Source organism: Providencia sp. PROV255 (assembly GCF_028478065.1).
GTDB classification, from domain to species: Bacteria; Pseudomonadota; Gammaproteobacteria; order Enterobacterales; family Enterobacteriaceae; genus Providencia; species Providencia rettgeri.
In genome coordinates this window covers 1-54,636 of record NZ_JAMPMI010000024.1, presented here as the reverse complement: position 1 = coordinate 54,636, position 54,636 = coordinate 1, and the positions used below count along the sequence as shown (strand labels likewise).

Genomic DNA, 54,636 nt, shown 5'->3' with positions numbered 1-54,636 from the left:
TCATCAATAATATCTTTAGTTTTATATACTTCTGTAGAATGAACCTCTATAAATATCTTATTCATAACTATTCTTACTCGCATTTCAAGGTGAAATAGATTAATTAATCCATCGTAAATGATAAATGGGAAGATGTGTTAAACTCTCATTTTACCAACGTAAATCACGTTTCTTCATTGAAAATCTTATAAACAGTAGAGCGAGCTATTTTCATTTCTTTTGCTATTTCGGTACCGCCCCACCCACTTTGCTTTAACTCTATAACCCTATGTCGATCAACGGAACGTTTGCGTCCAAATTTGACCCCTTTAAGCAAAGCTTCCTGCCTACCCTCATTTGTCCGCTCAAGGATTCGCTGTCTTTCTGCCTCAGCCACAGCTGATAAAATGGTCACAACCATTTTGCCCATTGACCCTTCGGTGCTTATGCCATCGTCCAAAAATCGAACAGCAACACCCATTGAGTCGAATTCTTTTATTAGCTGAATCATGTCTGCTGTATCACGGCCAAGGCGGTCTAATTTTTTCACGAGGATAATATCACCTGACTCAACTTTAATTTTGAGTAACTGTAATCCTTCGCGATTAATATGACTTCCCGATTCTTTATCGGTAAATAAACGGTGCTTTGCCACCCCTGCATCAATTAACGCTTTTTTCTGAATGTCAAGCGATTGTTGGCTGGTGGACACCCTGGCATACCCAAATAGGCGCAAAATGTGTCTCCTAAATCGTTATCGGACAAGAAGTGCCTATTAATTAAAAATATCGACTTAATAGACACTATTTTGATATTAATTTCAAGTGTCCGATATATTATAAAATATCAGACAATAATTGTTCGATGATAGTTTGGTACAGAAAGGTATAATTACATAACAGTTTAGTTATTTCTCTCATTTCACTCTTGACAGTTAAGTGGGGAGTCAGAATCTCCTACTATCACTTCCTGATAATTGACGATAGAATTGCTAATATGCATATATTAGTAATTACAGGCTAGATTGGGTAAATTAAAACCATTAATACAGAGAGTATCAGCATGAAAGGATTAGGGGATATTTCTGAAGTAGAAAAACTCAAGGTTTTTAAAGCGATAAGTGTAGGCTGCAAAGATAATGCCGAGTTACGTGAGTATATATCACTGTTTTGCGATGAAGATAAGGTTGATGAATACTTAAGAAGAACGCAAGGTTATTTTAACGAGGATGAGTTCACGGTTATTTGCTATTTATTAAATACCTGCAAGCGTATTACCCCTCTAAGCCAAACCCCTCTACCTAGACACGAAAAAGGAACTCCAGACTACTTAGTTACCTTCAAGACTAAATATGGTGATCTCTCTTGCTTTATTGAAGTTAAATCAACGACTAACCATCAAACATCAGCGCTTTCATATAACGCTATTGAAAGAATTAACAATTACGGCAAAGACTATGGCCTGCCTGTTCTTTTTGCATCACGAATAATTATTGGAGATTGCGGGGTTTGGGTTCTTCAGACTTATAAGGAATTTCTTGAAAATAAAAGATGCGCAAAAATAAGCTTACAACCAAAAGTTATTGGTAATGCTTTGATGAATGATCGCCTTGTCTCTGTGATCACTGAATTTAAAATGGAATTAACATTTAAAGAAAATGCAACTCAACCTGACGGTGGCCCATATTATGAAGAATACGGATATCTTACAGGAATGAATATTACGGCAGATGGAGTAACAATTTCGTTTGATGATGTATTACTGCTGGATATAATTTTTTCAAGTTTTGCAAAAGTAGAGCATGTAGTAAAAACATCATTTGGATTTAAAGTTCATAAAAAAGCTAAATTTGGCACTTCATTGCCTTTGTCGTGTTTGTTGTTACATCTTAATACAGTGCTTAGTGATAAAGATAATGTTAAATCATTTGCTAACCAATCAAGACTAATAGCTCAAATAGAACACAATAATGGACTTGTTTTTGAACAAAAGTTATTTGACAATTTACTAAGCGCTATCAGAGGTTCATTCCCACCGGATAATAGAGTGGAGATTTTTGGTTTCATAAGAATAGGCGATAACGAGCAAATCGCAAAATCTAACCGTAAGATAAAAAGCGAAATAAATAGACAAAAAAAAATAAACTAAATACAAGCAATTTTTAGGGTTGAAATCATCGGAAACTAGTGAGTTGCTTGATGTATTGATTTTTATAGGTGACTGGATCGGGTCACCTATAAAATACTCATTTCTCTCTATACAAAATAAAGTAGCACTTCTGAATACGCATGCTGTTGTTGATGTAACCGCAGAGTCCTTCTCTACCTTTAGCATCGCGGCCGATCCATAATCCAGCCAGGCGCTTGTCTGGCTTCTCGGATAGCACATAGACCTTGTTATTGAAACGTTCAACACTGGCTTTCTGAATACCGTCCGGCACGGTGAACTCCCCCAGGTGCGCATAGCTGTTCAGCCGCAGGACGGTAACACTTCCCTTTTCACCTGGCTGCGCAGTTTCGTTCGGTTGTGCTGCCGACCGCTCGCCTTTGTCCGCGTAAACAGAATTTGGGTCGAATTGTGGTGCTGCCATTGAGTTACCAGCCAGCAGACCCAGCGCACCCACCAGCGCAAGAACATTGAGTTTCATAGTGTGCCCTCGAAATGATATGCCTCATACCGCATGAGGCGCTCTGAACGATGAGACCGCGCGCCCCCACGGCACGCGAACGTTCAGTTATGTAGCCCCTATGATTCAGGAGTAAAAGGTCTTTTTCAAGGTGTAGACAAGGAAAGGGTTACGAATTGAGGACGAAAAAGGTCATTCCGGCGCATGCGATGAATACCGTCATCAGTAAAACGCCGCCGTACTTATATATAGAAGAAAGGATACCGAAGATAGCAAGACCGATCAGCGGAAAGAGAACTAACCCTGGCTGCAAACCGAAGTAGTACCATGCAATACCGGGAGCCATCAAATCAGGCCTGTAAATCGTTATGAGCGCATAGCCAAAGAGAACGCTGCCGACCAGCAAGCAGATCAGCAGCGTATAATGGAAAAATCGAAAGTACAGACCGCCGCTACGCATTAGTTTTCGGCTCGTAGTCTCCTGGCTCGATGGCAATGACTTCGTTGAGCTCCGGGCTGTACCGGACAAATTCATTATCATGCAGATATTCAACGTGGCGTTTTGTCTTGCTGTTCGAAAAGCCAAGTTCGTGAGCCAGTCGATTGATAGAGGGGCCAACACCATTTCGTGCAGTGAGTCTCTTAATCGACTTAACGAGCGCCTTGCGATCTTCAGTCAGGTAGACTTTCGTTGCCAGTGCATCATAGCCCTGGCCGAGCGCGATGCGCAGCGTTCGGGCGGTTCCCTTCTCATCAATGACCAGGCGACCTTGCTCATGCAGCTGCTTCATGCGCCGCGCGACCAGCCCCTTCGAGTAGCCTAAGGCCTTACCAATCTGGTCATACGTTGGTGGCGCGCTATGCTCATCAATGCACGTCACGATAAAGGCAAACAAACGCTCCAGATACACTGAAGGTGCCTTCTGTTTTGCAGGTTCTTGCTCGCTACCAGGCGAGATATCAGTGTGTTGAGCGGTCATAGGGTGATCCTGGCTTCCGTGATGAATTGATTCATCGCCTTACTTACGGTCGTAGCGGAACAACTGTCGCGCTGACCTCAGTGACCGGCGTTTTACCTTGCAAGCGAGCACGCGTTTCAGACAGTGACGTCAACACCTCTTCCAGTAACTGAACGTCCATATCAGCGGTTGCTGCATCAATGGCTTGACCAATGCGCTCGCCTACAGCATTGAGCTCTTGGACTACTGACTGAATGATGTCGCTATTGTTCACCATGATATCACCTATTCGTTATGTTTACTGTCAAATTCCTGTACCATTTTCTGGCCCAGATCTGTGACGGCATAATGACAACTTCCGGTGTGGGTCATCAGGCCACGCGTGACAAGAGAGTCCAGCACTATCCGGCTTCGACTCAGGGTGTGAATCGTAAGCGGACAGCCCGGCCACCACCTCCCACCCTGGATGCGCTCAACGTTAACCAGAATATGGTGCTGATGTTTACCCAACGGTAGCGGCATGACCACCTCTTTTCATTGCGGCACGGCGAGCCACGATGCGGGCATGGGCCTCTGCTTTCGGGTCGGTACACAACTGGATTGCCAACAACAGCTGGTGGCGCTCAGTTCGTTCATCATTGGTCATGAAATTGAGAGCTGTAAAACCAACAGGAATTGTGCCGTGGATACGATAACTCTCGTCCAGGCGCGCCTGAGAAATACGGCTCAACATATCGAAACGTGCTTCAACGGCTTTTCGACCCAAATGATTGAAGAGTGCAATTGCCTGTATTTCCGATTGTGGTGCTTGACTCATATTCGTATGCCTATCTGTTTTATTTACACTTTAATTATCAGTCACACCGATCCGCTGACAAAGTGAAACGGCGAAATTAATCGCCCCAGTGAGACAGCTCATCGTCAATGATGTAGTCCGCGTCGTCCTGGTCGAAGTTTTCCTCATCATCAATATGTTCAAGCGATGCGCCCGCCCATTCACGGCACTGTGCCTTTCGGTCATCTTCACTATCGAACTCCCAGGATACGGAACGGGATAGCCAGGCGTTGTACAGAAATTCGAGATTTTTTTCTTTGGTGCCCATGATTTTCTTCTCCGATAAGCATTGCGCCCGATAGAACCAGGCTAAAAATGTGCAGTACCAGTTAAGCATGCGCCTTAGAGATGACGAAATTCCATACAACACAAATAAGGAACATTGAGAGTAGCGAACAACAATGGCTTTATTATTAACAATTAGATTAATTGCTATTATTAATATATTATTTTCATTAATTAATTATTCATAGCTATCATAGTTCACATTGGAGGTGTTATGTCTGGAGTAAGACCCATTATCATGGGTAAAGCAATGGCGTTAAATGGAGATAAGACCACTACTGGAGCAACCTGCATCGCAACTATTCAAACGGTTACTTGTTTCAATAAACAAGCCTTAAGAGTGGGTGATCCGACGACAAACTGCCCTAAATGCGGCCAACCAGGCACTGTAATTTCTGGACAGCAAGGTTTTTTAAATCACGGAAAACTCCAGGCAGTGCATGACTCACTTGTACAATGTGGTTGCCCAGCAGGCACTAATAAAGTTATCGCTCATAGTGGAGCAGAACAAGCGCAACCAAGCCGTTTTGCAACACAAGCCCCAACACCTTTAACACCTTCCCAGGGATCCAGTTTTGCTAGCCCTGCCAATCCTGTAACGCCACCCCCTCTAATTGGTGAGTGCAGAATTTCAGATAATTTGCTATATGATGGTGTGTTTGTTTGGACGGAAACATTTGGTTCAGGTCACTCGTTTGTAACAGTTCACAAGAACGGTCATGTGTCACTATATTCATATGGTCGCTACGGTATGCCTGGACCATTAACTTTGACGGGTGATGGTATACTGCTATATATGACAGGTGAAGACGCTCGAAAATATATCAGAGATGAGTTATACATTACGAATGCAAGGGTTTTTAAAATAACGGATGCAGACACAGATAAAACAGAAACGTATTTTAATAACCTTTGGAAATCTGGCAGCATCCCTAACCTCCCTGAAAAAGCTGGTGAGTTGACTCGAAGAAACGGCAGGTCCATAGATGTTTATGATGTCTCCGGCAATAATTGCACAACTCATACTGTAAAAGGGTTAAAACAATCTGGTACACGGATATTCGAAGACAGTTATACACCAATGAGAACGCAGTATCCGGTCGAACGAGAAGAGGCGTTTACTGTACCTGTCTCATTCCAGAATTATTTGGATGGCAAGAAACATAATTTTCAGAAGCTTGATGTCATTGAAGTAACAAGTGATTTCCATGAACAGTATCCAAATATCGACAATCTGACGCCATCAGATAAAGGGACTATGATTCAATTCTTTGAATTTGCCACATCGTCAGCAGAAATAGGTGGGGAAGCAACGGGTTTTGATGGTGGCGAAATGGGTGGGGGTGTCTTAGGTAGCACTTATGATAAATAAAACTTTTTTTAGATGGTTTTTGACTGTTCTGTTGATTTTGTTATTTTATTTAGGTTTGGGCATTTTTGACTTCGGGTTTAGTTCAAGCTTTACATACAACTATACAGTGATAGGTAATGATGATCCAATTACCGTTTGGCGCGCTTTCGTAGAGAGTTTGCGAATGTATCACGACACTACAATGTCTTATGTTATTTTTAGCACACCTATTTTGCTAATATTGTTATTTTTCATTCATAAAAAGATAAGATAGCAACTGTCATGACAAAATTGGTGAGGTCACCCTCACTGGTTTTGTTCGACTATATTGAACCGTTTAAACAGGTGCGGTCATGGTAGGCGGTGGCCTTTTCACTCGCAGTCTTCCCTATTTTCTACAAAAATAAAAGCCATTGTTCCGCTGTGTATCATTAACTGAAATGCGCAGGAATGTCTCTAGAGCCGTGGAGTATGCGCTCTATGCGTACTTCAGATTCCAGTACGCGGAAAAATAACAGGTATCGGCCATAAACACAGCTTCTCAAACCGGGTAAAATTTCTGGGCGTTCCGCATAGAGGGTCGGAGACTCTGCAATAAGAAGGCATTTTTGATATAGCTCTTCGATAAAACTCAGGGCCCTAACGGGATTATCCTTTGCTATCCAGTCACCGATCGATTCTAAATCTTGTTCTGCCAGCGGTGATATACCCAATTTCATTTGCTGCCGTTATCCTCAGCCAATGTGGCATACTTACTGGCTAACCGACCAAATACCGAGTTCGCATCTTTACTTTCACCACTATTAATACCATCAACGATTGCCGTTTGAAGTGCGGCAAGTTTTGATTGATTTTCCTGCTCTTCTAATACGCGAAGTCCTGCACGGATTACTTCACTGGTATTATTGTATCGCCCACTCTTAATCTGACTTTGGATAAATTCCTCAAAGTAAGGGCTTAAAGCTACGCTCGTTGACATGGTTAAAACCCCCATTCATTACCAACTATTATTAACTAATAGTATAAACCAGTTCTTATTTTTATCAATATCAGACAATCAACAATACCGTTCACCTGCATTATAACGGCGGATAAGCTCTGGCAATGACGTTTCCAGGCCATAATAGGCGACTGTATGCGCACTGGCGGTCTGGCGCATAACACCGTTTTCAATAGCCACGAATTCTCTGATACGTGCAAAAATAGCTTTTTCGCCTTCGTTAACTTCAACGAGGATGCCGGGTTCGATCAGCACACGACGTGTCTTTCCCGTTTTACGACTCGTTGAACAATGCTCGCCTTTAACTGTCCTGGCATTCCCTGGCATAAATTGGCCGCCTTTGTAATGCTCGCCATTTACGCCAATTTCCCCACCCTTTTTCGCTTGACCTTTCATGGACCTCTCCGCATTAAAGAAAAGCCGGGGGTTAGCCCGGCCAAGGTTCAACTCATAGGTCTCAGAGCCAACCACGAGCACTCGTAACAAAAACACCTTTTTTATTCATATGCCAGGACGGTTAAATAAATCGAAACCCGTCGTTGTAGCGCTCGATTAACCCATCAAGCTTGTCGGACAACCCGCACATACCGATAGCCACTTCGCTGGCATTGATTTTCATCACACCGTCGTCATCGACAGCGACTACGGCGCGCACCCGATCGAAGATAGATTCTTTTCCGGACTCCACCAGCTCATACCGGCCTGGTTCAATCAGAAGTCGCCGTAAATCCCGGCTTTTTCGTTGCAGTGTTTGAGACATGAGTTGTTCCTGTTCGTAGTGGCTCCCTTAGTGTGGCATAGCCCATTCAGGGAACGAAATGAAGTGAGTTTTCATGCTGATTCAGGTTTTCAGACGCATAATCCCCCTCACGAAATAACAGTTTTCAAAATGATGTCGTGATTTTGAGGTAAAAAGGTCGCCAGTTAGCGACCGTGTTGCCCCGTCAGTCTGTGATCACAAAGGTTGGCACTTCAGCCCCGATCGTCACGCGTCGCAGGTAAGTTTCTATCGCGGGCTTATCCAAGACCCCAACACGACGTAATTCAGCGGCCATGCCTGACAGTAGCGTGACGTTGTCACTCATAAAGCGGTTCATGATAGTGACCTGTTCAGCATGAAGGGCATTAAAGGCGGCGATGTTATGGCGCAGGGATTCGTCTTGACCATCATCGCGCATCAATACACTGCCGAATCCGTTCTGGAGGTACCGGTCTGCTTGCTCCCGCCAGGTTCGCATATCTTCCAGTGCCCCTTCATATTGCTTACCATAAACGGCCAATTCCGCTGCGGAGCCTCCAAGCGCCAACAACATACGCCAATAAATCTGATCGCGCGTTGCCCGGCCATCGAGCATCACGTTGCTTTCCATATAACCCAGGCGAAGTTCATTTCCGCGCGCTTCACGCGTAAGCGCTACCCGCATGAATTCGGGGTGTGTATTCTGAAGGGCATACACCAACGCATGACCGCATTCATGGATTGCCGTGAGTTTCAATGAGGCTTCCGATCGGCGAACAGGGGCAGACATGCGCCCAGACTCGATACTCAGCGTTTGTACCTTGGATTTTCTTATGATTAACCGGTACAGGAAGACGGCAAGATAAACACTGACCACGGCACTAATCCCCGTTTCTGGGTCACGCATGGCCCCGTCAATAACGCCGTTTGTCACATCTTGGATTTGCACTAAAAATCGGCAGGCCAGCTGAAAAACAATCACCAGTAACACGACATCGCGGACGAGCCTACCGAGGTAGCCGAGATAGTCGAATGTTGTCGTGCGCATAAAACCGCTAACCACTGACCAGATAACGGCCAGAGGTACCGCTAAATCCAGCAGGTTAACGATTATTTTTGTTGCGCCTGTCGCGGTATCGGGCGCAGCCCATCCAGAGAGCGCCCAGAGAAAGAGGCCTGCCATTGCGATGAAGGAAAGGTGCTCACGAACAAAGGCGGTCAACCGAACCCAACGCGGAGCCTGATGGTTATCCATTATTTTCCTCCCAGAGATGGATTGGGCCATTGGTTTGGCGATCCTGTAGCGGCCGGGTCAATACCGCAGGGTTTGTCTCGTTGAGATACCGGCCAATTTCAATCTCCGCCTTTACACCGCGAATGATGATACCGGCCAGGTGCAGCGCCTCGGGCAGATCGTAAACCGTCGGTTCGTCAATGGGTTCATCACATTGCTCTCGTCCTGCCGTGATGCATAAAGGAATTATCAGGTCGCTATCCTTTGAATGAAAATCGCAGCTGAGCATGTGGCTATCTTCATGGCGGTAAGGCCAAACATGCGCCGTCAGCGCCTGTCCTTTGGCCTGCTCACGGACATAGGCCACTATCTTTCCTGCAATGCCATGAAGGCCGGTATCAGTGAAGGTGAACCCAGAGGGAACCAGCTCGCTTTTTTTAGGGGACTCCAGCGCGTCTCGGGCATCGCTTTCGAGTTGGTATTGATCCAGCATCTCGGCAACGGCCTCGAAATTCAGGACATCGCTCAGAGCCTTGTTGAGGTCACCATTATGGATCTGACTGCATTTCAGGTGATTTTCGGCCACCTTCACCAGCATATCAGCGGCCTGGTCGAGCAAGGTCACTGCCTGCCGCATCAAGGATGTCGTTGCGGCGTTCTCAGCTTCGGGTAACACGCCTGCTTGTTGCAGCGTTTTTTTCAGGTGGTTAATCACATTTTCGTAGTACATGGAGCTATGCCTATGAGTGGTAAGAGGTTCCTCATGGTAGTGGCCTGGCGGGGTATCGCGAACCTTTAAGGTCCACGTTTTGTTGCCCTTTTCGGTACTGCGATTTTCACGTCAATGTTATGGTTTTGAAAATTCACAATGAGGACTGTTTTGATGAAGAAAATCACGCTGGCTATGCTGGTGGGCTTGATCTGCTCAACGTCGGCGCAAGCCAGTTACACGATCCTTGAAGAGGCTGACACTCAAGCCTATGAAGCCCCCAACTATGATGACGGTCTCTATGGTTCTAACGCGCAGGATAACCTGCCACCGTTGCCGAAGGCTGAAGAAAAGCCCGAGCCAGAGCCCGAGCCAATCCATTCTGTTGATGTGAGTGAATTCAGCGTGGCGGGGATCCGCCTGGGGATGGATTTGGATACAGCGCTTGAAGCGGCCAAGCAGCACGCCGAGCAACGCAACATCAGCGGAGTTCGCACGCAAAACCGCGCGGGCACAGTGGCTTCATTAGCCTGGGGAAATGCGAATGAAGAAGTTATCGTGCAATTCATTGATGACACGGAAGCCGCGTCAGACAAAAGCCTCGTGAAGGCGATTCGTTACACCTTCAACAACCCGGACGGTCTGGTTGCAGGCGCGATCGAAAAATACGGCGAACCCAGCACCAACACTAAGGGTAAGTTTATCTGGTGTGCCGCGAAAAGTGATGTAAAGAGTGAGTGCGATATGCGCGCGGCGTGGATGCAGATTGATACCTACACGGTCAGCAGCATTGGCATTCTGGATGCAGTTGATCCTGTGCTGACAAAACGGCTTAAGCCACTGTCTGTAGAAAAGGATGGAGCAACGGACGCAGAAGAGAAAGAAACACAAGCAGTGCTTTCTCCTGGCCTATAAAAAAACAACCAGCCAAACGGCTGGTTGAGTAACTTTTAAAGGCAAGAGCCCCCAGACGTATCAATGACCTGCCCTGTGATCCAACGACTTCGTTCCGATGCCAAAAATGACACCACATCGGCAATATCATTTGGTCTACCCACGCGAGAAAACACAGAGAATTCGGACGCCATCTTTTGAGCCTGTGCCTCGTGTAGCCAAGCGCTGTTCATGTCAGTATCAACAACGCCTGGCGCAACAGCATTCACGGTAATACCACGAGCACCCAATTCGCTTGCCAGCGATAACGTGAGCGTATTTATCGCGCCCTTAGATGCCGCATAAATAGCTCTTTGGGGATCGGCTACTCGTGTTAACACCGTCGATACGTTGATAATTCGGCCCGCTGCATTTATGTGTGGTATTGCTGCTTTCAGTAAGAAAACGGGTGCTTCAACGTTGATAGACATGACCGCAGCATAAATATCAGGCTCAGTTTCAGTGATTGAGCCAGAAGGTGCGATACCAGCACAGTTAACCAAAATATCAATCCCTTGATATCCCTTTTCCTGAATGCGACCGAAAAATTTTTCCCAAAGCAGGATGGCTTCCTGCCCTGCATTGTGAGAAAAATCTGCTGTGAAAATATCAGCTTCTACACCGAGCTGGTGGATCTCTCGAATAACAGATTGAGCAGCAACCTGGTCTTTCCCGCAATGGATGCCCACGTAGGCCACGCCCATTTTAGCCAGTGTCAGTGCAATCTCACGGCCGATACCTCTTGAGCCCCCCGTTACTAAAGCCACTTTCCCAGATAATTCATTTTCAACGTTGTGCATTACCATTAAAATCTCCGCTTACTCAGTTAACCCGAAACAGACTCGGTTTTTTACTTCCAAACGTCACGGTCTGTACCGCGACGGCCAGAATTGCCAGTACCGTTAATCCCGCACCCGTCCAAGTTGCGACGACCGGATCTTGACCAAACACATTCATCGAAAATGCACTAAACATGGTACCTAACGTTACCCCCATCGTAATAACCGCAGTGTGGACAGTTGTGACCAGATAGCCCGTGCCACCAGCTTGGGTCACCCTGGTGATCAGCGCAGGATTCATTGAAATACCGATCAGCCCAACAAGCAGCACCATCACGAGGGTGACGGCTTTTATTTCACTGAACATGGACAGCGTAATCAGCGCCACGAGCAACAAGCCATGCCCCAGGCGTAAAACACCGACAGGATGAGCATCAGCGAACCGACCAACGATAAGGTTACCGATCACGGTACAGATGCCGTAACCCAGCAAAATGAGCGTTGTTACGTCTGAGCTAAAACCAGCGTTATCTTGCAGTAAAGGCGTGAAGAAAGAGAAAGAACCGTAAGCCGCCCCGATCGTTAAAAAACTCACGAGGTAGCGAGACCACAACTTAGGTGATTTTAGGTTTTGTAGGTCTTCAACGGATTCGCTCTCAGTCGCCTTTGTCAGGTCCGGCAAGCCTACTTTGGCTAATAGACTGACAAGGAGAGCAGCGACGCCTAACAGGTAAAAACAGCTTTGCCAGTCCCACTGTGTGGCGATGAAATGGCTAAGCGGTAGGCCAATGACCGTCCCCACCATCATACCGCTAAGGACAATGGAGACACTTCGGCCAATTTTGTCAGGTGATGGCGCGATCCTGGCCGCAAAGGTTAAGGCAAGGCCAAACGTGGCACCGGACAGGCACCCCGTGAGTATGCGAGCCAATGCAAGCCACCAATAGGCATGCACAACCGGTGCGATAATTTCGATGATGGCATAAGCCGCAATGATGCCTGTCAATACTGACCGTGGTGAGCTACGCCTTAAAACAAAAGCGATAATCGGGCCACCAATCGCCATGCCTAATGCGTAAATGGAAACTAATAAACCGACCTGGCCGGTTGTCGCATTGAGATCATCAGCAATGTTCGGTAGCATGCCAGCGGTTTGTAGTTCGCTCATCGTGACGACTAAAATTGTCGTCATTAATATATAGAGATGTCGGTTCAAATTTTTTCCTCTTGGTATGATCCATATTTTGCCCCGATAAGACGGGCAACCTCTTGATTAGTGCTGGAGACCTCAGGGATTGGTCTACCTGCAATTGCTGTGAGACCCACTTCTAAAAAGAATCTTTCGAAGCCTCCCGGCGTAAAAATGAGTAACTGTTTTGCAAAATCTTTGGTGTTGTTTCTGAAGCCGTGCATCATGCCTCTTGGCACAAAGATTAGGCTTCCGGCTTGTGCGACAAAAGTGTCATCTCCAGCGGAGATATCCAGTTGCCCGTGTGTGACATAAAAAATTTCATCCTCGTTAAGGTGGTTATGACGTGGAGGGCCACCGCCAGGTGGGATGGTTGCCTCTAAAATAGAGAGTTGCCCTTGAGCGGCACAGGGACCGATCAAGACCGAGTACAGATCTCCATTCATCCAAACGGACTCACCGTTACCAGAAGAAATATGAAATGCCTTTACTGACGAGTGCATGGTTATCAACTCCATTGTTTATCGATTGGTAAAGAACTATGCAAAAGAAACTTCATCCAATTGTTTACTGAACAGTACACAATAAGGCGAATAAATACGGTTTACGTATAGGGTTAGATTTTTTCGACGATACCTTCAGCCGCCTGGAGTAGATAGTCACGATCTGGCATTGCAATGCCCATAATTCGTAACCCGTAGTACCCGGACAGAAAAGCTTTGGCGCGCATGGTGATATCCGTGGAGGGTGAGAACTCGCCCTTCTCTACACCTTCAGCAATAACGTTTTCAATCATTGCAGCCAGGCGTAACAGATAGTGCTGGTTGATGGATTGGATTTCCGGATCTTTAAAATTACGCTCAAGTACAGAATGTAATGCGAGACAACCTCTTGGGTTATCCTGGTCGAGGTCGATGGAAATACCCCACTGGAGCATATCCATAAGGCGCTCTTTTGCCGGTTTGTCGGCGGAGAGAATTTCTCTTTGATAGTGAATGCCGATCTCTTGATAATGGCTCAACGCCTTTTGATACAAACCTTGCTTGTTACCAAAGGCATGATACAAGCTGCCACGGCCAAGACCAGTCACCTCACATAACGTCTGGGTGCCACTCGCTTCATAGCCGTTGTTCCAGAAGACATTCATTGCGGACTCAATGACAGCTTGGTCATCGTACTCCTTTGGCCTACCACTCATATCGATCCACCTCTTTAGCAATTGTGGACAGTTAATCAGTTCTTTACTAATCAGTCAATAACTATATTTTATCGGTCAGTACAGAATGCGAAGAGTATTCAAGGACAGGAATATTGCCGGGTACTCTCCGGCAAGGCGTGAGGGGTTAGTTTGTCGTTACCGTAATTTGACCAACGCCAAAAATACGTTTTCGACCAACACCAAAGACAAATGCTTTTTCAAAATCAGCTACAGATGACACGATACCATTTGCAAGGAATGAACAGGCAGGGATATGGATCCGATGCCCTTTTTGCGTTGGCTGGCCTGCCTTTTTAACGACAAGACTATCCATTTTGTTTACCCCGACATGGTGGGGAGTTAAACCAGCGCGACCCAGGCGGTATTTAACGAATTCCGGCAATTCCCCAGACGGGGGACAGACCTCACGCTTGCGGCCATGTAAAACTTCGCGTCGAACCGCAGCGATCGTCCCTGTGATAGTGACTTCCTGCCCTTCTGAAAAATACACACTTCTCTGCACCTCACCCGGCACGCCAACGGCTTGTGCTGTGCGCAACAAGACATGGGTATCATTGCCAGTGCCGGGTTGAATGGAAAACGAATACGGGAATTTTGCCTTGCACTGTTCCTGAATGAAATAATCCAAATGCTGATGTATTCCGTACACATCACTTGAGGGGATCCTCAAGCGCAGCGTGCTCTCATAATATTTCATGCATTTTCTCGCCTGAAACCGTAGGTCGTATTACCTATGGTTTTCTCATGGTAATACGTTGCTTTCAGTTGACGAAATCAGTGAGGAAGAAACGGAAAAAGAAGGTTTTCGAACTGCTATGGTCGCTCCGGCCAACGGCCGCAGAAGTCGTATATGCCGAGCTCAATGAGCTTCAAGGTCATTGAGGATGGTGTAAAAAAAACAGGTCTCTGTTTGTTGCTCTGCTCAATGTTGATGATAGCAGGCTCCGGCCAGAAACCGGCATGCTCTTCATCGGTAAAGCCTGACTGATCTTGCCTGAGCCAGGCGTCGTAGTCCTTGTTGTATATTTTGTAGTAATTCATATGCGGTATGAATTAACTCCCAATTAGCATTTCGATGGTTTCACCGTGGAAGGTTCCGATCACCTCGGTCGCCAGCCGGTCTTTACTGCGCAAGATGTCACGCGGTGCATAATTTTGTAGCGGCTTAATTTCAAGGCGCTGATTTTGAATGATGATATACGGCATCAATGCTGTGACGCCTTTTATCGTCGGCGGTTCACCTTCTTCTTCCGATCTGAACTGGATGTTCGCAACGGGTTGTATTTTTGCTGGGCGACGCAGGCGTAATTTGTCCTCTGGCGTATTGGCAATACGCTGCACCAGGCTCCCCACCGGCAGGGCAACGTCGCTATTATCCACGATATCCGACTGCATACTGGCAAGTAACTTGGCTTTATCTGGGATGCGAAGCAAAGACTTTCGCTGCCAGGAAAAGCGCACAGACTGAATGTCGGCGTTATGCCAGGCTCGAATTTGACGATACAGATGTAAGGTCATTACGCCTGGGCACGCATTGTGCAATGCAGTAAAGCGCGCATTTTGCGAACTGAAGTGGCTGATGATGTGTGTTTGAATAGACTGCTTGGCGTCGTTGATAGCCGTCACCAGCGCCATCACTTCAGCAGTGAACGCAGGGGTTTCATCATCATACCAAAGCAAACCGGCAGTGCGGCGAGTCGATTTTTGAGACAAACCGTCTTTAATGTACAGATCAGAAAAGCATTTCTGAGTATGCTCAATAGCTTGAGCACCATACAGCAATATAGGTTCAATGCTCTCGACAGGTAGATTTTCATCGCCATCAGCGACAGGCGGAACAACACAAACGCGAGCATATAGCGGGGATTTTTCCGCCAGTACGCGCTTGAGCAACGCCAGATTGTCTTCCATTTGACGGAAGGTTTCTGCGATGTTCATCGTAATTAATCCCCGAAAAAGGGTAGCTTGCCAATCCCCCCACCGAGGTAGGGGCTGTATATTCATACATACTTTATACAATTTTCACACACAAAGGCAAGTTGTGGTTATTTTGTTTACTCGTTTGAATGGGTAACTAACCGAGAAAGGTTTCAGATCTTTCCGCTCTATTCATCAACCAGGCATGGGCATCTTTGACGGTAACTGGCCGTGAAGGGCTGCGCATCAGTTCACAGAATGCAGGGTGCAAATTCAGGCCTGAGGCCAATCGCATTAAACCATCAATCTCGCCAGAGGTCAGAGGACGTTCAAGTATGAGCGCTGTCTTTTTAACGGTGACGACTCGTCGCAGGTAATGAAACATAACCGCCAAAGAAATAGGCAGAACGATAAAGGGGTATCCTTCTTTAAAGGTGTTGCTGGCATTGAACAGAAGCAATATCGACAACACCGCAAACAGGAGGCAACCCACACAGAGCCATTTTAACACTGCGTCCGAATATTTGATGATTACGATCCGCAGGAACTGGCTATCACTGAACGGGGTTTCAGGGGGGAGTGAATACGTTGAACTGATCACCGAACGGAGCGCATCATCAAACTCCCCTATTGAGATTTTACCGGCCTGCTTATCGTACCAGGCATCGAACTCCTTTCTCACGCCACAGTTATCGACAATCTCAGTGTAAATGGAGTCATACGGCCAATCTACTTTCTGAGCCAGATAGGCATCAGGCCCACCGGCTTTATCTAATATGTGAACCTTGATAGCGTAGCGGAAAATGCCAAAGAAGAACATAGCCAACAACTGGATGACAGCGGCTATGATGACACGGTCAAGACTATTCTCTGCATTAAGGTTTTTCACAAACCAGGCAATACTGAATACCTGAAGCATTACCGCGATGGCTAAGATCGACCACGTACATTTGCCCATAAAAGAAATGCACTTATCTATATTCAATTTCATCGACATTCTTTAATTATGAATTATCACATTTGGACGTAATGATATCTCAAATATGGAGAGAGACACGAATAAAAGGAAACAAAACGAGGCGCTTTATTGTTGAGGCAGGCGACTATTATTCCGTAACATCTCTCCGATGCTTTCGTATTGAATTACCTCAGCGGGTATAAATACCCATAATCTAAACCAACATACGATATGGTTTCATTAAAGCACCGCTGCCACCCTGGAGACCTTTTTTACCTCTTTTATGGCTTATCCCCCGTGCCTGCCTCCCTCTTATTTTTTCTCTTTTTCTCTCTCTTTATCTCTTCTTTTCTCGTCGTGGCTCAACAGGAATAACGTGCGGATTTCAAATAATAGCGCGGAACCCAGGCGGGCTTTCATATTATCGCGGGACGGCGGGAATAGAGCTCGGACTGGGGTTTGCCCCAAGCGAAGCGCCGGGGCATAGGGTTATACCCCTTATTGTATGTTGGTTTAGAATGTATCTTGCATGAAAAATTTATTTATAAGTTTGAGTATGCTTTAATGACAAAATTTATTATCAGGAAATGGACATGCCAAAGGAAATAGAGTTCGATAGAAAAGATGAGATTCAATTTGCCAAAGCAATGATGGATATGAATCCCGGTCAGGTTGAAGAGCTTCTTGTTAACTGTGATAGAGAAGACTTATTGGAAAGTGGGCGTATTATAAACGATTTCTCATGGAAAAATGATAGCCTCCAAGGAAACTGTAATTTTATTATGGGAGAGATTTTGTGTGCTGATAATCTTCCCTACATTTGGGAAGCTGGCAATATAGAGTACACAATCCGAAAAAGCGCCCCCAATCTGTATGACCGGGTTGAAAGTTTCTTATCTGATGATGACGATGAAACTGTTGAAGAAATCCCAATCCCTAACTTACAAAGTTCGAGTCAAAAAGTTTTTGCTGCTTTACGTGAAGCTGAAAAAGCAATCCAAGCAGGTTCCCCTGAAAATTGCGTTGACCGGTTTCATACAGCTTTTCACGGCCACTTAAAAGAAATGTGTGACGAGCAAGGTTTAAATTGTAATAGCAAGGATCCAAGGGTTGATGAATTGTTCAAGTGTTTACTAGAAAACTACAAACAAAAAAACAATCTCACTAATGATGATAATGCTTACAAATTACTGAGGTCATTTTCTCAATTTTTCGTACAATTTAATAACGTTCGAAATCACTCAACTTTATCCCATCCCGGTGGAAAATTACTGGATTCAGCTGATGCATTGTTGTTTGTTAATTTTTCGAAAACGATACTGACGTATATTATTGAGAAGTTTAAATAGAATAAAAATGCCGCATGATTAGTGCGGCATTTTGCTCGTGGATTTTTTTCTTCTTAGTAGGTGCTTATTGCATAGCTAATTTGTGATATGTAAATTAGTAGAGCGAATTTCCGAGGCTTCCAGAACCCCTTCTCCTCCTGAAAGGACTGTTGCTCTACAACCCTAACTATCGCATGGTAGGGAACAAAATGCTGCGCTTGTCTATCTTTTAATCTTAGAATCCCATTAGAGTAACCGACCAATACAAAACCAGCCACTTTCCTGTTGAAGAATGAAACTCCAACTTCATGCCCAACATATCTTTCGAGTAAGTCGTTCATTAAATGCTTTACCTTGTTGATTGGATTAGCAGAAGGATTCCATACAAAGAAATCACGCCAAAGATAAAGTTTCGCAACCATCCATCGCTGACATATGGTGTAATGAACCGATAGGACAGGTAATATATTGGCGCAGCGAGAACTGAGAAACCAACATGGCTAAAATCAACACCCTTTATGATATAGTACCCAAGTTGAATCATCTCCAGTGTCAAATACCCACCTGCTATAAATCTTCTTGCATCCCCACCTTTTTGGTATTTTGCAGATCCAGTTAATGATAGTAAAGAGCCACCTAAACTTGAGATCGCATGGATAACCCCAATACCTAAGCTTGCTTTCGTTGAGTTATCACGCACAAAACCAAGAAAACGTTCTCTAATATTCTTATTAAAACCAACCAATCCTGTTGTTAAAAGGATTGAGCCAGCAAGTAACTTACTGAAGCCTATCCCCAAGTAATGATTTAATACAACAAGGGAAACCATGTAGAGAACAGCCATTACAATATAAGAATCTACATCGTTTCTGGTATAGCTTTCCCTTTGATTGATTACCTGAAATGTATTTATCAGCATTGAGCCAGGCAAACAAATTGTAAGTGCGTACTCAAAAGCAAAGCCACACAGTACAAGCGTTGGCAATCCGATCATTATCAACCCAACACCTATGATTGATTGACATACCGAGCAGAAAAGCACCGTAGATACTATAACTAAATCATGAATTGCTAACATTTGGAATTAACCTTACTAAGCAACCAGCCACTTTCACTATCTTGGTATTGAGTTATTGAACAATTATCAATGACACAACAAACGGAATCTGTTCCACAATAAATACGAAATATAGTTTTGATTACTCCCCCATGAGTGAAGATCATTACTTTTTTATGCTTCGATAACACATCCAAGAGCGTGATTTTTAGATGTTTTTTGAACTCCAGATACTCTGTACTGGCTACGGAGTCAGACGAAGGGTAAAAACTTTTAGGAAAATTAAGCTGGCTCCTCACATGGAATGACGCCTCTTGAAATCCTTCGAGGGGTCCGCTTGGAAAACGGAAAATATCCTACGCTAAGCTTGTTTTTTGTACAGGCCACTATCCACTGAGCGTAATGAGCGGTATTTACCCTGTCCTAGCTTGAGATTTGTTCGCCAGACGTAATCCCCACTCAGATTTATGTGCTCCCATCCCAACGGGGACAGATGAGCAATAAGCTGTTCATTTACCGGAATCCCTTTTCTCTTCAGAGCATCAATGGCTCTTTCTATATATATCGTATTCCACAGTGAAATCGCCGCAGTCAGCAATGTCAGCCCACTGGCCCGGTAGCTCTGGTTTTCCAGTCCCCGGTCTCTGATTTCCCCCAGTCGGTGCATAAAGACTGCTCGCGCAAGGGCATTGCGGGCCTCACCTTTATTCAACCCTGCCTGTACTCGTCGACGTAGGGAAGGATCCCGGAACCAGTCCAGCATAAACAATGACCTTTCGATGCGGCCAATCTCCCTCAGAGCCTTTGCCAGACCATTCTGTTTCGGATAGCTGGCCAGCTTTTTCATCATCAGTGATGCTGTTACCGTTCCCTGCTTTATAGAACTTGCCAGACGCAGTACCTCACGCCAGTGGGTTTCAATTTCCTTAAGATTCAGGCTGGTTGAGGAGATGATTGACTGAAGCCCCGGATACAAGTCCGCTTTTCCATGAATAAACAGCCGTTTGTCATGAAGGTCCCTGATCCTTGGCGCAAAAGCGAATCCGAGCAGATGCATTAGCGCGAATACATGCTCAGTGAAGCCTGCGGTATCGGTGTAATGCTCTGTAATATCCAGATCGGTTTCGTGGTACAGCAGACCATCAAGAACATGTGTTGAGTCCCGCACGCGGCTGATGACTTTGGTGTAAAACGGGCTGTATTGGTCCGAAATATGCGTATAAATCTGCACGCCTGGCTCCTGACCGTATTTCAGATTGACCTGACCCGCATAACGCCCATGATTCCCTACCCGAAAGTTCTGTCCGTCAGACGATGACGTTGTTCCATCGCCCCAGAATGCCGCCAGAGGTCGTTTTTTCTGGGCATTGACCAACTCGGCCAGTGCGGCTGAATAAGTTTCATTTCTGATGTACCAGGCCTGAATGCCCTCAAGTGACGATTTTGTCGTTCCCGGGCAGGATTCGGCCATTTTTGTCAGCCCAAGGTTGATGCCATCGGCCAGGATGGTGGTCAGTAACAACTTTCTGTCTTTAGGTCTGACGTGATTATTTTTGAGGTGGGTGAAATGGCGGGTAAAACCCGTCCAGCCATCCACTTCATCCAGTATTTCAGTAATTTTAGGGTGAGGCAGCATGCCATAAACCAGATCACCAAAGGGGGATGCTGCTGAAGGGACACTGTTATCTAGCGGGGTAATTTTGACGCCTTTATCCGAGATATCAACATCGGGCAAATCACCGGCCAGCGCCATTGCATTCACTTCCTCCAGGCGCGATGCCAGAAGCGTCATACGGTTCTCGATGTATTCATGGCAATCGGTTGGAATAGCGAGAGGTAACTGGTTATCCCGGAGTGATTTTTCAAAATCGCCAGACGGGATCAAATAATCATCGAAATTCCTGTAGCGACGAGATCCTTTCACCCAGATGTCACCTGAACGTAAAGCTCCCTTCAGCTCATTCAGCACGCAAAATTCGTAATATTTTCGGTCAATGCCGTTGGACGTGATCACAACCTTTCTCCAGCTTTCCGGGATGAACCCGGTTGGCGCGGAAGACGGTACTTTTCGGAGTTGCTTTCGATACATCTCTCTGACGGTATCCAGCGCATCACTAAGCTTCATTGCGGCGGGGGCTGCCCTGAACTGCAACGCGGACAGCATCCGGGGGACGTATTTACGCAGCGTGCTGTATTTTTCTGTGATCAGATGCAATGGGTCGAAGTTGTCCTTACGTGACAGGAACCGCGTCTCTTCCACGCTATTGATGAATTCCTGCCAGGGAAGGACGTCTTCTATTGCAGCCCAGGGATCTTCGCCAGATTCTCTGGCGTTAAGTAATGCCTGCCCGACGGTAGCATATTGCTTCAGCTTACTCTGAATCAGCTTTCCCGTTTGCTGGAGTCGTTCGGCCTGCGTGCGTTTTGCCCTGCTGAACAGACTGCCCAGAATACGCTCGTGCAGATCAATAACTTCGTCAGTCAGGGTGGCCCTGGCTTCTGATATGACACAAACCAGCGAGGCATAACGGCGAACATCCGTAAATTTTGCCAGATCCCGGCTACTCATTTTCCTGCCTTCGCGTGCGAGTTTCAGGAGCCGGTTCTGATGAACGGAAAGCGCAATACCGTCAGGCAGTGCCAGCGACTCTATCGCATTTAACCGATCGATATGTTGCAGGACATTTTTGCCGTTTATTTTCCCCGGAGGCTGAAGCAGCCAGGCCAGTCGTGAAGGTTGTTCCCCCTCAGATACCAGCAGACGGTCCAGTGCCGTTTTTTGTCCCGGTTCAAGCTGAGCGGTCAGCGCAGAAAAAACCGCCCTGTCGGCAAGCGTTGTTGCTTCAGCCAGGGTTCGTTCGATCACCTCAACAGAGGGGAAAATAACCTTATTATTGTGGAGCCAGGAGAGCATTTCCTCCGCGAGTAAAAAACCTCTGTCTGTCCGCATGGCGTGGGGATAAAGGTGGCGAATACAGGTTTTTTGTTGCGCCCGGCTAAAGGGGGATAATTCCAGGTAGCGGTAGAGTTCAGCCAGATGCTCCCAGCGGGTGACCTCTCTTGAGGCGTACTCAGCCCACAAATCAGGCTGAAGTTTCAAATGAGCGGCCAGGCGGGAGACAACACCGTCGTGAGGTGAAATACTTTTGTCCGGAGGAAACCCTGGTCCTCGCAAATAACAGAGTAAAACTGCAAAGCCCAGACGGTTAGTTGGCCTGCGGTGTTTATTAATGAGCGCGAGGTCATGTTCACTCAGAAAGCACATGCGCGTCAGAAATACGTCATCATCCGGCACAATCAACAAGCGTTCTTTTTCTTCACTACTGAGTATTTGTCTCCGTGGCATAAATGCTTCCTCTGCATATAGTTGATTTGAGTTATCACTTCACACTGACCGAAACTGGTCGGTTTCGTACACCACTTACAGCACATGTCCGAAACTTAGTGAAATTAATTTCGGACACACGTTATAATTCGGACATCCATTTCGTACGGAAAGTTTCCCATGTCACGTGTTTTTGCCTACTGCAGGGTCTCAACTCTGGAACAGACCACAGAAAACCAGCGTCGTGAAATTGAAGCGGCGGGTTTTGCCATCAGATCCCAACGACTTATTGAGGAGCATATCAGTGGCTCGGTTGCTGCCAGCGAACGCCCCGGATTTATCCGGTTGCTAGATCGCATGGAAAATGGGGATGTACTGATTGTCACCAAACTTGACCGTCTGGGTCGTAATGCGATGGATATCCGAAAAACAGTAGAGCAACTGGCGGCTTTAGATATTCGCGTTCATTGTCTCGCACTCGGAGGCGTTGACTTGACCAGTCCGGCCGGAAAAATGACTATGCAGGTAATTTCTGCTGTAGCGGAGTTTGAGCGGGATTTGCTGCTTGAGCGAACGTATTCAGGTATTGCGAGGGCAAAAGCGGCTGGAAAACGCTTCGGTCGCCCCCCCATCCTGAGCGAGGAACAAAAGCAAACAGTGACAGAGCGCCTAAATGCTGGCATCAGTATCAGTGCTATTGCCCGGGAATTTAATACCACCCGCCAGACTATCCTTCGGGTAAAGGCTGGATTGCTGCAAGAGTGAGCGGCTGGGAAGATTATAAAAAAATCAAATGGTTATTATGAAATAAAACAGCCTGCTGGGTTCTTTTCCCCCTATTTTTTATAAAAGAGTAGACAGAAGAGGTTCGCGATATTAATCTACCAACTAGATGGTTGATAATGATTACACCAGCTATACCTTTTATCAAGAAATTACAGGAGCCATTATGTCTACTACCGTTAAACCTTCTGCAGACGCAGCTGCGATCCACAATACCCGTGAAGCAGTTCGCAGCCAGCCTGGCCTGGGTAACCTGACTTTCCAGATGAAAGCCCGTTCCAGCGGCGGATTAACCGTTCGCACAGAGACCGGCGCCACAATCCAGAACGGCGTTATCGATACCAGCCGTGTGGGGAAATTTTCTAATATCGGTGATGAACCCGCAGGTTTACTCGGCACCGATACCGGCATGAGCCCGACTGAATACATCATGCAGGCGCTGGCTGGCTGTTATACCGCCACCCTTACCATGATGGCTGCTGAAAAAGGGATCGACCTGGACGGTATCGAGCTGGATCTTAATTTCGATATCAACCTCAACGGCTTCCTTGGGCTGGACAGCAACGTGCGTAAAGGTGCGAAATCTATTCGCGTCGATGTTCACCTTACGAGCAAGACCGCTAGTCGCGAGGAGTTAGAAGCGCTGGTCAGCGAAATGCAAAAGAATTCGCCAATCCACGATACTCTGGCTAATCCGGTTGAAATGATTACACGCCTGGCGTGATGTCAGAGATGTAATGCTGCCATTCAGAATGCAGGATGGCAGTGACGTTCAGTTCTGCACGATACTGAGTCAGTGATACAACTTGCTACGGAAAAATAGCAACAATATAATCTATCAACTAGTAGATTATATGGAGTAATTATGACAACCATGACACGGGAACGGCTGCTCAGCGAAGCAGAACACCTGATGCGCGAAAAAGGGTATTCAGCATTCAGCTATGCTGATTTATCAAAAATAGTGGGTATCACCAAGGCCAGTATTCATCACCATTTCCCGACCAAAGATATTCTGGGTGAGCAGGTGGTAATACAGGCGTTCTCTGATACACAACGCGTATTTGAGCAGATAGAGGCGACTGAGAAAAGCGCGGAGAGAAGAATTGCGGCTTACATCGATATCTTCGCGCAAAGCCATAAAGCTTCGCTACTGCCACTGTGTTGTGCGTTGTCAGCAGAGACCGCCAATCTGCCTCAGGCAATTACTGTACAGACATCACTTTATTTCGATATGCAAATCGAGTGGCTCACAAAAGTCGTCAGGGCGGGCATGGAGTCAGGTGAGTTTTCATCCCATGCCGAACCATCAGATATTGCTTTGATGATCATTAATGTCTGTGAAGGCTCAAGCGTAGTGGCGCATGCAACGGCCAGGCCCGAAGTCTTCGCCAACAGCCTTAAGTATATAAAACTGCTTCTTAATACCCCTCATTCAGGAGAATGACACTATGCTGGACTGGAACAACTATCGCTCAGAGTTAATGCAACGTTTAGGCGAGTTGGGCAAACTGACCCCCGAGACCATGAAAGGCGTGGTTGCCCTGGGCAACGCAGGTAACAAAACTGACCTTTTGGGCGCAAAAGTGCGTGAACTCATTGCCCTGGCGTGCGCAGTCACAACCCGCTGCGACGGCTGTATTGCTTTTCACGCCGACGCAGCTGTGAAAGCCGGTGCAACCGACGCTGAAATTGCTGAAGCGCTGGGCGTGGCGATTAACCTCAACGCTGGCGCGGCGGTCATTTATTCAGCCCGCACTCTGGATGCCGTCGGTCAGGCACGCGGTTAAGCATTAATAAATTCCACGTTAAAAGGGCATTACTGCCCTTTTTTTATGTCCGCAATAGCCTGAGCATATACCGATGCAGGTTTCACACCCGGTATGCGTTTAACTAATTGCCCTTCATGAAATATCAGCACAGACGGCAGCCCCCAGATCTCGTATTTGGTTGTCAGCACCGGCGCCTGATCTACATTGACTTTCCCCACCTGAATATCTCTATCGAGCCGGTCTGCAAACTGACTGAACATTTCTTCGCTGGCCTGACAGGGCGGACACCAGGGTGCAGAGAAACGTACCACCGATATTCCTTTGTACTGCTCTATCTGGCGGAAATTATCTTCGTTATAAGCTGTTAATGTACGCATGGTGATGACCTCGCAAAATGAGTGACAATTCAGAAATGGCTGCGTTATGACAAAAAAATACGACACACCCATTGACCTACCTACTAGATGGTTGGTATATTGCCACCCATCAGATGTTTATGCAACTCCAGTGCGCGACGTCCAGTCGATGATACTGCCGGGCTGTGCAAATCCCTGCCGGGATACTCCTTTTTGTTTTTTGTGAGGTATACGATGAGTAAGCTTTTCACCCCCTACAATCTGTCTGGCCTGGCGTTAAAAAACCGTGTAGTCATGGCACCGATGACCCGCACCCGCACCATGAATGACGTGCCGGATGAGGTCGTGGCTTTGTACTATGCACAGCGTGCTTCTGCTGGCCTGCTCATCACCGAAGGGATGCCGGTTTCAGAAGAAGGCCGGGGTTACCTTTATACCCCTGGTATCTACAACGACGAACACGTCCAGGGCTGGCGTAAGGTGACACAAGCGGTTCACGCCAAAGGTGGCCGTATTTTCGCGCAGCTCTGGCACGTCGGCCGTATGTCTCACGTCTCTCTTCAGCCAGGCCACATAGCGCCGGTTTCAGCGGGCACCGTTCAGGCGGTCAATACCACCGTTTTTGCGCTGACCGAATCCGGAGAACCTGGCCCGGTTGTACCAAGCCAGCCACGCGCGCTGGAAACGCATGAAGTTAAACGCATCACTGCAGACTTCGTGCACTCCGCACGCCTGGCGATGGAAGCCGGCTTTGACGGCGTGGAAATCATGGCGGCAAACGGATTCATCTTTGACCAGTTCCTCAGTAGCGAACTGAACACCCGCACCGACGAATACGGCGGCTCGGTGGAAAATCGTCAGCGTTTCCTGCTGGAGACCATTGACGCCGTGGCGGAAGCCGTGGGTAACAGCCACGTTGCCGTGCGCCTGTCACCGTTCGGCCGCATTTATGACCTCGCGCCGTATGAAGGTGAAGAGCAAACCTGGTCAGCCATCACCGACGCGCTCGGTCAGCGGGAACTGGCCTACGTACACCTTTACTATCAGCCGGTGTACACCAAAGCGCCACTTCCGGAAGGCTTCCGCCGCCGTTTTCGCAACACGTTTAAAGGCACCATCATCGCTGCCGGCGGTTTTACCCGTGATATCGCAGAGCAGGCTCTGGAAGATGATGAGCTGGATCTGGTGGCATTTGGTGTGCCCTACATCGCTAACCCGGATCTGGTTGAAAGAATGCAAAACGGCTGGCCACTGGCAGAAAGTAACCGCGCCACCTACTACGGCGTCAGTGGTTCCCCGGAAAAAGGCTATACCGATTACCCGGTCTGGCAGGCGCAATAAATCCCATACGGTCGCGGTTCTCTGATAAGTGAGATCCGACCGCCCAACGTCTTTGAGGAATCATTATGCAAACGCTGAAACCCACCCTTACCATCGATATCTGGTCAGATTTGGTCTGCCCGTGGTGCTGGATTGCTAAAAAAAGATTTGAACAGGGTCTGAATCGCTTTGAATTTCGCGACCAGGTGGTGATCCGCCATCACAGCTACCGTCTGGCCGGTGGTACTCCCGCGATGCCTTTTAAGGATGCCATCGTTAAAAAGCTGGGCAGTCAGCATTCAGCGGAGCTGATGATGAATCAGGTGGGCACCGCCGGTAAATCTGAAGGTCTGATCTACAACTTCGACGGCATGATGTTTGGTGATACAGAAGATGCACACACCCTGCTGGTTGCCGCGCGTAAGGCCGGAATTGCGGACGCGGTGGAAGAACGTTTTTATCATGGCAGTATCACCGAAGGTCGCTCTCTCTTTGACCGTCAGCAGCTCGTTGCCATGGCCATAGAAGCCGGTATGCCGAAAGCTGACGCTGAAGCCGCCCTGGAAAATGACGATTTTCGCGCCACCGTTTCCGACGATGAAGCCCACGCACAGTCTATTGGCCTCAGCGGCGTTCCGGTTTTTGTGATGAACGAAAAATATGCCATCAGCGGGGCTCAGGCAGCAGATAACTTTTTGAATGCCCTGCGTCAGGTCTGGGATGAACAGCAAACCGAATTTTCAGCCACTGCGGGTCAGACCTGCGGAACGGATGGCTGCAGTATTTAATCCGTCAACCGCCGGCAGTTTCACGCTGCCGGCAACGTCTTACCCACCAGTAATGGAGTCAGAAAATGAACACTTTTTTCAAAGGTAAAAAACTGCTCGTCGTCGGCGGTACCAGCGGCATGGGCCTGGCCGTGGCACGCATGGTACTGGAAGCGGGCGGCAGTGTCGTGCTGACCGGGAATAAAAAAGACAAAGCCGAAGCGGTGCAAAAAGAACTGAGCCCTCTGGGACCGGTTGCGGTCATCGCGGCGAACCTGATGACCGAAGAAGGTATGGAAACTATCCGTCAGGAAATTAATGCTCACCATCGCGATATCAGCCTGATGGTGAATGCCGCCGGTATCTTCATGCCCAAAGGATTTACCGAGCACAGCTTTGCCGATTATGACATGTATCTTTCGCTGAACCGAGCCACGTTCTTTATTACACAGGATGTCGTGAAGAACATGCTCGCCGCGAAGCTCGAAGGGTCTATCGTCAACGTCGGTTCAATTGGTGCTCAGGCTGCACTGGGTGACTCGCCGGCCTCGGCCTATTCAATGGCAAAAGCGGGTCTGCATGCCCTGACGCGTAATCTGGCGATTGAGCTGGCCAGCGCGGGTATTCGTGTCAACGCGGTGTCTCCCGGGATTGTTCATACGCCGATATACGAAGGCTTCATGGACAAAGCGGATATCGCAGATGCTATGAAGTCGCTGAACGATTTCCACCCGCTGGGACGCGTCGGAACTGCCGAAGATGTGGCAAACACTATTCTCTTCCTGTTGTCTGACAAAACCTCATGGGTGACGGGCGCTATCTGGGATGTCGATGCGGGCATCATGGCGGTCAGACGATAACCCCGTGACGCTGGCATAAGCCGCCCCTTAAGGGCGGCATTTTTTTGTCGCCAGACATGTCATCAGCAGGCTTCACTAAGAATATTCACGACCTGTTCATCCGTGCCTTTTGTGTTCCCGGCACAGGGTGTTATGCCGGGTTCTGACGACATCCTGACAGGACAAAACAGCCAGAGAGAAAGGGGTTATACACGATGAGGAGCCGGTATCCGCAGTACCTGTGAAATTCTTTTCATCCCTGCTGTCAGCATACTCCGTGGGCAGGCCAGATTTAACCGGATATATCCGTCCCCATTGTCGACAAACAGCAAGCCCCCTTCAAGAAGGACCCCTGACTCCCGAGCAAAATACAGCGATAAATCCTCACCTGCGGTGTCGGGCAGGTAGCGGCTAATATCTATCCAGGCCAGATACGTCCCTTCGGGGATCGAGAACCTTGTTTCGGGTAAATAGCTTTTGAGATAGTCGTGCAGGTACTGGAAATTGCCGTCAATATATTCCCTCAGATGGACAAGCCAGTCATCACATTCACTCCACGCCGCTTTGTTTGCTGCCAGGCTCAGTGGAGAGATGAACTCGTCGTGTCTGAGACGCCACTCGCTTCTGACACCGGGATCCGGAATAATAATATTTGCCAACAAATTCCCGGCCAGATTGAATGTTTTACTCGAGGACATGCAGGTAATAATGCGTGTAGAATCAGGGAAAAGAGAGGCGGCCGGTGTATGACCGATACCGCTTCGGGACAGGTCGCAGTGAATTTCGTCAGATATCACCCAGATGTCATTGGCCAGGCAAATTTCAATAATCCGCTTAAGTTCATCAGGCCGCCAGACTCGTCCGGTCGGGTTATGCGGATTACACAGGAAAAGAATTTTCACACGTAAATCGGCCTGACTGGCTTTGCGTGCAAAGTCTTCCCAGTCAGGTTCCCAGCCGCCTGCTGATTTTTTTAACGCCGAGTACACCACGCGACGCTGACTGTATTCACCCGCCTTTTTAAAAGGGCCATATGAAGGCGTCATAATAAGAATACTGTCATCCATGTCGGTCAGAAGCGGGACGAGACGGTTCAGCGCGGGAATAATGCCCGGAGACAGCACAATGTCTTCCGTTTTGAAACGGTGACCATATTGTCGCTCACACCAGCTGCCAAAGATCTCATAGTATTCTTCGTCGTAGATTTTAGTGTAGCCGAGTATTTTTCTATCCAGACGGTCTCTGATGGCCTGAAGAATCGGCTCTGGTGTGGCAAAAGCCATGTCAGCAACCCAGAGGTTGATTAGCCCTTCTGCCGGATACCGCATTGCAAATTCGGACTGTCCCGAAAACAGGTATTCCCGCCAGCCGTCCACGGTGAGACTGTCTGTTTTCTCTCTGCTTACGTACTCATCAAAATCATATTTCATTTCATAAACCTGCCTTACGTGTAGTCAGAAACGTCGACCTCAGTATTACTGTCAGTCTGATGCCGGAGCGGGAAAACTGGCTCGTGTGATTAACATAAGAGAATCATCACAACTGCATGAATTAATTGCGTTATTAAGGTTCTCTCGCCTTTGTCATCGACTGACGGGGGGATTTCTCGCGTGTCACCATCACAATGCCAGTCAGCACCTATCGTTCTGACCGTCAGTGATTCATCCAGGAATACCACACCCCCTAGCATTGCCAGACAGGGAACGCTGAGCTGAAGGGTACTGGCGGTGATAGAGCCGAGAGAGGGTAAAAGGGTATACCACAATACATATGCACCGGCTGAGGCGGCGGCACCGGACAGCAATGACAAAGTAATGCCCGCAGCATCATAGTGACCCTGCTTCATAAACAGCAACGAAAGAGCGAGAGCCATCGGCGTGGCGAGTACAAAATTTGCCGCCGTTGAAGCCCCGGCCGCCTGGCCCGCCCTCCCCCTGACGGAATAGGCGGCCCAGGCTAATCCGGCAGCGATCATCATAAGTGCACTGTAAAGCGGCGGTGCCTTCGCCCCGGGTAACAGCAGGGCAGCAATTCCTGCCAGAGCAATAACTAAACCGCAAGCCCGCATAACGGAGAGTGATTCCCCTTTAAATAATCCGTGGATCACCATCGCAAACTGTACGGCACCAAAAAGTAACAGCGCACCTGCCCCGGTATCGAGATGGATATAGGCGACAGAGAAGAGCACTGCGTACACCATGAGGTAAAATCCGCTCAGCGGACGCCACAGCGATAATGTAGTTTTTGCGTGATAAAACAAGAAAGGTGACAGGACGAGTGCACCACTGGCCAGCCTGAGGCAGCTGAATGAAAGGGGATCAATGTGGCCTCCCTGCAGGGCCAGACGGCACAGAATAGAGTTTGCAGCAAACGCCAGCATTGCCAGGGATATTTTAAGAATGAGCGCGCAATTGGTCATTCAGTGAGACCTCATAAAATTCTTGTAAACTACCATCTAGTTGGTAGCATAGCGTAAGTGATCACCGAACAGGAAGCAATAATCAGCTTTCAAACTGGAAGGTGAGGACAGGCATTCGGAATGAATTCTGTTTCACATCCCCAGTAGAGGAAGGAAAACGCGTAATGCCAGATGCAGAGCAGAAGATTATTTTTCCCTGCGATCAAACATATGAAATCAGTTTAAGACCTGGAATATCCTATGAAAAAACTAAAATTTACGTTCAAAAATGCGGCTGGTGAAGAACTGGCCGGATTGCTTGAACTTCCTGAAAATCCTAAAGCGTTTGCGCTGTTAGCTCATTGTTTTACGTGTGGCAAAGACCTCAAAGGCGCGGCGCGTATTGCGCGGAAACTGACAGAGAATGCTATCGCCGTTCTCCGGTTTGATTTTACTGGTCTGGGAAACAGCGAAGGGGATTTTTCCAACACCAACTTCTCATCCAATATTTCGGACCTGCTTTGCGCGGTAGATTATCTCCGCCGACAGTACGAAGCGCCTTCTTTGCTCATCGGCCATAGCCTGGGGGGATCGGCCATTCTGTCTATTGCCGGCGAAGTTCCTGAGGCAAAGGCCGTTGTCACCATAGGATCACCCGGAGAACTGACACACGTAAAACGTCTTTTTAAGGATGATGTTGAAAACATTAACCAGCATGGAGCCTATCCCGTTGAGCTGGCCGGGCGGGTATTTACCTTAAAGAAACAGATGCTGGACAATATTCAGGAACACAAAATCGCTCATAAGGTGTTCGCCATGAACAAGCCTCTGCTTATTTTTCATGCGACTGAAGATGATACTGTGTTAATTGAGCAGGCCGAAAAAATATTCAAAGCAGCAAAGCATCCCAAGAGTTTCATTTCGTTGGGTAAGGCGGATCACCTTCTGACTCATGCTCAGGATGCTGAATACGTTGCCGATATCATTATATCGTGGAGCGAATGTTACCTATAAACAGAGTAAATGCGTTCAAACTCGTAGCGCAGAGGGCGATTTTCTGCAGAGATCGGACGCTGTTTATGCTGGACTGATTTTGCGATAAAGGCTTAGGCCGATGCATACAGGCGGGGCTGAATAAGGGTGAGGCCCTTGGGCGAGCATCCTTCATGCACCGGCTGAATGAAATCAGGGATCTGGGGGTGGGAGGATCAGCGTTACCACGCCACCGGCGCTGACACTACATACGGCGGCGATAACACTCTGGAATACGGTTTATATAGAAAGAACCATTGAGCCGCTTAAGCAAAAAGGAGTCCCTGTTAATGAACTGCTGGTCTCTCATCCTTCTCCACTGCTGTACAAAATATAGTCTTAGCGTGGGATAATTTCCGTTTTCCAAGCGGACCCCTTCGACCACATTAATGGATGAGTGATGTTTTGGAGAAACTGCAATTTTGGCCGTCTCAATCGCCCTGACTAATGGGCTTGTTATGATGAAATAATTTTCAATATCAAACGTCCTTTCCAGGTTTAAGCCAAGCTGTTTAGCTTGTTCGCGCCCTTTCAATGTTAGCCTGCTATCTTTCGATTTAGTCAGATTAGCTTGCCATTCTGATTGCCCGTGCCTAATCAAAATGAGGTCGTTAAACATATTTTTTCCCATTTAGTTTTGCTAGCAGCCTCACCATTTCAGCAACTTCTCTGGCAGCTTCTTCATTTGAGGCAGATAGATGAAGCCCATTAAGAGTCGGCGTGTACCAGCCGTATTCACTCATGTATGATCTTATTCCTACATTAAAACTCCCATCCTGTTTAGGGCTCCCCTGAAAGCGTTCTTTTAATATTTGCCAAGAATACTCGATGCTTTTCCTAACTATAAAAATATGAGCTGGATTAGTTGAACTAATGAACATTGATCGCTGGTGAGGGAAAAACGGGCTTAAAATTTTAAGACCACATAATTCCAGATAGTAGCAGTCCCTAACCAAATAATTTGGAATGTTATTTGGCGATACCCATAGGTCATATAGGTCTCTTTCCGTATATTCACTGTGTAATTTTAGAAAGTCATAACTTCCTATTAACCCCCTCTCAAGCTTACTGGTCGCATTTTTTAATAATTCTTGATACACCACATCAAAAACAATAGATTTGGAAATATCACCTTCAACCAATACATTATCCAATACGTGCATATTGAACTTACTTAAATAGTATTTAATCAAGGGGAAAAGCTGTCGCCTTGAATCCAATGGGACCTCTGGCTTTATCATCATCAAACCGACATCACACATTTCCCCTCCTTTGCTAACGTAATGTTTTGTTTTGTGGTTTCGACATTAACAACACAAAATAAGCTTCATTCCACGCTGATATTTAATGTCGTGAATAACCTCCGCACCAAATTTACTAACCAATGAATCCCTTAAAGCCGTCACCACTTCTATTACTCGTGGGTCACCCTTCAGTGAATCAGATATTTTGGGATACAAGGATATCTCAATTTCTCGAAACCCCTTCCAACCTTCCGTTGTCTCAGGCCTAGCCCCATTTCTCGCATCAAAAACAAATGAGCGATCCATTGAACATCTCAAAGCATCCAAACCATCAATTAATACATAAAACGTGGAGCGGTAACCGCGTAGTATCATTACCGGAGCTAGGTCCTCTGGATTAACGCCTGTCACAGACTTCAAAAATGTTCCAGGCTGTTCAATATCCTTTCTAGTGATTAAATTTTTGACGATAGCAATGGCTTCGTCACCATAAGGGCTAGACTGAATTATCCCCTTATTTCTTCCTTCAAAAACATGGCGTCGGTCCAAGCGATTTCCTGTTGAATCCTCAGGCATTTTGAATGCACAAAATGCATGGGTCAGCTTGCTGCATGACGTTCTAAGTAATGCTCCAGTTGGCAATATGTCTAATGAATCGGTATCGTAGTACACGGCTGTATTCAAAGGTGGAAACTCTCTTACACCGTTCTTTTCTTTGAATTCAATTGAAGGGAATTTTTCGGCAAGCTCTTCAGGGATTCTATCAAGCCAATTAAAATAGGAGGCATCGTCAATTTCATCAGCTTTTATTTTTACAGCAAGCTGTCTGAAAATATCATAACCGCCATGTTTTTCGTGTATAGATCCATTGACGTCCACACTTAGATTCATTTTTTCACCTCTACATTTAACAAAACATATTTCAACAATTCCCTAAGCTCTGCCGCTGTATACATTGGCACATTAGAAACCGTCCCGCTTCGGGGATAAAATGTGTTATACGTATAGGTGAAGTTCCTTTTTCTCGGCCCCCTAACCAAGAATGAAATAATTGGCTCATCTCCCTCGGGAAAAACTATTCTATGTATTACCTGATTTTCTAGGGTGTAAACACTTCCGCTTTCGACAGTTCGCACGCCCACTTCTTTCAAATAGACATCTTTATCAAAAAAGCAATCATGAATATTACCGGACTGAGAGGGCAAATATTTGTATTTTTGGAACTTGACCTTCGTCAGAGAAGGTCTTTCATCTTCCTCAAATATTTCATGCACTTGTTTCCCACAAGCCACGTAAGATGCAAAGCTAAATCGGTGGTCATGTATCAATTCTTGACTTAACTCGCTTTCAATATATGGTGGCTTCCAGATATGCATGGTGAGCCTACAATTTTCTTGGTTGGTATCATTTATAAAAACAATTTTCGAAAAATGGTTTACATGCCTGTATGAATTAGAGGCTATTTCTTTTAAATATTCTTCATCAGCCAATACTTCCTGAATAAGCTTAACTAGAATTGATTCATTCCGAATTAACTTTAGAAATTTTACTGACTCATCAAAAAATTCAGCTTCATCTTTCAAGTATTTATTCAACTTTGAAAAATGATTTTTTAATTTTTCAGTAATGGGATGATGTTCAGGATGGGGTTTCATAGACAACCTTCTGTAATATCACGAGATATTAAGAGAACATGGCAAGCCCAAGCGCTTTTAGCAGGCAATGCCTCGTACACGGATAACGCGTGTACCTTCCATGTTTATCATCTCATCATGGTCTCATCACCAATAGATGTGTTACGACAGTTGATGTTTGTTAACAATGTATTAATAAATGTTTTTATCGTAATAACCTTTAGTTACTATCATTTTTCATGATACAAATGACTTTCTTTTTTATGAGTTTTTTGATTACGTAAAACTAGATCTGGGGATAAAATGCGTTCACACAAAAGATGTCTCGGCTATGTGGCTTTAGTCGTTGATGACTATGACAAAGCCATTGAATATTACACTGACAAACTCGGATTCACTCTCGTAGAAGACACGCCTCAGCCTGGTAAGCGTTGGGTTGTTGTCACACCTGAAGTCGGTAGTGATTGCAACATTTTGCTTGCGCGCGCATCTAACGAACGTCAAAGTGCATTTGTGGGAGATCAAGCTGGTGGTCGCGTATTTATGTTTTTGCAGACCGATGACTTTTGGCGTGACTATAACCGTATGAAAGAAAAAGGTGTGAAATTCACCCAAGAGCCCCGAGAGGAAGAGTACGGGAAGGTCGTTGTCTTTGAGGATATCTATGGTAACCGCTGGGATCTCTACGAAAACGCCTAATTAGGAAAAGCCCCTTTGCAGGGGCTGACAACTGCATCTTACCTGGTATTGACCCCGCTCTGGGGGAACCCCTCGCGCGGCGCGTCCCCTCAGACACGCTCGCAACTCCAGTTACCATCAGCATATCATACCGATCGCCGATTGCAGCTTTTTATACCTTTCCTTTCTACTTTAGTTTTTCGTACAGGGCAATATGCCACCGGTAAGAATCCGTTCCAACATGCTCGATGACCTCGTGACATTTCAGTTTGTTCATTCTGCCGAACTGAGTCGGTATGCCCATTTCCAACAACACACATTCTGTCGCATAATGTTTTGCCTGCTTTGTGTCATCGGTGTTAACAGTTGGCAGCATGCGTAAAGTCACAAACACCGTCAGACTTAATACAAAACCAATACACGCCGGAAGCATCAAGAAATCCTTCTGGCTCATGAAGTGACAGTAAACAAAAACAAAGAAACAACTAACAAGAATACCCAGCGCAACTAGGCTCGGTAACTCTAACGTTTCCGCCATAATCATGCGCAAACTCCTTCAGATTTTACGTAGCGCGATCGAAAGTGAACACTTTACGATGCATTCACTCGGTTTCTTCTGGGATCACGGCCAGCGGCAGGTCGCTGTGAACAACCTGCCAGCATTTGGAGAATTTCAGGCGCAAAACCTGCTCCTGACAAACCAGCACGGTGTCTTCGCTGTCTCGTAATGCCACCAGTTTTTTTCCCGCTTGCATTGGTGTGAATTTTCCCGACAAACCAGACAGAACGTGTTTGCTTCCAGCCAGGTGAATGACCGTGTTATTGCCGTCAAAGGCGCGGATCAGTGAATACCGATATGCACCTTCGAAATAGACCGGTTGTTTCAGTTCCTGCTGTTCCCCATCACCCAGGTAATTGACATAGAATTGCGCGTAGTTCATCCGCAACTTCTTCACCCCGGTCGGATCTTGCTCAGCCACCGAGCGTGGAACATGGAAATTAACCTTTTCTGAATCACTGGCGATAGCCGGTGCGCCCACCATCAATACCAGTGCAGCCAGGCCAAACTTCATTGCCGTTTTCATATCGATACCTCGTTTGTAAAACCCTTACGGGTGGCGGTCGCTGTGCCGGTTACCCCAAGTACGCTTAAATTACCTGGTTTACCGATCACCTTCACTGATTGGGCTTTGGGGTTTCCCCCCTGTCAGCCCGTGGAAACGCCAGCCTGATCATCGCCTGTAAAATCCGCGCATCAGGCCCGATTACTACAATGGCGTTTCTTCGTTTTGAGGCACAAATAACAGGCAGGAACCAGTGCCAGATTGCACCACCTCCGGCGAGCAAGCGTAGGTTTCCTTTGTAGAGGCGAAGACAGTGAACGCCCAGCCACCAGGAGGCATCTTGCCTTTTCCTGGTCTGAGCCAATCCACCTGCCCTTTCAGTTCGTATCGGCTTCCGTCGTAAATAACGACGGTGTGCAGCGACTGGTCAACGGAAGTTACTTCCTCAACCAGGAATAATTCGACGGGTCCATCATGGACATGATGTTTGATTTCAGAATACGGCCGCGTTTCCACAGGGCTTGCGCCGATCTGATTAACGCGGGAGTCCTGTTGCTGATCGGACGTATCGACTGACGCATGGAGCTCTGATGTCAACATGAGCATCCCAGCCAGAAGCAGAAATGGCTTTTTCAACACTTACCCCTTATATCGCTCCCCCACGGAGCACAAACAATGAAATTGCCCCTCAGCAAACTCACTGCTTTTTGATACTGGCCGACTGTCGCAATATTGCCAGCACATCACTGGCGGACATTTTCCAGGCTTCAGCCTGCCGACGCAGAACAAAAGCCCCCAGCTCTATTCGCCGAGCATGGTCTAACATGAATGTCATGGTGTTCCCGGCTTCAGAAATTGTCATGCCGCAACCCACAGACCCATTGTTATTAACCACAAAGCCTTTATTTTTGTTCGTGCCGTGGAACTTAGCACGCATTTCTTTTTCAAGCCCGAATAAAGTGCCGCAAAATGTGGTCAATTCATACCGGGACAGTTGTATCGTAATTTTCTGCTCCCACTGCACATCACGCCCTTCCAGCATCATGGGTGCCAACGTGATATTCAGCGTTAAAAAAGAATCTTTTCCCTCTGACTTTACATATTGAACATCCAAAGCTGTTCGCTTTTTCTCATCGTGCTGCCGATCAGAGTACAGCTTCAGCTGCTCACCAAATTGACTCATAAATCCTCCTAACACCATAGTAACTGCGGCCTGGCCTGTGACGAAATATTCATCTCACTACTTTGAAAAGTGAGTTTGAACGGGTAATCACATTGTTATTTTACGACCGACACAAGACATCCCATTTCACCAAAGTGAGTTTGAACGGGAAATATATACTGCCTTTAAGTGAGTTTGAACGGGAGATATATGCTTATTTATCAAAGCCACTGGCAAAAGGTGAGTTTGAATGGGTTGGGGTCGGAATATGACCCATTCCCCTTTCGGAAAAGGCCTGATATGACCATTTTTCTCACTGAAAAAGGCTTTTTGTACATTTAACAGCCAAGCTTTACCCGCTACAGCTCACTTTTCTATCCCGTTACCCGCTATGCCTCACCTTGTTGAAAGCATCTTCCCGCTACAGCTCACCGTTCTTGCCAATTTCGCATACCCGATCACCCGTTCAAACTCACTTCTACATTCGTTTTGTTTACCCAAATAAAAAACCCGCCTTTCGACGGGTCTCCGATTTGACTCTCTTAATCCAATGTCGGATTACGGTTATGAATATGCACAACCGATTCGCGACCCGCCTTCATCACTTCGTATTGCAAATAGCCAATACTGTTCAGTTCGTTGAGCGCATCGGCGATTTTTCGGTTTTGGTCAGCGACCCTACCGTTCATCATCAACCGCTCGCGTAGCCGGGACATCTGGATCGGCGCAGGTTGTCGAGGCAATGCTTCAAAATACGTATACAGCGCTTGGGCTGTCTCGTTTCTTGGCAAAGCCAGTAACGGCTTGCGTCGCAACAAACTCAAGTGGTCATTGCTGTAGAGCTCCCAAAGGCGCTCATCAGCTTCCAGCACAACCAGGTCGTCAACGATGTCGAACTCCGCTTTCAGCAGCAAGCCTGTCACCATGAATTTCTTGGTGCCAGGCGAGGTGAAAGTGATCGTTTTCGCCCTGATACGCGTTAATGAATCGGCTATCTCCTTACGCAATTTCGAATCTAGCCGCTTCGACGGATACCCGCAATACTGCGAGAACTCGCTGAATTTCACCTTAATCTTATTTCCGTGCAATGCTTCGTCGCTTGCGCTAAACGAATGGATAATCCCAAGCCAGCAACGGAAATCAATGAAATAGTTAAGCTGTGGACCGGAGATCACCACGTTGGTGTAGCCCTCACTGCGGGCGTACTCCAGGCGGCAGAGCGATTCGCTCGCGTCCAACGGTTTTCCAGCTTTCCCTTTCGATCGGATATTCGGTGTAAACACGCCAAGCCGCAATAACGAGACGGGTTGAACACTTGAACTGTTTGTTACTGTGAGTTTCCTGTGTGACGAATTTTCGTCAGCAGGTATCGCATCCTTGAATAACAGGATGTTATTACTGCAATTTTGTTGCATCAAACCATAACCCCTCATGGTTGTGAATAAAAACTCGGCTTTCCCCTTTCAGACTCACCGAGTTTCCCACTGTACCACACCCAAATCCCTTCCAAACTCACTTTCTTCCCTTTCAAACCCACTTTTTTCCCTTTCAAACTCACCACAATCCTCTGTAAGCCACGCCACCAGCTGCCTGCGAGCTACGGGGATCTTTTAGGATCTATTAGGTACTAATTAGGTTAATTATTAGGATCTAGCCTGTTGAAAAGTGGATAAGCAAAAACCAGCCCCCAAATCAGGCGCTGGTTTTGTCTGGATAGTTATCCTGCCCAATGGGCTTTGAGTTGTCTGTTGGCTTCATCAAGCGCAGCAGAGGCCGACGGCATGATCCGGTTATCAAAGACCCAGGGCGCGTCTTTCCAGTTGCCTTGCTGCCTAATGTAACCCAGTTTAATCGCTTCCATGAATGTCATAGGCTTTGGACTATGAGGCAGCACCACCAGCCCCTTGGCGCGGTTGACTCGCACCTTCAGATAGGCCAATACACGCTCTGCCTGCGCTTCTTTTTGCCCCGACAAGTCCCAGATAGTGCGTCTCAAATTCTTGATGGCTTGTTCACTGTTCACTCGCTTTCCTCCAGCGAGTTCAGGACACTGATCTTTGGCAAATCGCACTGAAATTCCGTATCATCAACGCGGTCTACCCAGGTTAAACACGCCCCTGAACGCCACACAGCCAGCACAGGATCGGTCATGCAGTTTTCAACACTCTCATCAGCGTCATCAAAATCGTCGAAGGTCGCTTCGCTGTAGATGACGACATTGAGAAACTGCGGGTTTCTTTCCAACACTGCAAAAGCGTCAATCAATGCTGACTTGTCAAATTTCAGTGAGACATTTAAGCATCGGATATTTTCTTGGAGTTTTATTTCAGTCAGCACAGGTTACCTCGTCATAACTCTGAGGCTCTCTCAAACCGATCCTCAGCCGTTTTATTGTGTTTTACGTGAAATGGTGCGATGAGTTGCCCATCGCACCGTAGAGTGCGTTACAGTGACGATTTATGATTGGCTTTTTTCGACCCAGCGATATTCTTTGGTCTGGAAATTATCCTGCAAGCAGATCGTGCATTTTCCATTGCGGCATTCCGCGTAAACGCTCCAGTGAAAAACGGGTGTATCACAGTTGTCGGAAACTGATTTAACAAAGCCACCGAGCTCATGCTTTTTTGCAATGGTGAGTTTGGACGTAGCGAGCGCTGAGCGAAGCTCAAACGCATCAAACTCGACGGTGATAGACCCGGCGGGGATCGTCACCTCGTTACAGACGGAGTACAGTTCGCGAGGTACAGTGAAGCAGGTATTAGCCATCGCATATTGCTCATCAGTGAGGACTCTTGGTGATTCAACTGCACAGAGCAGCGTATCCCAGGAAATACCGATGTTTGCATCATGTGTGCGATCCACCAGCTGAAGCGCCTTGTGTGCCTCATATTCAGAGATGGGCTCCATCTCATTGTCGGACAAGACTTGGTGGATATCTTCAGTATCCCACAGCTTGGAAAGCACAACAGCGTGTTGATTTTTTGTGGACAGGTGCGCGATTAATTCTTTGACTGTGCAGTACATAGGAAACCCCTTTTTATTGGTATTGTTTGTTTTGTTAACCTCTTTATTGAAACACGACCTTGTCCGCTGACGAAGAAAACATAGCGGAATAAATATTTTATTTGTTGCCTATTTTGCAATATCAAAACTTAGCGCTATAGTCTTTAAAATCTGATGTTTATCAAGCGCGAATGCATCAAGTTGGAAACTGAATTTGGAGAACAAAAAAAGATGGTTCAAGACAATTTAAAAGAGTCTCAAAATCTGCTCCGTCTCGCGCAATTACAGGGTGACAGTCTTTCACGAACTGATTATGAAAAAGCAGTTCAGTCAGTGGAACACCTTGTTGAGCATGACCCCAGCAACCCACTCATAGACACGATTTGTGCCAAAATAGATGCCTATGAAAACAATGCACCAGAATTTGCCGCGTTTAATGAGTTTTTGGCACAAAGCGATTATGAAAAATAACCTCAGCGAAAGGAATACATATGACCTCTAAACTATTAGTGTTACCTTTGTTTTTTTGCAGCATTCTCGTTTCTACTCCAGCGCTAAGCAATGCTAATTTGTCTATTATTAAAGAGATGGAGGCGGCGGCTGCCACACTGAATAAAAATTTACCAAAACGCATTGATGAATATACCGTGGCAGAAAAGGTTAAAACCAATCCAAACGGGATTATATTTACATACACTTTATCTGTTAATTTGACTGATGAAATTAGTGATTTACTTAAAGGAAATGTCCTGCAAATGGTGAGGTTAGGTTGGTGTGATAAACCCTGGTTCAATAATTCTAGTTATCCAGTCACTGCCACCTTTATTTATAATGGAGCAAACAATAGCGAAGCTATATTTATTTTTAATAAATATGATTGCAATTGACACAAAAACCCGCGCAGTTCACAGAGCGGGTTTCTTTTTGGATCCTGCGGGCAATCTTACCGATGTAACTGCCGGTTGTGCTGAACAGTACAGGCCGCACCAAGACTCGCATGCAGCACGAAGGCTATCAACACAAACACCCCTGAAGTTGGGATATGAAACGAGCCCAGGAAAGCCGCTGACACCGTCAACATCAATCCAAAGAGGCCAACATACTTAACCGCCAACGAGAGACACACAACCGCTGGACTTCGCTGCCCTGGCTGCTTGTGTGTTTCGTGATACTGGTACTTTGCATACAACCCCCACAGCACCAACATGGACAATGTCATTAACGTTAAAATACCGATCAGTAATGCCTGCATGACAACCCCCCACTCGCCCAGACTTTGTTAGCCAATATGGCAGACGTGCTTCCACATTTTACGTGCTTCACCACTCACATCGAATGAATAGCTCTCACCCAATGCTTGATCATCGAACTTGCACACCAACCCATAAGGCGTAATGAGCATGTGCGCACCCGATACGCTGATCCCAAACAACCGGATGCTGATATGCACGGGAACAGACATCACGCCTTTACCCCTCTGGCGATATCGCTCTAACGCCGAACTGAACATGCCGCGATTAATCAGCACCTCCAGCAAGTGTTCGTTAACCCAACTACCCTGGTCGCCAAAGACAGTTGAATTAGGATTCACGCTGATGATATTTCGTGGCTTCATCTCTCCCCCTGCGCTATTTTAAGCGCCTTATTTTGGATGGCGTTTCCCCCGGTCTCGGGGAGTTCCAGTATCTCTCAGCAGATATCGCTGACGAAAAAACCGCCCGAAGGCGGCTTTGACATTATCGGTTAGAGGTCAACTTCCAGCAGGACGGTTTTGACCATTGTGCCGGACTCTTTGAAAGCCTTGTCTTCCAGCTCAGTGAATGAGCCTCCGAGCATCTTCACGCGCTCACGGAAGGCCTTGGTCAGGGTATCTTCTCGGAACAGCACGCCAGCAGACAGGATGCCCCGCAGGCGACCGCCTTGCGTATAAATCCCTCCTGAAAGCAGCAGATCCAACGCCCGGTTAGTGTGCTTGATGTCGGCCTTGTTTTTGAAAGGCGGGTTCATGATGATGACATCGAATTTCTCATCCATTTCATGGCTGAGAAAATCAGCGTTGACCAGTTCAAGGCTTGTGCCCGTAAATTCAGGGTTTACCAGAGCCATGATTTCAGGATCATTGTTCAGTTGCTGGACACGCTTTTCATCCAGTTCAACGGCGACAATACTGAGGTTTTTTGCCGCTTTAGCCACCGCTTTGACGATGCGACCGTCACCGCAGGACGGCTCCAGAACGCGATCCTCGTCCTGAATATTGGCACTGGCGACCATCGTATTGATAATTTTTTCCGGCGTAGGGAAAAAGTTGAAGTCGTCTTTCGGCACCACAACAGACCCAGACAGGATGATGTCGTCAATACGCCCTTCCGCACTGCCATCAAAAATATGGGCTTTCTCTTTGCGGTTCCACTTCCCGCCAGCGGCTTCCAGCACCTTATTGGTGTTGGTGTACAGGCGGCGATCCAGCTGGCCTTCCAGGAAGAGTTTGTTGCCATCCACTCGCGCTTCAGACAGAACTGCGAGAACGTCGTTTGATACTTGCATTTCTTACCCCAACTTATTGATATTAAATTAGCCACCAACCCCACGCTGACGGCTTGAATTGTGTTACCCGATCACCACGACAGATTGATAGACTTCAGCTGCCAGAGCGTCGTCTTCGTCGTCCTGACCGAAAATTGCAGGAAGGCGCTCGACTTCAAGATGGCTTGGCATCCATCCCAGAGTGCGCGCCACCCAGAAACTACGGGTGTACCCCGCATTATCGACAACGGACACCCGTGCGCCTTCGTAGCCCACCAGCTGAGGACTCAGGTTGCCACTGCACTGCAAACCGGTGCGCTTAGCGTACTGATGCCCTTTTTCCATCATTGCCATACACTCGGTGTAATGCTCGAAAGAGCCTGCTTTGCTCTTCGGTTCGGCAATGCCCATCCACTGCGCCACGGCTTTTGCCCGCTTCGCCAGCAGGGCAATTCCGACCTTGAAAACACCAGAGTTTTGAGTGAAAACGTATTGCTGTTTCTGCTTGTCGATTTTCAGCTGGTTCATAACGGGTTTCCTCGTTGCGATAATTGTTCGGCCTGCAATCAGACCGAACGGCTAATGACTAATACATAAATTGAACGTTATTCTCGTCGTAAATCTGCTTAATCACCGTTTCACCACTTAACTCCATCGGTTCAATTCCATCCGGAAGACTCACTGCCGCAGAGACTTCGGTATGAAAGAATCCGTTCTCACGGTAAAAAACGCTGTTCATGACAATTGAATCGGCACCGTCTTCCACGAGCTCAGCCAGAAGTTCTTCCGGCGTCCACTCCATCGCGTTGATAGCGTCACGCAATTCCGTCAGTTCCTGCTCATTCGGTGATTCGGATGCCAACAGCGCATCTAATTGCTGAATGTAGGGATGTTGCGGCTTAAACCGACGCAAGAACTTACCTGCTTCACTTACGCCATCAGTACGATTCAGACCAAAGGTCATGCTGCGTTTATCGGCGCTGATGGTCTTTTGTTTGCGCTCTTCACTGATAACCCAAGGAATTTGCGCATCACGCTTGTAGGACACGAAATAGCACTGAACGCATGTTGGAGTTGCTGACATAGAAAACCTCTTTTTATTGGTATCGTTGTTTTGTTTACCTAACCAGTAAAACACGACCTAAGCCGCTGACGAATAATAAAAAAGAGGTTATTTTGAGAAACAATATCGGCCGCTGAAAATGGTATTAGCGGAAGGATCCCACGGCAATTTTTCCGTGGTAATAATGCAGCGCGCGAACGCTTTCCTTGTGGTCGTCATCACCCGCCTTGCCCGATTGGCTATTTATTTTGGTTGTCTGGTACCGCTCAACCAAAGCCATGTACTCCGGATCATTTACCCGGTCATAACGGACAGCAAAGCGACGGCTGACACCGAATTTATTTCTGCGATTGGCACCCATAGTTCATCCTCATAAAACCAGTGTTGGTTTGATATGAAGATCATCCCACAGGTGAAGCGCTGACAAAGTGGTTCAAGAGAAAATTAATCCCCTGCTTGTTTAGTGGCTAAACAGCCGCCCAATTATCAAGTCGCTACCTTTGCTCGTGTAATGGATACCATCTTGGGTTCTCACCTGAACATCATTTACGGTCAGGGTAAATTGACGACCAATTGCGACCTCAGGATCGAAAGTGGCGATCTGTGTTTCATCGACTGCCAGACGGATTGCCTTTCGGGTATTCACCAGCGCGGCTTCCGTGACCGGGTTCTTCATTGCGGGTGGCAATATCCAGATAATCGACGCACTGGGGTTACTCTGCTGGATTTGCCGGATAAACCGGGTTGCCTTCTGCTGATAGCTCGTGACTTGGTTCGCACCGATACCATCGTTAGCCCCCAGAGAGATAACCACAGTCTCATAGTCCTGAAAACTCATCGTTTGGACATAATCGTTCCACCTCACCGCACTGCGTTCGGTAAGCCCTGTACTCTCCTTGTAAAGTCCCTCAACGGGGATATGTTTCTTTGCGCTGGTGGCGAGGGTATAGGTCAAGCTATCACCGATAAACAGTGGCTTTGCAAAGGCAATGGCGGGCAGAATCAAGGTAAGGAATAAGGCTGTTTTCATATCATTTTCCAGGAAGATACACTGGCGATGATTTTAAAAAAGATACTTTTTTTATCCACGTTAAAGGCCTACGCTTTGCGGACAAAAAAAAGCCTGTACATCACAGCACAGGCTTTAATGTTGAATGGGCAATCCCTTATGCCGGAACAGCCTCCGCCAGCGCAAAGGCTTGCTCTTGGGTTTTTGCTACGCCGAACCACAAGATCCGCGCTGGAGGGAAGTCACAACGAAGCACGCCTAACGCGCGTTGCTCACTCTCGGCAAGATCAGGTTTGTACGCAGCCACACAGCGCTGATAGTCTGCGCCCCGGCGTAACTGCGGGATGGCAAAAATAATGAAGCAGCGGTCTTCTGGCTCAGCGCTTTGCATGCCACTCTGCGTCACCGCATAGTCATGAGCAAACTTTTTCAGGTCGTAGAAACTGCCGCTTTCATCGTGCAACATCGTGTATTCGATTTTAGTGCCTGCTTGAGCACGTTTCTTCATGTGATCAGTTTGCTGGCTATTGTCCCAGCGGTGCATCTGCATGCGGCTGGCTTCTTTGCCCTTCAGGACAGCCTTGGCGTGTGGTTTGTAGCCTTGCGCGATCAGCGCGTCAATCCACTCGCGGACAGTCAAAACGGAACCGTTGAAGCGGATAGCTGAAGCCAAATGGTTTTCAGCGCGTTTTTCGTTTGCATTCACTAATGGGATCATCGCAATTTCCTTGGTTTATTCATTTTGTTTACCCAATTATTCAAGCATGGGATTGACCGCTGACGAAGTGATTACGTGATGATTTTTCTCATAAAAAATGCCCATCGAGGGGGATGGGCATTAAGGGGTATCGTGGGTTTGGGAAGCCCACTTCATGATCGGACGCTAAGCATGTGTGGCAGCGTCGAACTCGGGTGAAAACTCAGGGTTTATGCGGATGATAGTTGCCATTTCGACTCTCAGATTCACCTCCACATATTCCCCGTGCTTTATAAACTGGACTCTTTGGTCGATACGACGCATTCCAATGCCGTTGGATTGAGCCTTAATCCACCAATCGACGTCAGACGGGATTGTCAGTGTTAATCCCTGCCACTGGGTCATGAACACGTTACCCATCGGCTTATACGTTTTCTGTGGTTTGCACCAGAACGGAAAAAGATGTTGAACCAACCTTCTATTGCGCGGGTCTACAAACTCCAGGAAAACACCAAAAGGTGACTCGCTTAAGATGGTTTTAAAATCCATCCACTTAGCGTGACAGAAGGCGTTATCTCTTAATAATTTGACCGTTTTCATGTCGTTCATTTAGTTTCACCTTGTTGGTTTCTATGCAATGAGTAAACCATGACCCCAACCGCTGACGAATAGCGAAAACTATATTATTTTGAATTATTTTGATTTGTGATTAAATTACAGATAAAAGAGATGGAGAGCCTAATGTGACAATATCCCCCCCCCTCACCCTATGTGCTATCAATTCCATTTTAAAATATGAGTGGCGATTACCCTGGCTGGATTTTTACTTTCACCGTTTTAATGGTTATGAACTGATTATCGCCGGAAGCCATGATTTTTCCTATTACCATAACATCGAGATCATTGCTCAGCGCCCGATAAAAATACAAGGCAATACGGAGTGGAGTACAGGTGTAGAGCTAAAATTCATAAAGGCAATATCAACACCAGATCTTACCCCCACAGATCCAGTTAGAATTATGCAGTTTTATTCTGATGACGGTCTTGAGCTCACGATTACCGCTGAGTCTTTCACCTATAATTTGGATACTGTTTTTTACTATGCGCGGGAAAACCTTCAACCAGGTGAACGTATAGCAAAATAAAAACGCCCACCGAAGTGAGCGTTTCAAAATGGGGTAACTTAACCTTTCCCGTTGATAACCCGGATCAGTTTTTCATTCTGCTCTTGCACCAGCACTTCCGCCCTGGCCTGAACATCCATCATTCGCCGGGTTGGCATAGCCTCACCGAATAACGACGCAGTTGCAATGGCCTGAAGATACTCGGACTTCAGGTGGCTTGCCTCTGAGTCCGCAATAGGGAAAGCAGGTAACGGCACCCGTTTCACGATGGAAACGGCCACTGATTGCTGCGTTTTCATCGCAACATTAGTCACCTCGAACAACAGGAGGAACCCCGCGAATGAGCAAAGAGCAATTTTTGCGATCTTTGCTTTAAATCCATCTACGGTCAACCAGACTATCGCGGAACAGGGAATACCGAGAACGATGAAAAGCAGTGCCCCACCAGACGTTGAGGCTACGATTGAGAACAAGGTGATCATATTTCCTCACTTAACGGTTGTTGTTGACCAGGCCATTGTCCCCCGCATACAACCGCTGAAGAAATTTTTAAACATCAAATCACAACCCCTCCCCTTACTTGACATCTTGGCGAACGAGGTTAATGTTTGGATTAAAATTAATAACAAGGTAAATAATATGGATGCTCGTCTTCGTAACCTCATCAATGATTACTTAAAACGCATTTCTGAAGCCATTGAATTAATGAAACTCTCAGGTATCGCGTTGCCTAAGTCTAACAACGAATGGGCTTGCAATGCCCTTCCTTTCAAAGGTGTTTTAAATGGAGGGGTGAAGTATTTCAAACACGGTTACGGCTGTGCCGTGCATTTAAAATCAGGCGTTGTTGATTTTGACTTTGGTGAGCATGGAGAAATAAATGGATTTGACTATTGGCGGTTAAAAAGTATTTCAGATAATAGTTTAAACCAATACGGGTTCGACTCCCCTGATGAATTAAAAGAATGCTTTGAAGCTGAAATATCTAATGGCAACCTGGTATTTTCTGGCTACATTCTCTACTACATGAAAAACACGTCTATCTGATATGGTTAACGACCAGTTTCCTGGCCGCTAACATTACTTCATATTATTTTTGTTCTGATGCAAGAATTGCTTGGATGGCTTCATCTATTTTCTCTTGAACTTCTTTATCTATACGAGAGAACTCATAAGAGAACGTTCGATTTTTTGGGTTTATTTTACGACGTGCATAAATACGTCGATCTGAACCTTTGAATAACTCAGTGGTAACAACAGGGCTAACCGCTGATGGTGGCTTCCTACTTATTTGCGCATCTCTGAAATAAAGCATAATTCGGGCTTTAACTTCTTCAGGAGGCATTAAAGCAATCTCATCATCGCCGTCTATTTTATCCATTATTTCAAGAGTGATTTCTTCTAGGTCAGCACCCTTAACCTTCACTTCCTCAGCAAAATCCAGCAAAAATTTATAGTCTGGTAGCGTTAACTCGGACACTACAGGGAACAGCGACACCATTACGCCAGGAACAGCGGCCGCTTGAAAAGCGCGGGTTACTTTCGCATTTGAAATACCTTCCGCCTTTGCGATCTCAGATTTACTCATTCCCTGATCATGCATCACTTGAAAACGTATACCGAGCTCTCGCAGGTTATGTTCTTTTGCTGTCTGAATGTCAGCCGCTAGTTGTCTCGCATCATCCACACTTATCGTTTCAGATGCCACCAGCACTTCAAAATCGACATTAGCAAACAAACAAGCTGCGCGACGACGGGAACCATCTAGGATCTCAATTCGCTCACCAACCATTCTGCCAATTGCGGGGAAGAACTGTTGCAGTACAATCGTTCTGACAATGTCTTTAACTGATTCCTCAGTTAGTGTGTCCTGGTCCCTACCATTAATTTTTGCATCAACAAAGGTGCGCGTTTCAATTTCGGCGGCTGGAATTATTTGTCTTGAAAAAGTAACTTTTAAACCGGATGCAAGCGTAAATATCTTGCTTTGATTAATTCCCGATTCAAGCATCGTTGTTATTGGGGAACTACCCATTTGGCGACCAATTTTTTGGACTTGTTTGTATGCTGATCCGCTCACTTAGAACTCCTTAAATACTCAATTCTGTCAAATACTGCGCGTGCAAATTCGTCTGCCTGCCCTTTTGCCTTCCTAAGCGCGTCTGCGCTCCCCGGATATGAAGCAGGGTTTGCACTGATGACCGTATCGAACGATTCACCACATCGCTCAAAACCATCAAGACGAGATAACGATGCATCAAGCATCGAAGCTGCATAAACCTCTCTAGCAAAACTATGCGATGTTTGGTGATCTTGCTTTGTTCCCATTTTTGACATGAAGCCGATATTACCGAGCAGTTTCAGGTCGATACCTTCATTCTCAATTCGCTCGACCATTTCAGGTAATCGTGTCAGGTATTTCATTGTAGAATGAAAGTCCACCTGTGCTGGTGGTGTTGGGGTCAATAGCAAGTCACTGGCTGCTATACCATTCAGCATGAAAGCATCAAGATGAGGCCCTGTATCGATCAGGATAAAATCGTAATCATCTTTCAAACGTTCTACGATATTTTTGCGTAAAACCTCACTCGGTGAAGTGTCAGGTAAGTATTGTTCCACTAATGGGCCCCATTCACTCGCCACAAATGCGTCATCAATAGAGGCTGGGATCACATCAACACCAGGCATTACAGTTGGCTTAACAAACTGCTCTTTTAACTGCTCTCTACTCAGATTATTAAGCATGGCCTGTGCGGCCGTTTCAGCAATGGAGCCAATACTGTTTTGATGACTAAGGAACATTGTACTCGACGCTTGGGGGTCTAAGTCTATAACAAGGATTCGCAGATCGTATTGAATTAAAGATGGGTGCGCCCTCATCCCATGAGCCAGGGTAACTGTACTCACAGTTTTCGAAACACCACCTTTAAGGTTGATGACAAAAACTGTGAACCCCCCTTCGCGTTTATCTCTGTACGTTTCTACGCCACGATGTTTGTAGATATCAATAACATTCTGAAGAGTTAATGCATATTGTGATGTCTTTCCAGTCTGGCGCTTATTGAATTCGTATCCACTTTCTTCCATTTCAGAAACTGCGGAATCAACAGCGCGTTTATTAAGCATAGGGAGCTTTGCTACGGCATTTTTAGTGAATGTCTGGTAATACCCAGTTTGATTAAATTCGATGCGTTGTTGCTCAATTTGAGTGCTTAGACCGTTCAACATGATGTCAGCACGCTGAGCAGTTTCTAATATACCACCATAGCTCTTTTTCATATATTAGCTGCCTATTTATGTACAAAGTTAACTGCATTGTACATGTTTTTCATCCCAGTACCAGTTTTCTTGTACAGTATCTTTTTTATAATATCCGTACAGTAAAATTGGTTTTTTAATTAAGAGTTGCTCACAGCCCTTTTAATAAGCGACTTTACTCAAGAATTAAAAAACTCACCAAATAAAAAAACCGCCGAAGCGGTTTTGAATTTTGAGCCATCCGTCACATTTAGCCGTGGAAAAAAATCGGCATATTCAGCACGCCGCTGATAAAGTCCTTTTCCGCTTTTAACTCTCGATAAAACGGCGAGTGAGCCTCCGCCAGCGCCAGCAGCGCTCCACGCTCTGGCCCAAACTCATTTACCTTTTGGGTGATCTCCGCAAAAATTTTACGGACCGTTGTCAGATGATTTTCTGGCAAGCCATCTTCCTCCAACAATTGAAGGAACTCCGTGAACATCACATTGCGCGGGATCGGGTTAAATTCTTGGGACACATTCACCTCCAAATTGCCCCCCCAAGGGGGCGGTTAAAAAAACTATTCATACACCGTATTAATTACGCGTTGTCCAGCGTGTCACGCCTTCAGGCTCAGGCACTTCAACCTCTGTAAAGTAACCGGTCTGGTATTTTCTTGCCTCGGCGTTACGAGCAAAGATGTAATGCAGCGCCAACTCTTTGTTGGCAAAAGTCATTCTGGTAAAGGTTTTTACCGGCGCAATAATGCCTTCCAGACATTGATTCTCGTTGTACCCAACGGGGCAGATATCGAACCAATGAGCGTGATTGAAAGGTGCTTTTGTCTTCGCAATCTTCGCTTTATGCGGATCGTCATAACGCTGAGGCAACGTCACTTCAATCACATCGACAGGCTCATCCAGGTGGAGGTGAGGACTGCCGAGCAGTGTATCGATCATAGGCCTGCCGCTTTCATCACGCAGACTCTCTGCCAGCCACAACGTGATATTTGAGCGATGCGGATGTGACACGTATTCTTGTGCGTAGCGCCAGCGGACATCAAAGCTGTGAATTTCGGATACCGAGTTGCTATGCAGTGAATAGTCCAGCCCGGTGTATTCGAGATCCTTGTTCGTGCTGAACATGTTCATGTCGGGGATTTCCTTGGAGGAAAACATCCACATGTCAACGTTCTTTGTACTCAGTTCTTTGATGCGCCCTTCTGGGTGTTTGTAGTACGAGGCATACATCTCCGCCAGGCCGCTCTTGGAGCTCTCACTTTCCAGCAGCTGATAGATGCAGTGTACCGATCGGCTCAGAGAGCCCACGTATACAAAGTTCCATTCACTCCCTTCGATACGGATACCGATCGGGATCATCAACGCCGGAATTTGGACTTGTCCGCCCGTATCATGGACGTAGTTCATCTCGTAGTACGCTTCTTTCCAAAGATGAGCCATTTCCGCCAGGCGTCTTTGGTTCGTTGGGTTTAAACGATGCAGATCACCGGCCCGGCTTTCCACAAAGCTAAACGCTTCCTGTTTTTCTTCATAACTGCCAAAGGCAGCAGTCAGATTTTTCCACGCCTCCGCCTCCGGCCATTCATGAATTGTGGTTTCCGCCACATTGGAAGCGTTCAATTTCACCCAGCTACGGGAGACTTCTTTGATGCCGGTTTTCATCAGGTTGAAGTTAATGCGTTGCACCCAGACATGCGGCTCTAAACGGTCGTCCCGTTCGTCATCCCGAGGGGCGACGTACAGCGATAACTTACCGTTTGTGTTCACAATGAGACGCAATGGTGCGGCCTTAATTTCGCATGCGAAATCGACTAACTGAGGCAGCATATTCATGCCCCGACAGGCGATCATATCCATCATGCCCAACAGGTTTTCCCACTGCGCATTGTCGGCCATCGCCTCCGCCAAAGGAGCCCCACGGTTCGCAGCGCGCCATGCCATGACCGTTTTGTCGATAACGGTATCGTGATCGGATTCATTTCCCACACGCCCTTCCACCAGCGCCGCTTTCAGCAGGTCGCGAGACTTTTTCTCTGACTGACGCTCTTCACGCAGGTACTTTGCCAACGATTTAAACAGTGCAATGTAATAGGTGTGATTCGACCGCACAGCGCGGGTATAGATATAGTGCTCCAGGTGTTCTGGGGTCACTGCATCCAGGCACAGGTAAGGCAAACGCGAGTCGTCTTCCTTCCACTGTTTGTTGTACTTTTCGATGCAGACGTTGACGTTATAGTCACGCGTTACGCTTCCTCTCTTGTTGCTGTAGCTGGTCTTGCTGACCGGCGCTTTAACATGCAACAGACCATCTTTGATAAAGGCAACAGCCACGTTGCGATCGTCTTTAAAGTCCACGGTAAAGCTGAAGGAGCCATAGGAGCGATCGTCATTCTCTTTGGCTGCGCCTGGTGCCGTTTCTGGGTTCGCCAGTGAATGCCATTGGCACATCACGCGAGAACCGCTACGCAGGTGGCTGTTCGCCCATTCGATAAAGTCAGCCAAGGATGGGTACTTTTTATTTTCTGGGTTACTCAGCATACCAGTGCCGTCTGCATCATGAATGAAACGGCAATGCAGCTCTTGGAATTTCATCGACACAAAATTAAGCCCCAAACTCCGGTCGTAGAAATCACCAAACAGCTGCTCGCGATGGTCAAGGCCACAACACATGATCAGGAAACGCTTATAGTGCAGTGCCATGCGCTCGTGCGCCTTCAGGCGATCGGAATAAGCGACGTCTTGGAATTTAATTTGCTCCCCATCCATCCCCCGGAACAAGCGCTCTTGCTCGTCCCGAGACGGGAACAGCATGTTTGCACCCAGGTGGGATTCCACTGGGGATACGATGCGATACAGATTTTCGCCGTCGCGAACCATCAAGAATACCTTGGCATTCTCGCTGTTGTTAATCATGTTTTCCAAACGGTCTTTGTAGTCGATATAGCGGCGAGTCGTCGCCATGACCAGCACGCAGCGCGGTGAAGGGAAAATCTGATCCACCAGCGCAGGGGTGTTGCACAGCGCATGATAAAACTTATCCAGGTCACCAAAATCGAACCAGTCACTTAAGTCGTGGTAGATGGCCAACTCTTCATCGACCATTAATTTCTGCTGAACAAAAGTCAGTGGCTCATTGCTGGGGGCGGATTGCCCTTTGCGGATCACCTTCACATTGACATTTTTACCAATGTAGAGATCCAGAGACTGGATACCGTCCATCAGTTTGTCTACCTGAGAACGTGCGTCTTCCGTTGCAGCCAGCTGTGCCGCTGCCATTTCAGCAAAATAAGGCACCACGGCCTGCACGGCCGCAGTAATTTCGGTATTGCGCTCTTGGATCCACTCGGATTGGATTGTTGCGATTTGGTGGTTTTGCTCCGCCGCATCTCGCATGCTCTTGATGTCAGCTTCCGTTACGCCTGCTGCGATCGCATTACCCACTGAGCCCGTAGCCAGGCGAATAGCGTTGTTGCTGATAGCTGGCAATGTATTCGGGCTTTGACCATTCACCGCAGCTTTCTGCTCAATACGTTCAGCCACAATGGCTTTCATAGCCTCAGGGCTGGCAAGAGATTTCGACAGCGACTGAGTCAGGTCGGTTACTCGTTGCTGGCACAATGCAACTTCAGCGTCACGGATTTGGCGCGCATCATCAGCGTATTCAAAACGCTCAACGAAGTCGTTAAACAGGAATCTGTGCTCTTTGACGGTTCGCTTAACACTATGGGAAGCACCGTTTTTATCAACGGTTACAAAGGTAGCATATTGGTCATAATGCTTCGGATGGGCGCGAAGGATGACGGTATGCAGTTGGTTTTCAACCCAGCGCAGGGATTCGATGAGTAGCACCTCATCGCCCAGGATGGCTTCTTCAGGAATATCCTGCTTTGCGCGCCAGTATTGGCCGCTCTGAAGTGAGTTGAAACGCTGGATACGTTCGACGTGCTCTTCGCGAACTACGATACCTGTCATGGTGCCACCCTCAGTTATGATTCATTTTCTTTCATTCATAGTCACATGACCACAACCGGTGACGAAGTTTTTGAGTGTTATCAGGGCACAGATTTTCTCTTTAATTTGTTACCCTGTAACATTTTATTTGTAGATAATAAAATCAACTAAATTGAAAATTTGTTGATGCTAGACTATAGAACTGCAAACCCTGTAACTTTTCATGTCACTTTTCGTAAGTCCGCTAAAATCGTTGATGCTGGACGATCTAAATATCGTTGACGCTAGATTATTCATGTAACAAATATATTTGTTGACGCTAATCGATTATAAATCGTATTTGTTGATGCTGGTCGATTTTGGCGATGCGGAGTTGTGATTTAATAAATTCAATAAACAAGAAAGGAGAATGATGGCGACCTCTGCCATGAATGCCTAATATAAGCGGAAAGACTGTTCGTTTAAGTAATGGACTCACTCGATGTTTAAGCCTGAATCATAAGTCTAGCAAGCTTTCTCGCACAGTATCCCTGTGGGG

At 46.8% G+C, this 54,636-nt stretch carries 71 protein-coding genes and 1 pseudogene (1 of these 72 only partly in view); 18 read left to right on the top strand and 54 right to left on the bottom strand.

The window, feature by feature from the left end; all coding sequences use genetic code 11:
- Together PR725_RS19095 and PR725_RS19090 are read right to left on the bottom strand one after the other, a co-directional pair.
- Nucleotides 1-65, bottom strand: the start of a protein-coding gene (locus PR725_RS19095) for a hypothetical protein (RefSeq protein ID WP_272570073.1). 1,003 nt of this gene lie to the left of the window's left edge; the window shows 65 of its 1,068 coding nt (coding positions 1-65); the start codon lies at nt 63-65; its stop codon lies off the left edge, out of view.
- Nucleotides 66-163: 98 nt separating this feature from the next.
- Nucleotides 164-715 (bottom strand): recombinase family protein, encoded by a 552-nt coding sequence (locus PR725_RS19090; RefSeq protein WP_272570072.1) that lies wholly within the window; start codon nt 713-715, stop codon nt 164-166.
- A 326-nt stretch (nt 716-1,041) separates the two neighbouring features.
- On the opposite strand from PR725_RS19090, the gene PR725_RS19085 reads away from it, so the two are divergent.
- The gene (locus PR725_RS19085) at nt 1,042-2,127 is read left to right on the top strand and encodes a hypothetical protein (RefSeq protein WP_272570071.1); all 1,086 of its coding nucleotides are present in this window, start codon (nt 1,042-1,044) and stop codon (nt 2,125-2,127) included.
- 97 nt (nt 2,128-2,224) lie between these two features.
- On the opposite strand, the gene PR725_RS19080 is transcribed toward PR725_RS19085, so the two are convergent.
- The 6 genes from PR725_RS19080 to PR725_RS19055 form a co-directional block, all read right to left on the bottom strand.
- On the bottom strand, nt 2,225-2,626 hold the full coding sequence (locus PR725_RS19080) for a hypothetical protein (protein WP_272570070.1): 402 nt from the start codon (nt 2,624-2,626) through the stop codon (nt 2,225-2,227).
- A gap of 148 nt (nt 2,627-2,774) precedes the next feature.
- On the bottom strand, nt 2,775-3,065 hold the full coding sequence (locus tag PR725_RS19075) for a hypothetical protein (protein WP_272570069.1): 291 nt from the start codon (nt 3,063-3,065) through the stop codon (nt 2,775-2,777).
- Entirely contained in the window at nt 3,058-3,585 is a 528-nt protein-coding gene (locus PR725_RS19070) for a DNA-binding protein (RefSeq protein WP_272570068.1), read from the bottom strand. Before PR725_RS19070 ends, PR725_RS19075 begins: the two co-directional genes overlap by 8 nt.
- 43 nt (nt 3,586-3,628) lie before the next feature.
- The gene (locus PR725_RS19065; protein ID WP_272570067.1) at nt 3,629-3,841 is read right to left on the bottom strand and encodes a hypothetical protein; all 213 of its coding nucleotides are present in this window, start codon (nt 3,839-3,841) and stop codon (nt 3,629-3,631) included.
- A 225-nt stretch (nt 3,842-4,066) separates the two neighbouring features.
- Nucleotides 4,067-4,381, bottom strand: coding sequence for a hypothetical protein (locus PR725_RS19060; protein WP_272570066.1), 315 nt, complete (start codon nt 4,379-4,381; stop codon nt 4,067-4,069).
- Between the two features lie 76 nt (nt 4,382-4,457).
- Nucleotides 4,458-4,667: a hypothetical protein gene (locus tag PR725_RS19055; RefSeq protein WP_272570065.1), complete on the bottom strand. Its 210-nt coding sequence runs from the start codon at nt 4,665-4,667 to the stop codon at nt 4,458-4,460.
- A gap of 231 nt (nt 4,668-4,898) precedes the next feature.
- On the opposite strand from PR725_RS19055, the gene PR725_RS19050 reads away from it, so the two are divergent.
- Nucleotides 4,899-6,056, top strand: coding sequence for a PAAR domain-containing protein (locus PR725_RS19050; protein WP_272570063.1), 1,158 nt, complete (start codon nt 4,899-4,901; stop codon nt 6,054-6,056).
- Nucleotides 6,057-6,466: 410 nt separating this feature from the next.
- Here PR725_RS19050 and PR725_RS19045 read toward each other — a convergent pair whose 3' ends face one another.
- From PR725_RS19045 to PR725_RS19020, 6 genes are all read right to left on the bottom strand, one after another.
- A complete protein-coding gene (locus PR725_RS19045) occupies nt 6,467-6,754 on the bottom strand; it encodes a type II toxin-antitoxin system RelE/ParE family toxin (RefSeq protein ID WP_272570062.1) in 288 nt (95 codons plus the stop codon).
- On the bottom strand, nt 6,751-7,014 hold the full coding sequence (locus tag PR725_RS19040; protein WP_272570061.1) for a type II toxin-antitoxin system ParD family antitoxin: 264 nt from the start codon (nt 7,012-7,014) through the stop codon (nt 6,751-6,753). The genes PR725_RS19045 and PR725_RS19040 overlap by 4 nt, the downstream gene beginning before the upstream one ends.
- A gap of 78 nt (nt 7,015-7,092) precedes the next feature.
- The gene (locus tag PR725_RS19035) at nt 7,093-7,431 is read right to left on the bottom strand and encodes a hypothetical protein (RefSeq protein ID WP_272570060.1); all 339 of its coding nucleotides are present in this window, start codon (nt 7,429-7,431) and stop codon (nt 7,093-7,095) included.
- Between the two features lie 121 nt (nt 7,432-7,552).
- Nucleotides 7,553-7,795, bottom strand: a complete 243-nt coding sequence (locus tag PR725_RS19030; protein ID WP_272570059.1) for a hypothetical protein — start codon at nt 7,793-7,795, stop codon at nt 7,553-7,555.
- A 184-nt stretch (nt 7,796-7,979) separates the two neighbouring features.
- A complete protein-coding gene (locus PR725_RS19025; RefSeq protein WP_272570058.1) occupies nt 7,980-9,029 on the bottom strand; it encodes a hypothetical protein in 1,050 nt (349 codons plus the stop codon).
- Nucleotides 9,022-9,738 carry a hypothetical protein gene (locus PR725_RS19020; RefSeq protein WP_272570057.1) on the bottom strand — a complete coding sequence of 239 codons (717 nt, stop codon included), beginning with the start codon at nt 9,736-9,738 and terminating at the stop codon, nt 9,022-9,024. The genes PR725_RS19025 and PR725_RS19020 overlap by 8 nt, the downstream gene beginning before the upstream one ends.
- 153 nt (nt 9,739-9,891) lie before the next feature.
- Here PR725_RS19020 and PR725_RS19015 point away from each other — a divergent pair, with 153 nt between their 5' ends.
- Nucleotides 9,892-10,632, top strand: coding sequence for a hypothetical protein (locus PR725_RS19015; RefSeq protein WP_272570056.1), 741 nt, complete (start codon nt 9,892-9,894; stop codon nt 10,630-10,632).
- Nucleotides 10,633-10,667: 35 nt separating this feature from the next.
- On the opposite strand, the gene PR725_RS19010 is transcribed toward PR725_RS19015, so the two are convergent.
- The 7 genes from PR725_RS19010 to PR725_RS18980 all read right to left on the bottom strand — a co-directional run bounded on the left by PR725_RS19010 (nt 10,668) and on the right by PR725_RS18980 (nt 16,745).
- Entirely contained in the window at nt 10,668-11,456 is a 789-nt protein-coding gene (locus tag PR725_RS19010; RefSeq protein WP_272570055.1) for an SDR family NAD(P)-dependent oxidoreductase, read from the bottom strand.
- 16 nt (nt 11,457-11,472) lie between these two features.
- Complete coding sequence (locus PR725_RS19005; protein WP_272570175.1) at nt 11,473-12,621, bottom strand: MFS transporter; 1,149 nt, start codon at nt 12,619-12,621, stop codon at nt 11,473-11,475.
- Between the two features lie 20 nt (nt 12,622-12,641).
- Entirely contained in the window at nt 12,642-13,121 is a 480-nt protein-coding gene (locus PR725_RS19000; RefSeq protein ID WP_272570054.1) for a cupin domain-containing protein, read from the bottom strand.
- A gap of 113 nt (nt 13,122-13,234) precedes the next feature.
- The gene (locus tag PR725_RS18995) at nt 13,235-13,816 is read right to left on the bottom strand and encodes a TetR/AcrR family transcriptional regulator (RefSeq protein WP_272570053.1); all 582 of its coding nucleotides are present in this window, start codon (nt 13,814-13,816) and stop codon (nt 13,235-13,237) included.
- Nucleotides 13,817-13,961: 145 nt separating this feature from the next.
- Complete coding sequence (locus PR725_RS18990) at nt 13,962-14,378, bottom strand: hypothetical protein (protein WP_272570052.1); 417 nt, start codon at nt 14,376-14,378, stop codon at nt 13,962-13,964.
- Nucleotides 14,379-14,890: 512 nt separating this feature from the next.
- On the bottom strand, nt 14,891-15,775 hold the full coding sequence (locus PR725_RS18985) for a DNA replication terminus site-binding protein (protein WP_272570051.1): 885 nt from the start codon (nt 15,773-15,775) through the stop codon (nt 14,891-14,893).
- Nucleotides 15,776-15,911: 136 nt separating this feature from the next.
- A complete protein-coding gene (locus PR725_RS18980; RefSeq protein ID WP_272570050.1) occupies nt 15,912-16,745 on the bottom strand; it encodes a hypothetical protein in 834 nt (277 codons plus the stop codon).
- A 560-nt stretch (nt 16,746-17,305) separates the two neighbouring features.
- Between PR725_RS18980 and PR725_RS18975 the strand changes: the two genes are divergently transcribed.
- On the top strand, nt 17,306-18,061 hold the full coding sequence (locus PR725_RS18975; RefSeq protein ID WP_272570049.1) for an abortive infection family protein: 756 nt from the start codon (nt 17,306-17,308) through the stop codon (nt 18,059-18,061).
- A gap of 53 nt (nt 18,062-18,114) precedes the next feature.
- Here PR725_RS18975 and PR725_RS18970 read toward each other — a convergent pair whose 3' ends face one another.
- The 4 genes from PR725_RS18970 to PR725_RS18960 form a co-directional block, all read right to left on the bottom strand.
- Complete coding sequence (locus PR725_RS18970; protein WP_272570048.1) at nt 18,115-18,381, bottom strand: hypothetical protein; 267 nt, start codon at nt 18,379-18,381, stop codon at nt 18,115-18,117.
- A gap of 8 nt (nt 18,382-18,389) precedes the next feature.
- Nucleotides 18,390-19,118, bottom strand: coding sequence for a hypothetical protein (locus PR725_RS18965; protein WP_272570047.1), 729 nt, complete (start codon nt 19,116-19,118; stop codon nt 18,390-18,392).
- Nucleotides 19,112-19,396, bottom strand: coding sequence for a histidine phosphatase family protein (locus tag PR725_RS21905; protein ID WP_442959441.1), 285 nt, complete (start codon nt 19,394-19,396; stop codon nt 19,112-19,114). The genes PR725_RS18965 and PR725_RS21905 overlap by 7 nt, the downstream gene beginning before the upstream one ends.
- Nucleotides 19,397-19,458: 62 nt before the next feature.
- Entirely contained in the window at nt 19,459-22,443 is a 2,985-nt protein-coding gene (locus tag PR725_RS18960; RefSeq protein ID WP_272570046.1) for a Tn3 family transposase, read from the bottom strand.
- A 159-nt stretch (nt 22,444-22,602) separates the two neighbouring features.
- On the opposite strand from PR725_RS18960, the gene PR725_RS18955 reads away from it, so the two are divergent.
- From PR725_RS18955 to PR725_RS18940, 4 genes are all read left to right on the top strand, one after another.
- Complete coding sequence (locus PR725_RS18955) at nt 22,603-23,187, top strand: recombinase family protein (RefSeq protein ID WP_012695450.1); 585 nt, start codon at nt 22,603-22,605, stop codon at nt 23,185-23,187.
- 184 nt (nt 23,188-23,371) lie between these two features.
- A complete protein-coding gene (locus PR725_RS18950) occupies nt 23,372-23,929 on the top strand; it encodes an OsmC family protein (protein ID WP_000108589.1) in 558 nt (185 codons plus the stop codon).
- Between the two features lie 141 nt (nt 23,930-24,070).
- Nucleotides 24,071-24,652, top strand: a complete 582-nt coding sequence (locus PR725_RS18945; protein ID WP_000210409.1) for a TetR/AcrR family transcriptional regulator — start codon at nt 24,071-24,073, stop codon at nt 24,650-24,652.
- A 4-nt stretch (nt 24,653-24,656) separates the two neighbouring features.
- The gene (locus PR725_RS18940) at nt 24,657-24,995 is read left to right on the top strand and encodes a carboxymuconolactone decarboxylase family protein (protein ID WP_000888080.1); all 339 of its coding nucleotides are present in this window, start codon (nt 24,657-24,659) and stop codon (nt 24,993-24,995) included.
- A gap of 29 nt (nt 24,996-25,024) precedes the next feature.
- Here PR725_RS18940 and PR725_RS18935 read toward each other — a convergent pair whose 3' ends face one another.
- A complete protein-coding gene (locus PR725_RS18935) occupies nt 25,025-25,354 on the bottom strand; it encodes a thioredoxin family protein (protein ID WP_002431133.1) in 330 nt (109 codons plus the stop codon).
- Nucleotides 25,355-25,567: 213 nt separating this feature from the next.
- Here PR725_RS18935 and PR725_RS18930 point away from each other — a divergent pair, with 213 nt between their 5' ends.
- The 3 genes from PR725_RS18930 (at nt 25,568) to PR725_RS18920 (ending at nt 28,280) form a co-directional block, all read left to right on the top strand.
- On the top strand, nt 25,568-26,674 hold the full coding sequence (locus PR725_RS18930; RefSeq protein WP_272570045.1) for an alkene reductase: 1,107 nt from the start codon (nt 25,568-25,570) through the stop codon (nt 26,672-26,674).
- A gap of 65 nt (nt 26,675-26,739) precedes the next feature.
- Nucleotides 26,740-27,441: a DsbA family oxidoreductase gene (locus PR725_RS18925; RefSeq protein ID WP_272570044.1), complete on the top strand. Its 702-nt coding sequence runs from the start codon at nt 26,740-26,742 to the stop codon at nt 27,439-27,441.
- 65 nt (nt 27,442-27,506) lie between these two features.
- Nucleotides 27,507-28,280 (top strand): SDR family NAD(P)-dependent oxidoreductase, encoded by a 774-nt coding sequence (locus PR725_RS18920; protein WP_004729618.1) that lies wholly within the window; start codon nt 27,507-27,509, stop codon nt 28,278-28,280.
- A gap of 185 nt (nt 28,281-28,465) precedes the next feature.
- On the opposite strand, the gene PR725_RS18915 is transcribed toward PR725_RS18920, so the two are convergent.
- Both PR725_RS18915 and PR725_RS18910 read right to left on the bottom strand, forming a co-directional pair.
- On the bottom strand, nt 28,466-29,689 hold the full coding sequence (locus PR725_RS18915; protein ID WP_023287190.1) for a MalY/PatB family protein: 1,224 nt from the start codon (nt 29,687-29,689) through the stop codon (nt 28,466-28,468).
- An 89-nt stretch (nt 29,690-29,778) separates the two neighbouring features.
- Complete coding sequence (locus tag PR725_RS18910; RefSeq protein WP_442959440.1) at nt 29,779-30,678, bottom strand: DMT family transporter; 900 nt, start codon at nt 30,676-30,678, stop codon at nt 29,779-29,781.
- A 240-nt stretch (nt 30,679-30,918) separates the two neighbouring features.
- Between PR725_RS18910 and PR725_RS18905 the strand changes: the two genes are divergently transcribed.
- Both PR725_RS18905 and PR725_RS18900 read left to right on the top strand, forming a co-directional pair.
- Nucleotides 30,919-31,671, top strand: coding sequence for an alpha/beta hydrolase family protein (locus PR725_RS18905; protein ID WP_004729622.1), 753 nt, complete (start codon nt 30,919-30,921; stop codon nt 31,669-31,671).
- Nucleotides 31,672-31,697: 26 nt separating this feature from the next.
- Nucleotides 31,698-32,011, top strand: a pseudogene (locus PR725_RS18900) (Tn3 family transposase); the annotation flags it as partial.
- Here PR725_RS18900 and PR725_RS21900 read toward each other — a convergent pair.
- Genes PR725_RS21900 through PR725_RS18880 form a run of 4 tightly spaced genes read right to left on the bottom strand, consistent with a single transcriptional unit; the run spans nt 31,895 to nt 34,588 of the window.
- Complete coding sequence (locus tag PR725_RS21900) at nt 31,895-32,308, bottom strand: phosphoglycerate mutase family protein (RefSeq protein WP_442959439.1); 414 nt, start codon at nt 32,306-32,308, stop codon at nt 31,895-31,897. The pseudogene PR725_RS18900 and the gene PR725_RS21900 overlap by 117 nt on opposite strands.
- Nucleotides 32,301-32,951, bottom strand: a complete 651-nt coding sequence (locus PR725_RS18890; protein WP_272570043.1) for a hypothetical protein — start codon at nt 32,949-32,951, stop codon at nt 32,301-32,303. Before PR725_RS18890 ends, PR725_RS21900 begins: the two co-directional genes overlap by 8 nt.
- Before the next feature lie 45 nt (nt 32,952-32,996).
- Nucleotides 32,997-33,824 carry a hypothetical protein gene (locus tag PR725_RS18885; protein WP_272570042.1) on the bottom strand — a complete coding sequence of 276 codons (828 nt, stop codon included), beginning with the start codon at nt 33,822-33,824 and terminating at the stop codon, nt 32,997-32,999.
- Complete coding sequence (locus PR725_RS18880; protein ID WP_272570041.1) at nt 33,821-34,588, bottom strand: hypothetical protein; 768 nt, start codon at nt 34,586-34,588, stop codon at nt 33,821-33,823. Before PR725_RS18880 ends, PR725_RS18885 begins: the two co-directional genes overlap by 4 nt.
- Nucleotides 34,589-34,870: 282 nt before the next feature.
- Between PR725_RS18880 and PR725_RS18875 the strand changes: the two genes are divergently transcribed.
- The gene (locus PR725_RS18875) at nt 34,871-35,266 is read left to right on the top strand and encodes a VOC family protein (protein WP_272570039.1); all 396 of its coding nucleotides are present in this window, start codon (nt 34,871-34,873) and stop codon (nt 35,264-35,266) included.
- A gap of 166 nt (nt 35,267-35,432) precedes the next feature.
- Here the strand turns inward: PR725_RS18875 and PR725_RS18870 are convergent, their stop codons facing one another.
- The 8 genes from PR725_RS18870 to PR725_RS18835 form a co-directional block, all read right to left on the bottom strand.
- Entirely contained in the window at nt 35,433-35,789 is a 357-nt protein-coding gene (locus tag PR725_RS18870) for a hypothetical protein (RefSeq protein WP_272570038.1), read from the bottom strand.
- A 58-nt stretch (nt 35,790-35,847) separates the two neighbouring features.
- Entirely contained in the window at nt 35,848-36,330 is a 483-nt protein-coding gene (locus PR725_RS18865; protein WP_272570037.1) for a hypothetical protein, read from the bottom strand.
- A 183-nt stretch (nt 36,331-36,513) separates the two neighbouring features.
- Nucleotides 36,514-36,945: a hypothetical protein gene (locus PR725_RS18860; RefSeq protein ID WP_131680271.1), complete on the bottom strand. Its 432-nt coding sequence runs from the start codon at nt 36,943-36,945 to the stop codon at nt 36,514-36,516.
- Between the two features lie 61 nt (nt 36,946-37,006).
- On the bottom strand, nt 37,007-37,492 hold the full coding sequence (locus tag PR725_RS18855; RefSeq protein WP_272570035.1) for a hypothetical protein: 486 nt from the start codon (nt 37,490-37,492) through the stop codon (nt 37,007-37,009).
- A 521-nt stretch (nt 37,493-38,013) separates the two neighbouring features.
- Entirely contained in the window at nt 38,014-38,886 is an 873-nt protein-coding gene (locus tag PR725_RS18850) for a RepB family plasmid replication initiator protein (RefSeq protein WP_272570174.1), read from the bottom strand.
- Between the two features lie 302 nt (nt 38,887-39,188).
- Complete coding sequence (locus PR725_RS18845) at nt 39,189-39,494, bottom strand: hypothetical protein (RefSeq protein ID WP_272570034.1); 306 nt, start codon at nt 39,492-39,494, stop codon at nt 39,189-39,191.
- Nucleotides 39,491-39,808 (bottom strand): hypothetical protein, encoded by a 318-nt coding sequence (locus tag PR725_RS18840; protein WP_272570033.1) that lies wholly within the window; start codon nt 39,806-39,808, stop codon nt 39,491-39,493. The genes PR725_RS18845 and PR725_RS18840 overlap by 4 nt, the downstream gene beginning before the upstream one ends.
- 120 nt (nt 39,809-39,928) lie before the next feature.
- A complete protein-coding gene (locus PR725_RS18835; protein WP_272570032.1) occupies nt 39,929-40,495 on the bottom strand; it encodes a hypothetical protein in 567 nt (188 codons plus the stop codon).
- 180 nt (nt 40,496-40,675) lie between these two features.
- On the opposite strand from PR725_RS18835, the gene PR725_RS18830 reads away from it, so the two are divergent.
- Complete coding sequence (locus tag PR725_RS18830; protein ID WP_272570030.1) at nt 40,676-40,945, top strand: hypothetical protein; 270 nt, start codon at nt 40,676-40,678, stop codon at nt 40,943-40,945.
- Nucleotides 40,946-40,965: 20 nt separating this feature from the next.
- Nucleotides 40,966-41,361, top strand: a complete 396-nt coding sequence (locus PR725_RS18825) for a hypothetical protein (RefSeq protein WP_272570028.1) — start codon at nt 40,966-40,968, stop codon at nt 41,359-41,361.
- 56 nt (nt 41,362-41,417) lie between these two features.
- On the opposite strand, the gene PR725_RS18820 is transcribed toward PR725_RS18825, so the two are convergent.
- The 9 genes from PR725_RS18820 to PR725_RS18780 form a co-directional block, all read right to left on the bottom strand.
- Nucleotides 41,418-41,726, bottom strand: coding sequence for a hypothetical protein (locus PR725_RS18820; protein ID WP_272570027.1), 309 nt, complete (start codon nt 41,724-41,726; stop codon nt 41,418-41,420).
- A 27-nt stretch (nt 41,727-41,753) separates the two neighbouring features.
- Nucleotides 41,754-42,089: a hypothetical protein gene (locus tag PR725_RS18815; RefSeq protein ID WP_272570026.1), complete on the bottom strand. Its 336-nt coding sequence runs from the start codon at nt 42,087-42,089 to the stop codon at nt 41,754-41,756.
- Nucleotides 42,090-42,217: 128 nt separating this feature from the next.
- Nucleotides 42,218-43,018 carry a methyltransferase gene (locus PR725_RS18810; RefSeq protein WP_272570025.1) on the bottom strand — a complete coding sequence of 267 codons (801 nt, stop codon included), beginning with the start codon at nt 43,016-43,018 and terminating at the stop codon, nt 42,218-42,220.
- Nucleotides 43,019-43,081: 63 nt separating this feature from the next.
- Complete coding sequence (locus PR725_RS18805; protein WP_272570024.1) at nt 43,082-43,525, bottom strand: hypothetical protein; 444 nt, start codon at nt 43,523-43,525, stop codon at nt 43,082-43,084.
- A gap of 58 nt (nt 43,526-43,583) precedes the next feature.
- Complete coding sequence (locus tag PR725_RS18800) at nt 43,584-44,081, bottom strand: hypothetical protein (RefSeq protein WP_272570023.1); 498 nt, start codon at nt 44,079-44,081, stop codon at nt 43,584-43,586.
- 124 nt (nt 44,082-44,205) lie between these two features.
- Complete coding sequence (locus tag PR725_RS18795; protein WP_272570022.1) at nt 44,206-44,421, bottom strand: hypothetical protein; 216 nt, start codon at nt 44,419-44,421, stop codon at nt 44,206-44,208.
- 99 nt (nt 44,422-44,520) lie between these two features.
- The gene (locus PR725_RS18790) at nt 44,521-45,090 is read right to left on the bottom strand and encodes a DUF459 domain-containing protein (RefSeq protein WP_272570021.1); all 570 of its coding nucleotides are present in this window, start codon (nt 45,088-45,090) and stop codon (nt 44,521-44,523) included.
- A gap of 136 nt (nt 45,091-45,226) precedes the next feature.
- Entirely contained in the window at nt 45,227-45,787 is a 561-nt protein-coding gene (locus PR725_RS18785) for a hypothetical protein (RefSeq protein ID WP_272570020.1), read from the bottom strand.
- 165 nt (nt 45,788-45,952) lie between these two features.
- Entirely contained in the window at nt 45,953-46,375 is a 423-nt protein-coding gene (locus PR725_RS18780) for a hypothetical protein (RefSeq protein ID WP_272570019.1), read from the bottom strand.
- Between the two features lie 134 nt (nt 46,376-46,509).
- On the opposite strand from PR725_RS18780, the gene PR725_RS18775 reads away from it, so the two are divergent.
- Nucleotides 46,510-46,911 (top strand): hypothetical protein, encoded by a 402-nt coding sequence (locus tag PR725_RS18775; RefSeq protein WP_272570017.1) that lies wholly within the window; start codon nt 46,510-46,512, stop codon nt 46,909-46,911.
- 38 nt (nt 46,912-46,949) lie between these two features.
- Here the strand turns inward: PR725_RS18775 and PR725_RS18770 are convergent, their stop codons facing one another.
- Nucleotides 46,950-47,189, bottom strand: a complete 240-nt coding sequence (locus PR725_RS18770) for a hypothetical protein (protein WP_272570015.1) — start codon at nt 47,187-47,189, stop codon at nt 46,950-46,952.
- A 127-nt stretch (nt 47,190-47,316) separates the two neighbouring features.
- On the opposite strand from PR725_RS18770, the gene PR725_RS18765 reads away from it, so the two are divergent.
- Complete coding sequence (locus PR725_RS18765) at nt 47,317-47,937, top strand: DUF6896 domain-containing protein (protein ID WP_272570014.1); 621 nt, start codon at nt 47,317-47,319, stop codon at nt 47,935-47,937.
- A gap of 43 nt (nt 47,938-47,980) precedes the next feature.
- On the opposite strand, the gene PR725_RS18760 is transcribed toward PR725_RS18765, so the two are convergent.
- The 4 genes from PR725_RS18760 to PR725_RS18745 all read right to left on the bottom strand — a co-directional run bounded on the left by PR725_RS18760 (nt 47,981) and on the right by PR725_RS18745 (nt 54,119).
- The gene (locus PR725_RS18760; protein ID WP_272570173.1) at nt 47,981-48,925 is read right to left on the bottom strand and encodes a ParB family protein; all 945 of its coding nucleotides are present in this window, start codon (nt 48,923-48,925) and stop codon (nt 47,981-47,983) included.
- A gap of 41 nt (nt 48,926-48,966) precedes the next feature.
- Nucleotides 48,967-50,169, bottom strand: a complete 1,203-nt coding sequence (locus tag PR725_RS18755; RefSeq protein ID WP_272570013.1) for an AAA family ATPase — start codon at nt 50,167-50,169, stop codon at nt 48,967-48,969.
- A gap of 229 nt (nt 50,170-50,398) precedes the next feature.
- Nucleotides 50,399-50,665, bottom strand: coding sequence for a hypothetical protein (locus PR725_RS18750; protein WP_272570012.1), 267 nt, complete (start codon nt 50,663-50,665; stop codon nt 50,399-50,401).
- A 58-nt stretch (nt 50,666-50,723) separates the two neighbouring features.
- Nucleotides 50,724-54,119 (bottom strand): hypothetical protein, encoded by a 3,396-nt coding sequence (locus tag PR725_RS18745; protein WP_272570010.1) that lies wholly within the window; start codon nt 54,117-54,119, stop codon nt 50,724-50,726.
- Between the last annotated feature and the right edge of the window lie 517 nt (nt 54,120-54,636).

Bases quoted from the DNA above. Each gene is read 5' to 3' on its own strand.
- PR725_RS19015 (WP_272570056.1), top strand. From the start codon at position 9,892: ATGAAGAAAATCACGCTGGCTATGCTGGTGGGCTTGATCTGCTCAACG.
- PR725_RS19005 (WP_272570175.1), bottom strand. From the start codon at position 12,621: ATGACGACAATTTTAGTCGTCACGATGAGCGAACTACAAACCGCTGGC.
- PR725_RS19000 (WP_272570054.1), bottom strand. From the start codon at position 13,121: ATGCACTCGTCAGTAAAGGCATTTCATATTTCTTCTGGTAACGGTGAG.
- PR725_RS18930 (WP_272570045.1), top strand. From the start codon at position 25,568: ATGAGTAAGCTTTTCACCCCCTACAATCTGTCTGGCCTGGCGTTAAAA.
- PR725_RS18915 (WP_023287190.1), bottom strand. From the start codon at position 29,689: ATGAAATATGATTTTGATGAGTACGTAAGCAGAGAGAAAACAGACAGT.
- PR725_RS18785 (WP_272570020.1), bottom strand. From the start codon at position 45,787: ATGATCCCATTAGTGAATGCAAACGAAAAACGCGCTGAAAACCATTTG.
- PR725_RS18870 (WP_272570038.1), bottom strand. From the start codon at position 35,789: ATGATTATGGCGGAAACGTTAGAGTTACCGAGCCTAGTTGCGCTGGGT.
- PR725_RS18825 (WP_272570028.1), top strand. From the start codon at position 40,966: ATGACCTCTAAACTATTAGTGTTACCTTTGTTTTTTTGCAGCATTCTC.
- PR725_RS18765 (WP_272570014.1), top strand. From the start codon at position 47,317: ATGAAAAGCAGTGCCCCACCAGACGTTGAGGCTACGATTGAGAACAAG.
- PR725_RS18905 (WP_004729622.1), top strand. From the start codon at position 30,919: ATGAAAAAACTAAAATTTACGTTCAAAAATGCGGCTGGTGAAGAACTG.
- PR725_RS19010 (WP_272570055.1), bottom strand. From the start codon at position 11,456: ATGGTAATGCACAACGTTGAAAATGAATTATCTGGGAAAGTGGCTTTA.
- PR725_RS18970 (WP_272570048.1), bottom strand. From the start codon at position 18,381: ATGAACGACTTACTCGAAAGATATGTTGGGCATGAAGTTGGAGTTTCA.
- PR725_RS18745 (WP_272570010.1), bottom strand. From the start codon at position 54,119: ATGACAGGTATCGTAGTTCGCGAAGAGCACGTCGAACGTATCCAGCGT.
- PR725_RS19085 (WP_272570071.1), top strand. From the start codon at position 1,042: ATGAAAGGATTAGGGGATATTTCTGAAGTAGAAAAACTCAAGGTTTTT.
- PR725_RS18950 (WP_000108589.1), top strand. From the start codon at position 23,372: ATGTCTACTACCGTTAAACCTTCTGCAGACGCAGCTGCGATCCACAAT.
- PR725_RS18865 (WP_272570037.1), bottom strand. From the start codon at position 36,330: ATGAAAACGGCAATGAAGTTTGGCCTGGCTGCACTGGTATTGATGGTG.
- PR725_RS18890 (WP_272570043.1), bottom strand. From the start codon at position 32,951: ATGTGTGATGTCGGTTTGATGATGATAAAGCCAGAGGTCCCATTGGAT.
- PR725_RS19030 (WP_272570059.1), bottom strand. From the start codon at position 7,795: ATGTCTCAAACACTGCAACGAAAAAGCCGGGATTTACGGCGACTTCTG.
- PR725_RS18795 (WP_272570022.1), bottom strand. From the start codon at position 44,421: ATGGGTGCCAATCGCAGAAATAAATTCGGTGTCAGCCGTCGCTTTGCT.
- PR725_RS18960 (WP_272570046.1), bottom strand. From the start codon at position 22,443: ATGCCACGGAGACAAATACTCAGTAGTGAAGAAAAAGAACGCTTGTTG.
- PR725_RS18850 (WP_272570174.1), bottom strand. From the start codon at position 38,886: ATGCAACAAAATTGCAGTAATAACATCCTGTTATTCAAGGATGCGATA.
- PR725_RS19055 (WP_272570065.1), bottom strand. From the start codon at position 4,667: ATGGGCACCAAAGAAAAAAATCTCGAATTTCTGTACAACGCCTGGCTA.
- PR725_RS19075 (WP_272570069.1), bottom strand. From the start codon at position 3,065: ATGCGTAGCGGCGGTCTGTACTTTCGATTTTTCCATTATACGCTGCTG.
- PR725_RS18975 (WP_272570049.1), top strand. From the start codon at position 17,306: ATGCCAAAGGAAATAGAGTTCGATAGAAAAGATGAGATTCAATTTGCC.
- PR725_RS18800 (WP_272570023.1), bottom strand. From the start codon at position 44,081: ATGTCAGCAACTCCAACATGCGTTCAGTGCTATTTCGTGTCCTACAAG.
- PR725_RS19080 (WP_272570070.1), bottom strand. From the start codon at position 2,626: ATGAAACTCAATGTTCTTGCGCTGGTGGGTGCGCTGGGTCTGCTGGCT.
- PR725_RS18755 (WP_272570013.1), bottom strand. From the start codon at position 50,169: ATGAAAAAGAGCTATGGTGGTATATTAGAAACTGCTCAGCGTGCTGAC.
- PR725_RS18945 (WP_000210409.1), top strand. From the start codon at position 24,071: ATGACAACCATGACACGGGAACGGCTGCTCAGCGAAGCAGAACACCTG.
- PR725_RS18780 (WP_272570019.1), bottom strand. From the start codon at position 46,375: ATGAACGACATGAAAACGGTCAAATTATTAAGAGATAACGCCTTCTGT.
- PR725_RS18810 (WP_272570025.1), bottom strand. From the start codon at position 43,018: ATGCAAGTATCAAACGACGTTCTCGCAGTTCTGTCTGAAGCGCGAGTG.
- PR725_RS18940 (WP_000888080.1), top strand. From the start codon at position 24,657: ATGCTGGACTGGAACAACTATCGCTCAGAGTTAATGCAACGTTTAGGC.
- PR725_RS19070 (WP_272570068.1), bottom strand. From the start codon at position 3,585: ATGACCGCTCAACACACTGATATCTCGCCTGGTAGCGAGCAAGAACCT.
- PR725_RS18760 (WP_272570173.1), bottom strand. From the start codon at position 48,925: ATGGGTAGTTCCCCAATAACAACGATGCTTGAATCGGGAATTAATCAA.
- PR725_RS19045 (WP_272570062.1), bottom strand. From the start codon at position 6,754: ATGAAATTGGGTATATCACCGCTGGCAGAACAAGATTTAGAATCGATC.
- PR725_RS18875 (WP_272570039.1), top strand. From the start codon at position 34,871: ATGCGTTCACACAAAAGATGTCTCGGCTATGTGGCTTTAGTCGTTGAT.
- PR725_RS19040 (WP_272570061.1), bottom strand. From the start codon at position 7,014: ATGTCAACGAGCGTAGCTTTAAGCCCTTACTTTGAGGAATTTATCCAA.
- PR725_RS19065 (WP_272570067.1), bottom strand. From the start codon at position 3,841: ATGGTGAACAATAGCGACATCATTCAGTCAGTAGTCCAAGAGCTCAAT.
- PR725_RS18920 (WP_004729618.1), top strand. From the start codon at position 27,507: ATGAACACTTTTTTCAAAGGTAAAAAACTGCTCGTCGTCGGCGGTACC.
- PR725_RS18815 (WP_272570026.1), bottom strand. From the start codon at position 42,089: ATGAAGCCACGAAATATCATCAGCGTGAATCCTAATTCAACTGTCTTT.
- PR725_RS19035 (WP_272570060.1), bottom strand. From the start codon at position 7,431: ATGAAAGGTCAAGCGAAAAAGGGTGGGGAAATTGGCGTAAATGGCGAG.
- PR725_RS19025 (WP_272570058.1), bottom strand. From the start codon at position 9,029: ATGGATAACCATCAGGCTCCGCGTTGGGTTCGGTTGACCGCCTTTGTT.
- PR725_RS19020 (WP_272570057.1), bottom strand. From the start codon at position 9,738: ATGTACTACGAAAATGTGATTAACCACCTGAAAAAAACGCTGCAACAA.
- PR725_RS18955 (WP_012695450.1), top strand. From the start codon at position 22,603: ATGTCACGTGTTTTTGCCTACTGCAGGGTCTCAACTCTGGAACAGACC.
- PR725_RS18790 (WP_272570021.1), bottom strand. From the start codon at position 45,090: ATGAAAACAGCCTTATTCCTTACCTTGATTCTGCCCGCCATTGCCTTT.
- PR725_RS18985 (WP_272570051.1), bottom strand. From the start codon at position 15,775: ATGAACATCGCAGAAACCTTCCGTCAAATGGAAGACAATCTGGCGTTG.
- PR725_RS19050 (WP_272570063.1), top strand. From the start codon at position 4,899: ATGTCTGGAGTAAGACCCATTATCATGGGTAAAGCAATGGCGTTAAAT.
- PR725_RS19060 (WP_272570066.1), bottom strand. From the start codon at position 4,381: ATGAGTCAAGCACCACAATCGGAAATACAGGCAATTGCACTCTTCAAT.
- PR725_RS18770 (WP_272570015.1), bottom strand. From the start codon at position 47,189: ATGAAAACGCAGCAATCAGTGGCCGTTTCCATCGTGAAACGGGTGCCG.
- PR725_RS18885 (WP_272570042.1), bottom strand. From the start codon at position 33,824: ATGAATCTAAGTGTGGACGTCAATGGATCTATACACGAAAAACATGGC.
- PR725_RS18805 (WP_272570024.1), bottom strand. From the start codon at position 43,525: ATGAACCAGCTGAAAATCGACAAGCAGAAACAGCAATACGTTTTCACT.
- PR725_RS21900 (WP_442959439.1), bottom strand. From the start codon at position 32,308: ATGTTTAACGACCTCATTTTGATTAGGCACGGGCAATCAGAATGGCAA.
- PR725_RS18995 (WP_272570053.1), bottom strand. From the start codon at position 13,816: ATGAGTGGTAGGCCAAAGGAGTACGATGACCAAGCTGTCATTGAGTCC.
- PR725_RS18835 (WP_272570032.1), bottom strand. From the start codon at position 40,495: ATGTACTGCACAGTCAAAGAATTAATCGCGCACCTGTCCACAAAAAAT.
- PR725_RS18925 (WP_272570044.1), top strand. From the start codon at position 26,740: ATGCAAACGCTGAAACCCACCCTTACCATCGATATCTGGTCAGATTTG.
- PR725_RS18965 (WP_272570047.1), bottom strand. From the start codon at position 19,118: ATGTTAGCAATTCATGATTTAGTTATAGTATCTACGGTGCTTTTCTGC.
- PR725_RS18880 (WP_272570041.1), bottom strand. From the start codon at position 34,588: ATGAAACCCCATCCTGAACATCATCCCATTACTGAAAAATTAAAAAAT.
- PR725_RS18820 (WP_272570027.1), bottom strand. From the start codon at position 41,726: ATGCAGGCATTACTGATCGGTATTTTAACGTTAATGACATTGTCCATG.
- PR725_RS18855 (WP_272570035.1), bottom strand. From the start codon at position 37,492: ATGAGTCAATTTGGTGAGCAGCTGAAGCTGTACTCTGATCGGCAGCAC.
- PR725_RS18910 (WP_442959440.1), bottom strand. From the start codon at position 30,678: ATGACCAATTGCGCGCTCATTCTTAAAATATCCCTGGCAATGCTGGCG.
- PR725_RS18980 (WP_272570050.1), bottom strand. From the start codon at position 16,745: ATGAAATTGAATATAGATAAGTGCATTTCTTTTATGGGCAAATGTACG.
- PR725_RS18935 (WP_002431133.1), bottom strand. From the start codon at position 25,354: ATGCGTACATTAACAGCTTATAACGAAGATAATTTCCGCCAGATAGAG.